General features: G+C 70.2%; 54 protein-coding genes (2 of these 54 cut by a window edge). 30 read left to right on the top strand and 24 right to left on the bottom strand.

The window, feature by feature from the left end:
* Positions 1-919: the 3' portion of a DUF2971 domain-containing protein gene (locus HL658_RS09075; protein WP_180281621.1), read on the top strand. Its footprint begins 170 nt before the window's first position; 919 of the gene's 1,089 nt are visible here — the last part of the coding sequence; its start codon lies beyond the left edge, outside the window; its stop codon occupies positions 917-919.
* A gap of 44 nt (positions 920-963) precedes the next feature.
* On the opposite strand, the gene HL658_RS09070 is transcribed toward HL658_RS09075, so the two are convergent.
* Positions 964-2,232: a S41 family peptidase gene (locus tag HL658_RS09070; protein WP_180281620.1), complete on the bottom strand. Its 1,269-nt coding sequence runs from the start codon at positions 2,230-2,232 to the stop codon at positions 964-966.
* 197 nt (positions 2,233-2,429) lie between these two features.
* Here HL658_RS09070 and HL658_RS09065 point away from each other — a divergent pair, with 197 nt between their 5' ends.
* A complete protein-coding gene (locus HL658_RS09065; protein WP_180281619.1) occupies positions 2,430-4,067 on the top strand; it encodes a GMC family oxidoreductase in 1,638 nt (545 codons plus the stop codon).
* Positions 4,068-4,073: 6 nt separating this feature from the next.
* Here HL658_RS09065 and HL658_RS09060 read toward each other — a convergent pair whose 3' ends face one another.
* Both HL658_RS09060 and speB read right to left on the bottom strand, forming a co-directional pair.
* Complete coding sequence (locus tag HL658_RS09060) at positions 4,074-4,979, bottom strand: LysR family transcriptional regulator (RefSeq protein ID WP_180281618.1); 906 nt, start codon at positions 4,977-4,979, stop codon at positions 4,074-4,076.
* 99 nt (positions 4,980-5,078) lie between these two features.
* Entirely contained in the window at positions 5,079-6,050 is a 972-nt protein-coding gene (gene speB / locus HL658_RS09055) for an agmatinase (protein WP_180281617.1), read from the bottom strand.
* Positions 6,051-6,443: 393 nt separating this feature from the next.
* On the opposite strand from speB, the gene HL658_RS36990 reads away from it, so the two are divergent.
* The gene (locus HL658_RS36990; protein ID WP_180281616.1) at positions 6,444-7,835 is read left to right on the top strand and encodes a hypothetical protein; all 1,392 of its coding nucleotides are present in this window, start codon (positions 6,444-6,446) and stop codon (positions 7,833-7,835) included.
* A 26-nt stretch (positions 7,836-7,861) separates the two neighbouring features.
* On the opposite strand, the gene HL658_RS09045 is transcribed toward HL658_RS36990, so the two are convergent.
* The gene (locus tag HL658_RS09045; RefSeq protein ID WP_180281615.1) at positions 7,862-8,749 is read right to left on the bottom strand and encodes a TetR family transcriptional regulator; all 888 of its coding nucleotides are present in this window, start codon (positions 8,747-8,749) and stop codon (positions 7,862-7,864) included.
* Between the two features lie 254 nt (positions 8,750-9,003).
* Here HL658_RS09045 and aroQ (HL658_RS09040) point away from each other — a divergent pair, with 254 nt between their 5' ends.
* The 7 genes from aroQ (HL658_RS09040) to HL658_RS09010 all read left to right on the top strand — a co-directional run bounded on the left by aroQ (HL658_RS09040) (position 9,004) and on the right by HL658_RS09010 (position 16,617).
* Entirely contained in the window at positions 9,004-9,486 is a 483-nt protein-coding gene (gene aroQ, locus HL658_RS09040) for a type II 3-dehydroquinate dehydratase (protein ID WP_180281614.1), read from the top strand.
* A 41-nt stretch (positions 9,487-9,527) separates the two neighbouring features.
* Positions 9,528-10,541: a TRAP transporter substrate-binding protein gene (locus HL658_RS09035; RefSeq protein WP_180281613.1), complete on the top strand. Its 1,014-nt coding sequence runs from the start codon at positions 9,528-9,530 to the stop codon at positions 10,539-10,541.
* A gap of 179 nt (positions 10,542-10,720) precedes the next feature.
* Complete coding sequence (locus HL658_RS09030) at positions 10,721-11,584, top strand: shikimate dehydrogenase (protein ID WP_180281612.1); 864 nt, start codon at positions 10,721-10,723, stop codon at positions 11,582-11,584.
* Positions 11,585-11,653: 69 nt separating this feature from the next.
* Entirely contained in the window at positions 11,654-12,259 is a 606-nt protein-coding gene (locus tag HL658_RS09025; RefSeq protein WP_180281611.1) for a TRAP transporter small permease, read from the top strand.
* A 15-nt stretch (positions 12,260-12,274) separates the two neighbouring features.
* Positions 12,275-13,555 carry a TRAP transporter large permease subunit gene (locus HL658_RS09020; protein ID WP_180281610.1) on the top strand — a complete coding sequence of 427 codons (1,281 nt, stop codon included), beginning with the start codon at positions 12,275-12,277 and terminating at the stop codon, positions 13,553-13,555.
* 47 nt (positions 13,556-13,602) lie between these two features.
* The gene (locus HL658_RS09015) at positions 13,603-15,537 is read left to right on the top strand and encodes a bifunctional sugar phosphate isomerase/epimerase/4-hydroxyphenylpyruvate dioxygenase family protein (protein WP_180281609.1); all 1,935 of its coding nucleotides are present in this window, start codon (positions 13,603-13,605) and stop codon (positions 15,535-15,537) included.
* Positions 15,538-15,627: 90 nt separating this feature from the next.
* Complete coding sequence (locus HL658_RS09010; protein ID WP_180281608.1) at positions 15,628-16,617, top strand: dienelactone hydrolase family protein; 990 nt, start codon at positions 15,628-15,630, stop codon at positions 16,615-16,617.
* Between the two features lie 4 nt (positions 16,618-16,621).
* On the opposite strand, the gene tkt is transcribed toward HL658_RS09010, so the two are convergent.
* Entirely contained in the window at positions 16,622-18,658 is a 2,037-nt protein-coding gene (gene tkt / locus HL658_RS09005) for a transketolase (protein WP_180281607.1), read from the bottom strand.
* 203 nt (positions 18,659-18,861) lie between these two features.
* On the opposite strand from tkt, the gene aroQ (HL658_RS09000) reads away from it, so the two are divergent.
* From aroQ (HL658_RS09000) to HL658_RS08965, 8 genes are all read left to right on the top strand, one after another.
* The gene (gene aroQ / locus HL658_RS09000) at positions 18,862-19,467 is read left to right on the top strand and encodes a gamma subclass chorismate mutase AroQ (protein ID WP_180281606.1); all 606 of its coding nucleotides are present in this window, start codon (positions 18,862-18,864) and stop codon (positions 19,465-19,467) included.
* Between the two features lie 181 nt (positions 19,468-19,648).
* A complete protein-coding gene (gene alr / locus HL658_RS08995; RefSeq protein WP_180281605.1) occupies positions 19,649-20,812 on the top strand; it encodes an alanine racemase in 1,164 nt (387 codons plus the stop codon).
* Positions 20,809-22,113, top strand: coding sequence for a D-amino acid dehydrogenase (locus HL658_RS08990; RefSeq protein ID WP_180281604.1), 1,305 nt, complete (start codon positions 20,809-20,811; stop codon positions 22,111-22,113). The genes alr and HL658_RS08990 overlap by 4 nt, the downstream gene beginning before the upstream one ends.
* 113 nt (positions 22,114-22,226) lie before the next feature.
* Positions 22,227-22,613, top strand: a complete 387-nt coding sequence (locus HL658_RS08985) for a rhodanese-like domain-containing protein (protein WP_180281603.1) — start codon at positions 22,227-22,229, stop codon at positions 22,611-22,613.
* Between the two features lie 41 nt (positions 22,614-22,654).
* A complete protein-coding gene (locus HL658_RS08980) occupies positions 22,655-23,713 on the top strand; it encodes an efflux RND transporter periplasmic adaptor subunit (protein ID WP_180281602.1) in 1,059 nt (352 codons plus the stop codon).
* Between the two features lie 5 nt (positions 23,714-23,718).
* Entirely contained in the window at positions 23,719-24,972 is a 1,254-nt protein-coding gene (locus tag HL658_RS08975; protein WP_180281740.1) for an ABC transporter permease, read from the top strand.
* Entirely contained in the window at positions 24,969-25,655 is a 687-nt protein-coding gene (locus HL658_RS08970) for an ABC transporter ATP-binding protein (protein ID WP_343055040.1), read from the top strand. Before HL658_RS08975 ends, HL658_RS08970 begins: the two co-directional genes overlap by 4 nt.
* A gap of 60 nt (positions 25,656-25,715) precedes the next feature.
* Positions 25,716-26,432: a Crp/Fnr family transcriptional regulator gene (locus tag HL658_RS08965; protein WP_196242130.1), complete on the top strand. Its 717-nt coding sequence runs from the start codon at positions 25,716-25,718 to the stop codon at positions 26,430-26,432.
* A gap of 147 nt (positions 26,433-26,579) precedes the next feature.
* Here HL658_RS08965 and ccoG read toward each other — a convergent pair whose 3' ends face one another.
* Complete coding sequence (gene ccoG, locus HL658_RS08960; RefSeq protein WP_180281601.1) at positions 26,580-28,046, bottom strand: cytochrome c oxidase accessory protein CcoG; 1,467 nt, start codon at positions 28,044-28,046, stop codon at positions 26,580-26,582.
* Positions 28,047-28,262: 216 nt separating this feature from the next.
* Between ccoG and HL658_RS08955 the strand changes: the two genes are divergently transcribed.
* Together HL658_RS08955 and serA are read left to right on the top strand one after the other, a co-directional pair.
* Positions 28,263-29,429 (top strand): phosphoserine transaminase, encoded by a 1,167-nt coding sequence (locus HL658_RS08955; protein ID WP_180281600.1) that lies wholly within the window; start codon positions 28,263-28,265, stop codon positions 29,427-29,429.
* A 25-nt stretch (positions 29,430-29,454) separates the two neighbouring features.
* Positions 29,455-31,032, top strand: coding sequence for a phosphoglycerate dehydrogenase (gene serA, locus HL658_RS08950; RefSeq protein WP_180281599.1), 1,578 nt, complete (start codon positions 29,455-29,457; stop codon positions 31,030-31,032).
* A 42-nt stretch (positions 31,033-31,074) separates the two neighbouring features.
* Here the strand turns inward: serA and HL658_RS08945 are convergent, their stop codons facing one another.
* The 10 genes from HL658_RS08945 to HL658_RS08900 form a co-directional block, all read right to left on the bottom strand.
* Entirely contained in the window at positions 31,075-31,380 is a 306-nt protein-coding gene (locus tag HL658_RS08945) for a type II toxin-antitoxin system RelE/ParE family toxin (RefSeq protein WP_180281598.1), read from the bottom strand.
* The gene (locus HL658_RS08940; protein WP_180281597.1) at positions 31,377-31,646 is read right to left on the bottom strand and encodes a type II toxin-antitoxin system ParD family antitoxin; all 270 of its coding nucleotides are present in this window, start codon (positions 31,644-31,646) and stop codon (positions 31,377-31,379) included. Before HL658_RS08940 ends, HL658_RS08945 begins: the two co-directional genes overlap by 4 nt.
* Before the next feature lie 82 nt (positions 31,647-31,728).
* Entirely contained in the window at positions 31,729-32,103 is a 375-nt protein-coding gene (locus tag HL658_RS08935) for a GFA family protein (protein ID WP_180281596.1), read from the bottom strand.
* Positions 32,104-32,184: 81 nt separating this feature from the next.
* Positions 32,185-32,934: an amino acid ABC transporter ATP-binding protein gene (locus HL658_RS08930; RefSeq protein ID WP_180281595.1), complete on the bottom strand. Its 750-nt coding sequence runs from the start codon at positions 32,932-32,934 to the stop codon at positions 32,185-32,187.
* 29 nt (positions 32,935-32,963) lie between these two features.
* The gene (locus tag HL658_RS08925; RefSeq protein WP_180281594.1) at positions 32,964-33,749 is read right to left on the bottom strand and encodes an ABC transporter permease; all 786 of its coding nucleotides are present in this window, start codon (positions 33,747-33,749) and stop codon (positions 32,964-32,966) included.
* Between the two features lie 9 nt (positions 33,750-33,758).
* The gene (locus HL658_RS08920) at positions 33,759-34,469 is read right to left on the bottom strand and encodes an ABC transporter permease subunit (protein WP_180281593.1); all 711 of its coding nucleotides are present in this window, start codon (positions 34,467-34,469) and stop codon (positions 33,759-33,761) included.
* 59 nt (positions 34,470-34,528) lie between these two features.
* Positions 34,529-35,338 carry a transporter substrate-binding domain-containing protein gene (locus HL658_RS08915; protein WP_180281592.1) on the bottom strand — a complete coding sequence of 270 codons (810 nt, stop codon included), beginning with the start codon at positions 35,336-35,338 and terminating at the stop codon, positions 34,529-34,531.
* A gap of 67 nt (positions 35,339-35,405) precedes the next feature.
* On the bottom strand, positions 35,406-36,278 hold the full coding sequence (locus HL658_RS08910) for a TauD/TfdA dioxygenase family protein (protein WP_180281591.1): 873 nt from the start codon (positions 36,276-36,278) through the stop codon (positions 35,406-35,408).
* Positions 36,275-37,015 (bottom strand): maleate cis-trans isomerase family protein, encoded by a 741-nt coding sequence (locus HL658_RS08905; protein WP_180281590.1) that lies wholly within the window; start codon positions 37,013-37,015, stop codon positions 36,275-36,277. Before HL658_RS08905 ends, HL658_RS08910 begins: the two co-directional genes overlap by 4 nt.
* Complete coding sequence (locus HL658_RS08900; protein ID WP_180281589.1) at positions 37,008-37,775, bottom strand: class II aldolase/adducin family protein; 768 nt, start codon at positions 37,773-37,775, stop codon at positions 37,008-37,010. Before HL658_RS08900 ends, HL658_RS08905 begins: the two co-directional genes overlap by 8 nt.
* 269 nt (positions 37,776-38,044) lie before the next feature.
* Here HL658_RS08900 and HL658_RS08895 point away from each other — a divergent pair, with 269 nt between their 5' ends.
* Positions 38,045-38,974, top strand: coding sequence for an NAD(P)-dependent oxidoreductase (locus HL658_RS08895; protein ID WP_180281588.1), 930 nt, complete (start codon positions 38,045-38,047; stop codon positions 38,972-38,974).
* Between the two features lie 63 nt (positions 38,975-39,037).
* Here the strand turns inward: HL658_RS08895 and HL658_RS08890 are convergent, their stop codons facing one another.
* Complete coding sequence (locus HL658_RS08890) at positions 39,038-39,925, bottom strand: TauD/TfdA dioxygenase family protein (protein WP_180281587.1); 888 nt, start codon at positions 39,923-39,925, stop codon at positions 39,038-39,040.
* A gap of 216 nt (positions 39,926-40,141) precedes the next feature.
* On the opposite strand from HL658_RS08890, the gene HL658_RS08885 reads away from it, so the two are divergent.
* The 3 genes from HL658_RS08885 to HL658_RS08875 are packed head-to-tail and all read left to right on the top strand — an operon-like array spanning position 40,142 to position 43,105.
* Positions 40,142-40,879: an aldolase gene (locus HL658_RS08885; protein ID WP_180281586.1), complete on the top strand. Its 738-nt coding sequence runs from the start codon at positions 40,142-40,144 to the stop codon at positions 40,877-40,879.
* A gap of 2 nt (positions 40,880-40,881) precedes the next feature.
* Entirely contained in the window at positions 40,882-42,249 is a 1,368-nt protein-coding gene (locus HL658_RS08880; protein ID WP_180281585.1) for an MATE family efflux transporter, read from the top strand.
* 10 nt (positions 42,250-42,259) lie between these two features.
* Positions 42,260-43,105, top strand: a complete 846-nt coding sequence (locus HL658_RS08875; RefSeq protein ID WP_180281584.1) for a phytanoyl-CoA dioxygenase family protein — start codon at positions 42,260-42,262, stop codon at positions 43,103-43,105.
* 36 nt (positions 43,106-43,141) lie between these two features.
* On the opposite strand, the gene HL658_RS08870 is transcribed toward HL658_RS08875, so the two are convergent.
* Complete coding sequence (locus tag HL658_RS08870; RefSeq protein ID WP_180281583.1) at positions 43,142-45,742, bottom strand: PAS domain-containing protein; 2,601 nt, start codon at positions 45,740-45,742, stop codon at positions 43,142-43,144.
* A gap of 307 nt (positions 45,743-46,049) precedes the next feature.
* Here HL658_RS08870 and HL658_RS37960 point away from each other — a divergent pair, with 307 nt between their 5' ends.
* The gene (locus tag HL658_RS37960; protein WP_180281582.1) at positions 46,050-48,002 is read left to right on the top strand and encodes an SGNH hydrolase domain-containing protein; all 1,953 of its coding nucleotides are present in this window, start codon (positions 46,050-46,052) and stop codon (positions 48,000-48,002) included.
* A 12-nt stretch (positions 48,003-48,014) separates the two neighbouring features.
* On the opposite strand, the gene pcaG is transcribed toward HL658_RS37960, so the two are convergent.
* From pcaG to pcaD, 4 genes are read right to left on the bottom strand one after another with little or no spacing between them, the layout of a single operon-like run.
* Positions 48,015-48,605, bottom strand: coding sequence for a protocatechuate 3,4-dioxygenase subunit alpha (gene pcaG, locus HL658_RS08860; RefSeq protein ID WP_180281581.1), 591 nt, complete (start codon positions 48,603-48,605; stop codon positions 48,015-48,017).
* 3 nt (positions 48,606-48,608) lie between these two features.
* On the bottom strand, positions 48,609-49,304 hold the full coding sequence (pcaH, locus tag HL658_RS08855) for a protocatechuate 3,4-dioxygenase subunit beta (RefSeq protein WP_180281580.1): 696 nt from the start codon (positions 49,302-49,304) through the stop codon (positions 48,609-48,611).
* A complete protein-coding gene (gene pcaC / locus HL658_RS08850; RefSeq protein WP_211109688.1) occupies positions 49,301-49,717 on the bottom strand; it encodes a 4-carboxymuconolactone decarboxylase in 417 nt (138 codons plus the stop codon). Before pcaC ends, pcaH begins: the two co-directional genes overlap by 4 nt.
* Positions 49,710-50,504, bottom strand: a complete 795-nt coding sequence (pcaD, locus tag HL658_RS08845; RefSeq protein ID WP_180281579.1) for a 3-oxoadipate enol-lactonase — start codon at positions 50,502-50,504, stop codon at positions 49,710-49,712. The genes pcaC and pcaD overlap by 8 nt, the downstream gene beginning before the upstream one ends.
* Before the next feature lie 110 nt (positions 50,505-50,614).
* Here pcaD and pcaQ point away from each other — a divergent pair, with 110 nt between their 5' ends.
* Positions 50,615-51,529, top strand: a complete 915-nt coding sequence (pcaQ, locus tag HL658_RS08840) for a pca operon transcription factor PcaQ (RefSeq protein WP_180281578.1) — start codon at positions 50,615-50,617, stop codon at positions 51,527-51,529.
* A gap of 18 nt (positions 51,530-51,547) precedes the next feature.
* Here pcaQ and HL658_RS08835 read toward each other — a convergent pair whose 3' ends face one another.
* Both HL658_RS08835 and HL658_RS08830 read right to left on the bottom strand, forming a co-directional pair.
* On the bottom strand, positions 51,548-52,552 hold the full coding sequence (locus HL658_RS08835; RefSeq protein ID WP_180281577.1) for a zinc-binding dehydrogenase: 1,005 nt from the start codon (positions 52,550-52,552) through the stop codon (positions 51,548-51,550).
* 101 nt (positions 52,553-52,653) lie between these two features.
* Entirely contained in the window at positions 52,654-53,307 is a 654-nt protein-coding gene (locus HL658_RS08830; RefSeq protein ID WP_180281576.1) for a hydrolase, read from the bottom strand.
* Between the two features lie 147 nt (positions 53,308-53,454).
* Between HL658_RS08830 and HL658_RS08825 the strand changes: the two genes are divergently transcribed.
* The 4 genes from HL658_RS08825 to HL658_RS08810 form a co-directional block, all read left to right on the top strand.
* The gene (locus tag HL658_RS08825) at positions 53,455-54,351 is read left to right on the top strand and encodes a LysR substrate-binding domain-containing protein (protein WP_180281575.1); all 897 of its coding nucleotides are present in this window, start codon (positions 53,455-53,457) and stop codon (positions 54,349-54,351) included.
* An 81-nt stretch (positions 54,352-54,432) separates the two neighbouring features.
* A complete protein-coding gene (locus HL658_RS08820) occupies positions 54,433-54,954 on the top strand; it encodes an RNA polymerase sigma factor (RefSeq protein WP_180281574.1) in 522 nt (173 codons plus the stop codon).
* Between the two features lie 10 nt (positions 54,955-54,964).
* Positions 54,965-55,993 (top strand): FecR family protein, encoded by a 1,029-nt coding sequence (locus tag HL658_RS08815; protein ID WP_180281573.1) that lies wholly within the window; start codon positions 54,965-54,967, stop codon positions 55,991-55,993.
* A gap of 104 nt (positions 55,994-56,097) precedes the next feature.
* A protein-coding gene (locus HL658_RS08810; protein WP_180281572.1) for a TonB-dependent siderophore receptor crosses the window boundary here: on the top strand, positions 56,098-56,190 show its start. It continues 2,355 nt past the right edge of the window; the window shows 93 of its 2,448 coding nt (coding positions 1-93); it begins with the start codon at positions 56,098-56,100; its stop codon lies beyond the right edge, outside the window.

Genomic DNA, 56,190 nt, shown 5'->3' with positions numbered 1-56,190 from the left:
GTCGCGAGCTGATTGCCTGAATGATACAACGGAGATAAAGCATTTCAGCGACCCCTTCTTTACTGAAATTCAGAGGATGATTTATAAGCTTCTGAAAGAACAACCGAACTATGAAAAAGAGATTAAGGAATTTGTTGCGGAATCAAGGGGGCCTGCAATTGCATCTCGAAACGCAACCAATCAGATAAGAGACGTTTTTTCCAAACATATTCTTGGACTTAATGGCGGGAATGGAGTGATAAGCCTACCTTTTATTGTATCGCTTTGTGCTCATGGCGCGAGTCGGGAATACGAGGTAAAGAATGGATTGCTGAGTCAATGGCGAGGCTACGGAGGGATTGAGCGATATTGTATCGTGTTCGATACATTCGAGCTACAAAGGGTGATTTGTTCGGAAATGACTACGGGCCGGTATCAAGGACTTATAATGGATAAAGTAAAATATAACATGAACGACGCTCAATTCTTGAAAGAAAACTCCGAATTGATCAATGCGATTTGCGAAATCTGGATAAATCGGGAGCATGAGAACGAAAGAAAGATGCTGAAGGTTGTGTCATCGTTTCCAAGTATGGCTTCAACTCTTAAGCATCGCGCATTTGAAGAAGAGCAAGAAGTTCGTATTATTGCCTATCCTTTTACGGAGGAGTTCGTTAATAGATATTATTCAACCAACTCGAGGGATTCGCGTGTTTTCGCCAAAGAAATTTATGTCAGAGAACGAGAGGACGGAGAGAGAAAAGGTGAGAAAATACATTATCTGAAGCTATTTGCCGAGATGCGAGAAGTCCGCCAGCTTCCCATCCGACGGATCATTGTTGGCCCCTCTTTTCGAAAGAATGATCTGAAAAATAAAGTGCGCGATCTGGTCGGAAATTCTCTCGAAATCACAGTATCTGATACCCCGTTCATAGGTTGAATATTTCGATCTGGTTAATTTCATAAGTATTGATATAGGTACTCCTACCCCCCCGTCCCCAGCCCCGCCGCGGTCGCCGCCGGCCGTGGCGTCGACGCCACGGTGCCGGCCCCCGGCCGGCCTGGCGCGGCGTCCAGCAGCTTGAGCGCGCGGGCGAAGGGCTGGTCGGTCGCCACGTCCGGGATCCCGGCGGTGGTCAGGGTCGGGCTTTCCGGCCCGTCCACGATCACGTCGGGGGCGATGCCGATCTGGTGGATGGCGTGGCCGGCGGGGGTCTGGTAGCGGGCGACGGTCAGCTTGAGGGCGCTGCCGCCCGGCATCGGGTAGATGTTCTGGATCACGCCCTTGCCGAAGCTCTTCGATCCCACCAGCACGGCGCGGCCATGGTCCTGCAGGGCGCCGGCCAGGATCTCGGCGGACGACGCGCTGCGGTTGTTGATCAGCACCACCAGCGGCGCCTCGCCGCTCTCGTCGCCGGGGCGGGCGGTGTGGACGCGGCTGGCGGAGCCGTCGCGCGCGACCGAGGTCAGGATGGTGCCGCCGCCGAGGAAGGCGTCGGCCACATCCACCGCGGCGCGCACCAGCCCGCCGGGGTTGTCGCGCAGGTCCAGCACGATGCCGCGCAGCCCCGCACCACCGCCGGCCCGCAGCGCCGCCAGCGCCTCGCCGACGCCGGGGTAGGTGCGGCGGTCGAAGCGATTGATGCGGATGTAGCCGACACGGCCCGCCATGCCCCAGCGCACCGACGGCACCGTCATCGAGGCGCGCGCGACCATCAGCTCGATCAGGGCCGGCGCCCCGGCCCGCTCCAGCGTCAGACGCACCGGCACCCCGTCCCGCCCACGCACGAGCCGGCCGATCTCGGCGATGTCGAGGGACCCCACCAGCCGCCCCTCCACCTGCACCAGCGCGTCGCCGGTGCGCATCCCGGCCTTGTCCGCCGGCGAGCCCGGCAGCACCTCCGACACCCGCACGCGCTCGCCCTCCTTGCGGTAGCGGATGCCGATGCCCGTCATCTCGCCGCGCGTCTCCGCGTCGAGCTGCTTCACGTCGGCGGGGTTCAGGTATTTCGAATAGCGGTCGCGCTCGGCCATGGCGGCGATGGCGATCTCGGCGAGCTGCCGGTCGCTCATCGGCTCCAGATAGCTGCCGCGGATGCGGCGCAGCGCCTTGGTGAACAGCTCCACCGCCTCGGCCTCGCCGAAGGGGGCGGCCTCCTCGGCCGCGACGGTCTGCGCCCGCAGCGCCGCGGGTGCCACCCCCGTCAGCGCGAGGGCAAGACACAGGGCGGCGACGGGCGCGGTCGGCGTCATGGGCGGAGGGCTCCGGATGCGCCGGGCGGTGACGGAACCCGACGCTTTGGTCAGGATGCTGATGATATGTGAACGCACGGTTAACCATCAGCGTGGCCGTACGCGCGCCCCACGGCGCCTGCGCGCTTCCCCGCCGGTGCAACCCTGCCGTATCATGCGCGAAACACGACGACGCCTCACCGGGGGGAGGACGCAGGATGCGGCTGGACGGGGACTATGATTACGTGGTGGTCGGCGGCGGTTCGGCCGGCTGCGTGCTGGCGAACCGGCTGTCGGCGGACCCGTCGGTGACCGTGCTGCTGCTGGAGGCGGGGGGCGAGCCGAACTGGATCTGGTTCCACGTCCCGGTCGGCTATCTCTACTGCATGAACAACCCGCGCGCCGACTGGTGCCTGTCCACCGAGGAGGAGCCGGGCCTGAACGGCCGCGCGCTGAAATACCCGCGCGGCAAGGTGCTGGGCGGCTGCTCGGCCATCAACGGCATGATCTACATGCGCGGGCAGGCGGCCGACTACGACCACTGGCGCCAGCTCGGCAACCGCGGCTGGGGGTGGGACGAGGTGCTGCCCTTCTTCCGCAAGTCGGAGGACCACCACGGCGGCGCCAACGCTTTCCACGGATCGGGTGGCGAATGGCGGGTGGAGCGCCAGCGCCTGCGCTGGGAAATCCTGGACGCCTTCCGCCAGGCCTGCGTGGAGGCCGGCATTCCCGCCACCGACGATTTCAACCGCGGCGACAACGAAGGGGTCGGCTATTTCGAGGTGAACCAGCGCTCGGGCATCCGCTGGACCACCGCCAAGGCCTTCCTGAAGCCGGTGCGCCACCGCCCCAACCTGCGCGTCGTCACCGGCGCCACCACCACAAGGCTGGTGCTGGAGGGGCGGCGCGCCGTCGGCGTCGAATACGAGCAGGACGGGCTGCGCCACACCGCCACCGCCCGCGGCGAGGTGATCCTCGCGGCCGGCGCCATCTCCTCGCCCGTCCTGCTCCAACGCACCGGCATCGGACCGGGGGAGCTGCTGAGCGGGCTGGGGATCGAGCCGCGGCACGAGCTGCCGGGCGTCGGCGAGAATTTGCAGGACCACCTGCAGATCCGCGGCGTCTACAAGGTCACCAACGTGCTGACCCTGAACCGGATGAGCGCCACGCTGGTCGGCAAGGCGCGGATCGGGCTGGAATACGCGCTGTTCCGCTCCGGCCCGATGAGCATGGCGCCCTCGCAACTCGGCGTCTTCACCAGGTCCGACCCGCGGCTGGCGACGGCCGACCTGGAGTACCACGTGCAGCCGTTGTCGCTGGACCGTTTCGGGGAGCCGCTGCACCCCTTCGACGCCTTCACCGCCAGCGTCTGCAACCTGCGCCCGACCAGCCGCGGCCATGTCCGGCTGCGCTCCGCCGACGTGCGGCAGACCGCGCTGATCCGCCCCAACTACCTCTCGACCGAGGAGGACCGGCGCACCGCCGTGAACGCGCTGCGGCTGACCCGCCGCATCGCCGCCCAGCCGGCGCTGTCCCGCTACCGGCCGGAGGAGTTCCGCCCCGGCCCGGCGCTCGTCAGCGACGAGGATCTGGTGCGGGCGGCCGGCGACCTCGGCACCACCATCTTCCACCCCGTCGGCACCTGCAAGATGGGCAGCGACCCGATGGCGGTGGTGGACGAGCGGCTGCGCGTGCACGGCATCGAGGGCCTGCGGGTGGTCGACGCCTCGATCATGCCGACCATCACGTCGGGCAACACCAACTCCCCGGTCATCATGATCGCGGAGAAGGCGGCGGCGATGATCCGCGAGGACCGGCTGGCGAAGGCGGAACAGCGGGCGATGGCGGCGGCGTAGCGGCCGTCAGACAGCCGCCAGCCGCGCCGCGCTGGCGGCCAGCAGGTCGTCGCAGAAGGTGCGCACGACGAGGTTGGGCTTGCCGACCGACGGCACCGCCAGCGCGATGTCGCTTTCCATGCGGTAGCGCTCGGGGTCGATGGTGCGCATGCGGCCGGCCGCCACCCACTGGGCGGCGTAATGCTCGGGCAGGAAGCCGATGAACTGGCCGGACAGGATCAGGTGCGCCTCGGCCTCCATGTTCTCGACGCTGGCCTTGTGCACCACCTGCCCCATCGCCGCGAGATCGCGGTCCAGGTTGTAGGCGCGGGCGACGTAGCGGCAGCGCTGGATGTCGGCCGGCTCGCCCGGCTTCAGGTCGAACAGCGGGTGCCCGAGTCCGCAATAGAGCAGGCTGCCCTCGGTGTAGAGCGTCTCGTAGGTGACGCCGGTGACGTGGCGCGGGAACACCCCCACCGCGACGTTCAGCCGCCCGTCCAGCAGCGCGTGGTTCAACGCCGCCGGGCGGTCGACAGCCAGCCGGATGTGCACGTCGTTGTCGCGCTGCTCGAAGCGGCGGATGGCGGCGGCGATGGGCGAGCGGGCGTCGGACACCGTGCTGTCGACCAGCCCGATGGACAGCTCGCCCACCAGCCGGCCGCGCAGCGCCGCCGTCTCGGCGCGGAATCCTTCCAGCGCCAGGAACAGGCGCTTGGTCGCCATGTGCACGCGCTCGCCCTTGTCGGTCAGGCGGAAGCCGCCGCGCCCGCGCTCGCACAGCGTCATGCCCAGACGCTGTTCCAGGTTGCTCAGATGGATGCTGAGGGTGGAGGGCGTCAGCCCCAGCTCCGCCTGCGCCCCGGCGAACCCGCCATTCTCGGCCAGCGCGTGGAACACGCGCAGGAGACGCAGGTCGATGTTATCGACATTCATGGCCCACCGTTGCCGCGACCGCGAATACGCCGGTATGGATAGCACGGATCGCGGTTCGAAGAACCCTCTCCCGCCCCCGGCGGGAGAGGGTTCTTCCCGTCACCGCTTCATGTTGCCGGCGATCACGCACATCAGTTCGAACATCAGCGTGGCGCCGACCAGCGAGGTCATGTTGCCGATGTCGAAGGGGGGCGAGACCTCGACCACGTCGGCGCCGACGATGTTCAGCCCGGCCAGCTTGCGCACCATGCGCTGCGCCTCGGCGGTGGTGTAGCCGCCGATCTCCGGGGTGCCGGTGCCGGGCGTCTGCGAGGGGTCGATGCCGTCGACGTCGAAGGAGATGTAGACCGGGCCGTCGCCGACGATGGCGCGCGCCTCGTCCATGATCTCCTCCGGCCGGCGCTCCGCGAACTCCTCGATGAAGACGATGCGGAAGCCGGCGGCGCGGGCGAAGTCGAAGTCGTTGGCGGTGCCGAGCGAGCCGCGGATGCCGATCTGCACCACCCGCTTCGGGTCCAGCAGCCCCTCCTCCACCGCCCGGCGGAAGGGCGTGCCGTGGGTGTAGCGGTTGTCGCCGAAATAGCGGTCGTTGGTGTCGGAGTGGCTGTCGAAATGGATCATCCCGACCGGCCCGTCGGCGGCCAGCGCCCGCAGGATCGGCAGCGAGATCAGGTGGTCGCCGCCGGCCGTCACCGGGATGGTGCCGGCCGCCTTCAGCGTGCCGAAGAACCCGGTGATCAGCCGCAGGCTGTCCAGCACGTCGATCGGGTTGACCGGCGAATCGCCGAGATCGGCGATCCGCGCGAGGTCGTAGGGGGCGACGCCCGACGGGTGGTGCACGCGGCGCATCAGGCTCGACGCGTTGCGCATCTCGCGCGGGCCGTGGCGGGCGCCGGCGCGGTTGGTGGTGCCGCCGTCGAAGGGCACGCCGACCAGCCCGATGTCGATGCCGACGGGCGATTCGACCATCGGCAGGCGCATGAAGGTGGGCAGTCCGGCGAATCGCGGGATGCGGAAGGCGTCCTGCGGCTGCGGGTTGGGAGCGGCGTGCGTCTGTACGGAATCGGGCATGTCGGCGGGATTCGGGCGGTGGAGGGGGCGCGTCCTGCGGCCGGCGGCGATCCGCCGGCCCCGTGATCGTCCCGTGCCGCGCCGCCGCGGGGAAGCCCGTTTTCTCAAACCATGCTTGGAGAGGCGTCGAAACGATTCACTCGGTCCGGGTCCGACCTCCATCCCCGACGGGCGACCCCGCAAGACCCGGCCGGGGTCCGACACCGCCTAACCCGCCGGGATCAGGCGTAGGACCGCCCAACGGCTGAACGCTCCGGCGCGGGCGGTCTAGACCCGTTGCCGGAATTGTGGAGAGCCGCCGCCGTCGCGACCTTGAGCACGCCCGCCCCACCACATCCCGCCGGGGTCCGCACCGGACTCCGGCGGGATCGGGGCCGGCGGGATCGAGGGAGGATGGACTTGGCGACCTATGTGACCACCACCAACGTAACCGACCTGCGCCGGGTGGACATGAGCGGCTACACAGCCGTCGAGGTGAACGCCCCCGGCAGCGCCACGCTGAAGGTCACCACGGCGCAGCTTGCCGCCGGGCTGATGACCTTCCGCTCGACCGCCGAGGGCGGCGACTTCGACATGCTGGAGGTCTACGGCGAGGCCGGGGCCGAGTACGTGAATCTCTCCGGCCTGTCGACCACCGCCTTCGACCGAGTCTATGTGCACACCGAGGGCGGAAACGACGTGCTGGTCGGCTCGGCCGGCAACGACTACCTGTTCGGCCGCGAAGGCAACGACATCATGATCGCCGGCACGCGCGGCAACGACCTGCTCGCCGGCTATCACGGGGACGATCTGTTCGTCATCGGGCCGCGCAGCAACGGCAATGTCTTCGTCAACGGCTTCCAGGCCGGCAACGACGCCATCCGCATCCCCGGCGCCGACCTGTCCGGCCCGATCACCATGGGCACCGGCACCACCCTGACCGCCGGTCAGGTGCAGATCGCGCACGAGGCCAGCGGCGGCGGCTCGATCAACACCCGCGTCTATGTCGGGCTGAACACCACGCCGGGCTACGACGTCACCTTCCAGATCGACGGCCAGTGGGAGGTCGGCGACCTGCAGCTCCACGGGTCGGACATCCTGAAGGCGGGCTCGATCCCCTACGACCAGATCACCTTCGATCCGGTCGCCTACGCCGCGCGCAACGCCGACCTCTACCAAGCCTTCGGCACCGACACGCAGGCGCTCGTGGGCCACTACATCCAGTACGGCGCGAACGAGGGACGCGTCAGCACCGGCTTCGACGCCGAGGCCTACGCCGCCAACAACGCCGACCTCTTCGCGGCCTTCGGCACCGACACCAACGCCCTGGTCGGCCACTACACCCGCCACGGTCAGGCCGAGGGGCGCACCGCCACCGGCTTCGACGCCGATGCCTACGCCGCCAACAACGCCGACCTCTTCGCCGCCTTCGGCACCAACACCAACGCGCTGGTGAACCACTACATCCAGCACGGCCGCGCCGAGGGGCGCACCGCCACCGGCTTCGACGCGCTGGCCTACGCCGCCAACAACGCCGACGTCTTCGCCGCCGTCGGCACCGACGTGACGGCGCTGGTCACCCACTATGTCCAGCACGGACGGGCGGAAGGGCGCACCGCCACCGGCTTCGACGCCAACGCCTACGCGGTCCTCAACCCCGACGTCCAGGCCGCCTTCGGCACCGACGCCAACGCGCTGGTGGCACACTACGTCAACAACGGCCGCGCCGAGGGCCGGCAGGCCTGGCGCCTCACCAGCGACCCGACCGCCGCCCAGCTCGCCGCCGGCGGTATCGCCGCGGGCTGACCGGACACCGCCGCCGCCTCCCCGCTTCAGGGCAGCGGGGGCGCGGCGTCGGCGTTCGCCAGGTAGGACAGGATCATGTCGGCGATGATCCCCTTGTGCTTCGCCATCGCCGCGGCCGAGGTCAAATCCCAGTCGAAGATGGCGGAGAAGGTGTAGCGGTTCGACATGCGGAAGAAGCAGAAGGCGCTGATCATCATGTGCAGGTCGACGGGATCGATGTCGCGCGTGAACTGACCCGTCTCCCGCCCGCGCCGCAGCACCTCCCGCAGGTCGTCGATCACGCTGACGTTCAGGTTGCGGATCGAGCTCGACCGTTTCAGGTGGCGGGCGTGGTGGATGTTCTCGACCACCACCAGCCGGCTGAAGTCGGGATGGTCGTTGTGGTAGTCGAAGGTGAAGCCGATCAGCTTGCGCATCGCCTCCACCGGATCCAGGCTGGTCAGGCAGAAGGTGCGCTCGACCGAGCGGATCGAGGCGTAGACCGCCTCCAGCACCGCGATGTAGAGCCCGTCCTTGCTCCCGAAATAATAATAGATCGAGCGCTTCGTGGTGCGCGTGCGCGCCGCGATGGCGTCGACGCGCGCGCCGCTCAGCCCCTTGTCCGCGAACTCCGCGATGGCGGCCTCCAGGATGTCGCGCCGGGTGCGCTCCGGATCGCGCTTGCGCGGCTCCCCGGCGGCGCGCGGCGGGGCCGGCGGCCGGGACACCGGAAGCGCCGCCTGCGCCGCCACCGGTGACCGTACCGCTCCGCGCGGCGGCTTGCCGCGGCGCTGCCAGACCTCCCACAGCCGCGCCGGGTTGCCGCCGCCCACGGCCCGCCGCAGCGCGGTCTTGTTGACCTCCGCCCCCGCCGCCGCCAGCCGATCCCCGGCCGCCAGGATAAGTTCGTCGGTGAACTGCGGCTTGCGTGCCATCGGTCCTGCTTCGCGGGTTGGCGTCGAACTTATGAATCTACGGGTTTGCGGTTCATTGCAAGAATTTGTTTGGCCCCGGAGCGGTTTGATTGCAGGGCGGTTGGACCAATGAATCATCAGCAGTCCCGCAGAAAGTTATTGACCGAACGCACCGGTTCGTACATTTTCTCCTCAATGTTCGCACCGGCCGGTACGTTCGGCCTGCCGGAAGCGCCCGGAACCATCCGGGAAACGCGTGGAGGGAGATTGAGACGATGAATGCCGGAACGCCCGCGGAGGGCGGCCGAAGGAGCCGCACCGCCTGGGTCCTGAACGGACCGAACCTGAACCTGCTGGGCAAGCGCCAGCCCGCCATCTACGGCCACGAGACGCTGGCCGACGTGGAGGCGGAGTGCCGCCGCACCGGCGCCGAGCTGGGGCTGGAGATCGTGTTCCGCCAGAGCAATGCCGAGCACCAGATCATCGACTGGATCCACGAGGCGCGCGAGACGGCCTGCGGCATCGTCATCAACCCGGCCGCCTACACCCACACCTCCGTCGCCATCCTCGACGCGCTCAACACCTGCGAGTTCCCGATCTTCGAGGTGCACATCTCCAACGTGCACAAGCGGGAGCCCTTCCGGCACCATTCCTACGTCTCGGCGGTCGCCACGGGCGTCATCGCCGGCTTCGGCACCCAGGGCTATCCGCTCGCCCTGCAACGCCTCGCCCGCCTGACGGGCGAGGCCACCCGCTGACCACGGTCCACGAAACAGCCCCGAAAACAGGAGGAAACCCGATGTTCCGCAGCTTCGCCACGTCCCTCGCGGCACTCGCCCTGCCCGCCGTCCTGCTGGCTTCCGGCCCCGCCGCGGCGGAGATCCGCAGCCACACCCTGAAATTCGCCGCGCAGAACCAGAAGGGCCACCCGCAGGTCGCCGGCATGGAGAAGTTCGCCGAGCTGCTCTCGCAGAAGAGCGGCGGCAAGATCACCGTGCGGCTGTTCACCGGCGGCACGCTGGGCGGCGACCTCCAGACGCTGTCGGCGCTGCAGGGCGGCACGGTCGAGCTGACGGTGTTGAACGTCGGGCTGCTCGCCGGCCAGTCCAAGGACTTCTCGCTGGTCGACCTGCCCTTCCTGTTCGAGACCCCGCAGCAGGCCGACAAGGTGATGGACGGCCCGTTCGGCGACGCGCTCGCCAAGCAGCTTCCGGACATGAAGCTGGTCGGACTCGGCTATTGGGAGCTGGGCTTCCGCAACCTCACCAACAACCGCCGCGCCGTCGCCAAGGCCGACGACATCGCCGGGCTGAAGATCCGCGTGGTGCAGACGCCGGTGCTGATCGACCTGTTCAACGCGCTGGGCGCCAACGCCGTGCCGATGCCCTACCCCGAGGTCTACACGGCGCTGGAGACCGGCACCGTCGACGGCCAGGAGAATCCCTACGCCAACATCCTCAGCGCCAAGTTCTACGAGGTGCAGAAGCACGTGGCCGTCACCCGCCACGTCTACAACCCGCAGATCGTGCTGATGGGCAAGCCGGCCTGGGACAAGCTGAACGACGACGAGCGCAAGGTGATCCAGGAGGCCGCGGCCGAAGCGCGCGCCTTCCAGCGCCAGACCTCGCGCGCCCAGGACGAGGCGGCGCTGACGGAGATCAAGAGCAAGGGCATGCAGGTCACCACCTTCTCGGCCGACGAGGCCGCCAAGCTGCGCGCCAAGGCCAAGCCGGTGTTCGAGAAGCACGCCGCCGCCGCCAACCCGGAGCTGGTGAAGCTGCTGGAGTCCGAGCTGGAGAAGGCGCGGAAGTAAACCGCCAATCACCCTCTCCCGCCCCCGGCGGGAGAGGGTGGGACCCGCGCAGCGGGAGGGTGAGGGCCAGGATTCTCGAGGGACCTCGCCCTCACCCTTCCCACGCTGTGCGCGGGCCCCTTCCCTATCCCGCCGGAGGCGGGCGAGGGAGTCCAACCACCATTCCCGGAGCCCCCGTCATGTCCAGCGCGCACCCGCGCTCCTTCGTCGTCGGCCTGATCGGCTCGGGCATCCAGGCGTCGCGCACGCCGGCCATGCACGAGCGCGAGGCGGACGAGCAGGGCATCCGCTGCGTCTACAAGCTCATCGACCTGGAACGGCTCGGCCGCGGGGTCGAGGCGCTGCCGGACCTGCTGCGCTCCGCCCGCGAGATGGGCTTCGCCGGCCTCAACATCACCCACCCCTGCAAGCAGGCGGTGGTGCCGCTGCTGGACGGGTTGTCCGACGACGCCCGCGCGCTCGGCGCGGTCAACACCGTGGTCTTCGGCGCCGATGGAGCCATCGGCCACAACACCGACTGGTGGGGCTTCGCCGAGAGCTTCCGCCGCGGCCTGCCCGGTGCGCCGCTGGGCCGCGTGGTGCAGCTCGGCGCCGGCGGGGCCGGTGCGGCGGTCGCCCACGCCGCCCTCAAGCTGGGGGTGGAGCGGCTCGCCCTGTTCGATGTGGACGCCGCGCGCGCCCAAGCGCTGGCGCGGTCGCTGAACCGCCATTTCGGCGAGGGTCGCGCCGTCGCCGGGCTGGACCTGCCCGCCAGCATGGCGGAGGCCGACGGCCTGATCCACGCCACCCCCACCGGCATGGCGAAGTATCCCGGCCTGCCGCTGCCAGCGCAGCTTCTCGCCCCCCGCCACTGGGTGGCGGAGATCGTCTATTTCCCGCTGGAGACCGAGCTGCTGCGCGAAGCCCGCGCGCTCGGCTGCCGCACACTGGACGGCGGCGGCATGGCGGTCTTCCAGGCGGTGGAAGCCTTCCGCCTGTTCACCGGCATCACCCCCGACGCCGAGCGCATGCTGCGCCACTTCGCGTCGATGGGTGCGCGCTGATCCGGTCCCCGTGGCCGCGAGCCGCGGGTTGATCCGACCCCCTGGCCGGGGGCCGTGGAGGAAACGACCATGAAGAAGCTCGCCGACGCCTACTTCACGCTGCTGAAGATCCTGATCGCGCTGTGCCTGCTGGGCATGTGCGTGCTGGTCTTCGGCAACGTGGTGCTGCGTTACGTCTTCAATTCCGGCATCACCGCGTCGGAGGAGCTGTCGCGGCTGCTCTTCGTGTGGCTCAGCTTCCTCGGCGCCATCGTGGTGATGCGCGAGCGCGGGCACCTGGGCGTCGACATGCTGGTGCGGCTGTTGCCCGACGGTGGACGCCGCGTCTGCCTCGTCGTCTCGCACCTGCTGATGCTGTACGTGACGTGGCTCCTGCTCCAGGGAAGCTGGCTGCAGACGCAGATCAACCTGCACGTCGCCTCCCCCGCCGTCGGCTACTCCATGGGACTGTTCTACGGGGTCGGGCTGGTCTTCGGCGTCTCCGCCGCCGGGCTGCTGCTGCACGCGCTGTGGCAGGTGGTGACCGGCCGGCTGAAGGGCGACGAGCTGGTGATGGTCCAGGAATCCGAGGAGCATGTGGAGCTCGTCGATCCCGCCCACGCCTCCCCGGCCTTCGCCGCCGAGGCCGGCGCCCAGCAACACCCCCCGCGCACCCGCGCCGGCAACGGGCACTGAGGAGAGGACCCGGACATGACCATCACAATCTTCCTCGGCTCGCTTCTCGGCTCCATGGCGCTGGGCATGCCCATCGCCTTCGCGCTGCTGGTCTGCGGCGTGGCGCTGATGATGCACCTCGACCTGTTCGACGCGCAGATCATCGCCCAGAACGTCATCAATGGCGCCGACAGCTTCCCGCTGATGGCGGTGCCCTTCTTCCTGCTGGCGGGCGAGATCATGAACGCCGGCGGCCTGTCCAAGCGCATCGTCGATCTGGCCCTGACACTGGTCGGGCACGTCAAGGGCGGGCTGGGCTTCGTTGCCATCCTCGCCGCCTGCATCCTGGCCAGCCTGTCCGGCTCGGCGGTGGCGGACGCGGCGGCGCTGGCCGCCCTGCTGGTGCCGATGATGGTGAAGGCCGGCCACGACCCGGCCCGATCCGGCGGGCTGATCGCCGCGTCCGGCATCATCGCCCCGATCATCCCGCCCTCCATCGGCTTCGTCATCTTCGGGGTGGCCGGCAACGTCTCGATCACCAAGCTGTTCCTGGCGGGCATCTTCCCCGGCCTGCTGCTCGGCTTGGCGCTGGCCTTCACCTGGTGGCTGGTGGCGCGGAGCGAGAACATCACCCCGCCGCCGCGCCGCTCCATGGCCGAGGTCCTGTCGGCCCTGCGCGAGGGCGTGTGGGCACTGATGCTGCCGGTGATCATCATCGTCGGGCTGAAGGCGGGCGTCGTCACGCCGACCGAGGCCGCGGTCGTCGCCGCCGTCTACGCCCTGTTCGTGGCCACGGTGATCTACCGCGAGCTGCACGTGACGCAGCTCTACGAGGTGTTCGTCACCGCCGCCAAGACCACCGCCGCGGTGATGTTCCTGGTCGCCGCCGCCATGGTGTCGGCCTGGCTGATCACCATCGCCGACCTGCCGGGCATGGTCAGCGACCTGCTCCGGCCGCTGATGGACAGCCCGACGCTGCTGCTGCTCGCCATCATGGCGCTGGTGGTGGTGGTCGGCACCGCCATGGACATGACGCCCACCATCCTGATCCTCACCCCGGTGCTGGTGCCGGTGGTGAAGGAGGCCGGCATCGATCCGGTCTATTTCGGCGTTCTGTTCATCATCAACAACGCCATCGGCCTGATCACGCCGCCGGTCGGCACGGTGCTGAACGTGGTGTGCGGGGTGTCGAAGCTGCGGATGGAGGATTTGATCCGCGGCGTCTGGCCCTTCATGCTGGCGCAGCTCGGCGTGCTGTTCCTGCTGGTGCTGTTCCCCGGTCTGGTGACCGTCCCGGCCCGATGGTTCGCGGGCTGAAAGCCCGATGGTTCGCGGGCTGACTGCCCTTTCCCCGAGGTGACGCCATGCTGCATTCCATCGCCACCGTGTCCCTGAGCGGGACCCTTCCCGACAAGCTCCAGGCCGCCGCCGCGGCGCGCTTCGACGGGGTGGAGATCTTCGAGAGCGACCTGACCTGGTACGGCGGCTCCCCGCGCGAGGTCCGCAGCATGGCCGCCGATCTCGGGCTGGAGATCACGCTCTACCAGCCATTCCGCGATTTCGAGGGGCTGCCGCGCGAACGCCTCGCCCGCAATCTCGACCGCGCCGAGCGCAAGTTCGACGTGATGGGGGATCTGGGCGTCAACCTTCTGCTGCTCTGCTCCAACGTGTCGGCGGACACGATCCTGGAGGACGGGCCGGCGGCGGAGGATCTGGCGGCGGTGGCCGAGCGCGCTGGCCGCCGCGGCATCCGCATCGGCTACGAGGCGCTGTCCTGGGGCCGCCATGTGAAGACCTGGGGGCACGCCTGGAAGCTGGTGCAGATGGTGGATCAGCCGAGCCTGGGGCTGCTGGTGGACAGCTTCCACACGCTGGCGCTGGGCGACGACCCGTCGGGGCTGGCCGAGGTGCCGGGCGACCGCATCTTCTTCGTGCAGATGGCCGACGCGCCCAAGCTGCCGATGGACGTGCTGCCTTGGAGCCGGCATTTCCGCTGCTACCCCGGCCAGGGGGAGTTCGACCTTGCCGGCTTCCTGGCGCCGATCCTGAAGAGCGGCTATGGCGGGCCGCTGTCGCTGGAGGTGTTCAACGACGACCTGCGCGCCATGAGCGCCCGCCAGTCCGCCGCCGACGGCGCCCGCTCGCTGCTCTATCTGGAGGAGCGGACCCGCGCCCGCCTGACGGCGGAGGCCGACGCCGCACCCGCCCCGGCGACGGCCGCGCCACAGCGTCCGCTCGACCTGTTCACGCCGCCGGCCGCCAGCCCCTGCCACGGCTTCGAGTTCATCGAGTTCGCCGCCGACGACGGCAGCGCGGTGCGGCTGGGTGCCTGGCTGGAGACGCTGGGCTTCGCGGTCGCCGGGCAGCACCGCTCCAAGCGGGTGACGCTCTACCGCCAGGGGGCGGTGAACCTGCTGGTCAACGCCGAGCCGGACTCCTTCGCCCAGGCCTACTACCTACTGCACGGGCCGTCGGTCTGCGCCATGGCCTTCCATGTGGAGGCGGCCAGCCAGGGGCTGAACCGCGCCCGCCTCTACCGCTGCAAGCCGTTCGAGGGGCCGATCGGTCCCAACGAGCTGCTGATCCCCGCCGTGCGCGCGCCGGACGGCAGCCTGATCTACCTCGTGGACCGGTACCGCGAGGGCACCACCATCTACGACACCGACTTCGTGACGACCGCCGCCCCGCCGCCGCCGGCGGCCGGCGACCTCAGGATCGACCACGTGTCGCTGGCCCTGCCCGACGGGCAGTTCGACAGCTGGGTGCTGTTCTTCAAGGCCGCCTTCGGCTTCGAGGCCGACGCCACCTTCGTGCTGCCCGACCCGCACGGGCTGGTGCGCAGCAAGGCGGTGCAGAGTCCGGACGGCAGCGTGCGGCTGCCGCTCAACATCTCGCAGAGCCGCAACACCGCCACCGCCCGCTCGGTCAGCGCCTACAGCGGCGTGGGCGTGCAGCACATCGCGCTCGCCACCGGCGACATCTTCGGCACGGTGGCGGCGCTGCGTGCCCGCGGCGCCCGCTTCCTGCCGATTCCCGCCAATTATTTCGAGGATCTGGCCGCCAAGTTCGGGCTGGAGGACGAGTTCGTGGACCGGCTCGCCGCCGCCAGCATCCTCTACGACCGCGAGGGCGAGGCGGAATTCTTCCACGCCTACACCGAGCCCTTCGAGGAACGCTTCAGCGTGGAGATCGTGGAACGCCGTTCCTACAGCGGCTACGGCGCCGCCAACGCCCCGGTGCGGCTGGCGGCGCAGGCGCAGCTCGCGTCCCGCGTCTCCGATTCCACCACGCTGATGTGACCGTGCCGGGTCTGGGACCCGGCACGCAGAGCAGACGGACGGGGGGATACACCCCCGCCGATCCACCACAACGACAAAGGAGGGAACCCCATGCATCATCTGATCGGCGCCGCGGTCGCCGCGGCGCTCACCGTGCTCGCCGGCACCGCCACCGCCCAAACGCCCGCCCCGAAGGATCTGCCGCCGCGGGTCGAGCTGCACACCATCCCCACCATGACCATCACCGACAGCCAGTTCCTGGCCGGCGACGCCGCGGGCAAGGAGGTGACCCTCGCCGGCGAGCTCAGCCTCGCCCAGGGCAGCGGCAAGCTGCCGCTCGTCGTGCTCATGCACGGGTCCGGCGGCATCGGCGGCAACGTCGGTTACTGGAAGCGCCAGCTCAACGGCATGGGCATCTCCACCTTCACCATCGACGGGGTGACGGGGCGCGGCTTCACCGGCGTCGGCGACAAGCAGGCCTCGCTCGGGCGGCTCGCCTTCATCCTCGACATCTACCGGTCGCTGGAGATCCTGGCGAAGCACCCGCGGGTGGATGCCAGCCGGATCGCGCTGATGGGCTTCTCGCGCGGCGGGCAGGCGGCGCTCTACGCCAGCCTCGACCGCTTCCACAAGCAGTGGAACAAGAGCGGCGTGGCCTTCGCCGGCTACATCGCCTTCTACCCGGACTGCGCCACCACCTACCGCGAGGACACGGCGGTGGCGGCCCGCCCGATCCGCATCTTCCACGGCACCCCGGACAACTACAACCCGGTGGCGACCTGCAAAGCCTATGTCGAGCGCCTGAAGAAGGCCGGCGCCGACGTGGCGCTGACCGAATACCCGAACGCTCCCCATGGCTTCGACAACCCGCTGGGCGCCAACCCACCGGTCGCCACCAAGGCGGACCAGTCCGTGCGCGACTGCCGCATCCGTGAGGATGACAAGGCGACCCTGATCAACGACGCCACCGGCAAGCCCTTCAGCTACACCGACGAGTGCGTCCGCATCGGCCCGACCGTGGGCGCCGACCCGGAGGCCACGCAGGCGGTGACCGTGGCGGTCGCCGACTTCATGAAGACGGTGCTGCTCACCGCGAAGTAGGGCGTCACAGCCGCGCCCGCACCGCCTCCACCACCGCCTCGGCGGTGATGCCGAAGCGGCGGTAGAGGTCGGGGGCGGGGGCGGAGGCGCCGAAGCCGGGCATGGCGACGACGGCGCCCTCCTCCCCCACCCAGCGCTCCCAGCCGAAGCCACCCAGCGCCTCCACCGCCACCCGCACGGTGCCGGGGCGCAGCACGGCGCGCCGGACCTCCGTCGCCTGCCGGGCGAAGAGTTCCCAGCAAGGCATGGACACCACGGCGGTCGGCACGCCGTCGGCCTGCAGCCGCTCCCGCGCCTGCATGGCGATGGCCACCTCCGAGCCGGTGGCGATCAGGGTGGCGCGGCGTTCGCCCCCCTCCGCCTCGGCCAGCACATAGGCGCCGGCGGCACAGCGGTTCTCCTCCGTATGCTCGCGCCGTAGGGTGGGCAGGGCCTGCCGCGACAGGCAGAGCGCGCTGGGGCCGCCCTCGTTGCCAAGCGCCAGCTCCCAGCATTCCGCCGTCTCCACCGCGTCGGCGGGGCGGAAGACCAGCAGGTTGGGCGAGGCGCGCAGGCCCGCCACCTGCTCCACCGGCTGGTGGGTCGGCCCGTCCTCGCCCAGCCCGATGCTGTCGTGGGTCAGCACATACACCACCCGCAGCCCCATCAGCGCCGCCATCCGGATGCCGTTGCGCATGTAGTCGGCGAAGACCAGGAAGGTGCCGCCGTAGGGGACAAGGCCGCCGTGCAGCGCCAGCCCGTTCATCACCGCGGCCATGGCGAATTCGCGAACCCCGTAGTGGATGTAGCGGCCGGACATGTCGGCCCCCGTCACCGGCCGCAGCGCCTTGGTCAGCGTCAGGTTGGAGTGGGTGAGGTCGGCGGAGCCACCGACCAGCTCCGGGATCGCGGCGGTCAGCGCCTCCAGCGCGTCCTGCGACGCCTTGCGGGTGGCAACGGCGGCCCCAGCCGCGCTGGCGCGCCGCTTCACCGCGGCCACCACCTCCCGCCAACCCTCGGGCAGGTCGCCGGACAGCGCCCGCTCGAAGTCCGCCCGCCGGGCGGGCTCGGCCGCGGCCAGCCGGTCCAGCCAGCGCCCTCGCTCCGCCGCCCCGCGGGACCCTGCGGCGCGCCACGCCGCGCGGATCGGCTCCGGCACCTCGAAGGGTGCCGCGGTCCAGCCCAGCGCGCGGCGGGCGCCGGCCGTCTCCTCCGGCCCCAGCGGGGCGCCGTGCACCCCCTCGGTCCCCGCCTTGGTCGGCGCGCCGTAGCCGATGATCGTGCGGCAGGCGATCAGCGTCGGCCGGTCGTTGGTGCGGGCCCAGGCCAGCGCCGCGGCCACCGCCTGCGGGTCGTGGCCGTTCACCCGCATGGCCGCCCAGCCCGCCGCCTCGAAGCGCCGGAGCTGGTCGTCGGAGGTGGAGACGGCGGTGGAACCGTCGATGGTGATGGCGTTGTCGTCCCACAGCAGGGCCAGCTTGGACAGCCGCAGATGCCCGGCCAGCGTGATCGCCTCCTGGCTCAGCCCCTCCATCAGGCAGCCGTCGCCGGCGATCACCCAGGTGCGGTGGTCCACCAGCTCCGCCCCGAAGCGGGCCTGCATCATGCGCTCGGCCAGCGCCATGCCGACCGCGTTGGCAAGCCCCTGGCCCAGCGGCCCGGTGGTCGTCTCCACCCCCGGCGTGTGGCCGTGTTCGGGATGGCCCGGCGTCAGGCTGTCGAGCTGGCGGAAGCGACGGAGCTGGTCGATGTCCAGGCCGGGAACGCCGGTCAGGTGCAGCAGCGCGTAGAGCAGCATGGAGCCGTGCCCGGCCGACAGCACGAAACGGTCGCGGTCCGGCCAGTCCGGGGCCTGCGCGTCGAACTTCAGGAAACGCGTGAACAGCACGGTGGCGGCGTCGGCCATGCCCATCGGCATGCCCGGATGCCCGGACTTCGCCGCCTCCACCGCGTCCACCGCCAGCATGCGGACGGCGTTCGCCAGTTCGGCGTGGCTCGGCCGGCCGGCGGGGGCTTCGGCGGTGGTGACGGCGGCGGGGCTGGCGGCGTGCAGGCTGTCCATGGCGGCGTTCCTTGCTGGTCCGGATGCTCGGGCCAAGCCTAGGACGCCCCGCCCCGGCCCCGGAACGCCCGCCGGGGCAGGGTCGGACGCGCCGCCGGGCGGGTCGGTCCCTGCCCGATCGGGCGGGTCCACGCGGCACTCGCTTTCCGGCGGGTGCCCCGGCATGATGCGCGCCGAACGATTGAAATCCGGGGAGGAAACGGATGCGGACTTTCATGTGGGCGCCGACGCGGCGCGCGGTTCTGGCGGGCATGGCCGCCACCGCCGTGGTGCTGGCGCTGCCCGGCGGCCGGGCGCTGGCGGGCATCGTCATGGCCAGCGCCTCGGCGGCGGTCGACACGCTGCTGGATCTGGTCGAACAGCGCATGGCGGTGATGCCCGACGTGGCCCGCCACAAGCACAACACCGGCGGTGCCGTGGAGGATCTGCCACGCGAGGCGCAGGTGATCGCCGCGGTGACCGCCCGCGCCAAGGAGGCCGGCATCGACCCCGACCTCGCCGCCGCCTTCTTCCAGGCGCAGATCGACGCCTCGAAGATCATGCAGAACAGCCGCATCACCGCCTGGAAGGCCGCGGGCCAGGGCAAGTTCGCCGACGTGCCCGACCTCGCGACCTCCATCCGCCCGACGCTCGACCGTCTCACGCCCGCCATGGTCGCGACGCTGAAGGAGGCGCTGCCCGCCCTGAAAACCGCGGACGCCACCGCGACGATCGAGGCGCGCATCGCCCGCTACGCCGCCGCCCATCCCGACGACGCCGCCGCCTTCCGCCGTGCGGTGGAGCCGCTGCGGGTGCTGGGGAAGACGTGAGCTCCGACGCGTTGCGGGAGGTGGCCTCCCTCCCGCAACGCAACATCCTTCGTTCGCGCCACAGAAGATTCGAAGGCCCGCTCGCGAACCGAACAAACAACGGGTGAAGGCAAGCACCTGCACCGCCGCCTCCGCTATCCTCGGACCAGTTCGTGGTCAAACGGATTGAGCGGGGTGCGGGATGCTGGCTGTGGAGGTTCGGTCGTCGGATACCGCTGACGCGGCGGCCCGGGAGTTGGACCGCGCCGGCGCGGTCCTCACCATCGACCTGGACGCCATCGTCGCCAACCACCGGCTTCTGCGCGCCCGCTTCACCGGCGCCCATTGCGCCGCCGTGGTCAAGGCCGACGCCTATGGGCTGGGGGCCGCCCGGGTGGCGCCGGCGCTGGCCGCCGCCGGCTGCTGGCAGTTCTTCGTCGCCCATCTGGACGAGGGCATCGCGCTGCGCCCGCATCTGCCGGCCGGCGCCGAGATCTTCGTCCTGCACGGCCCGCCGCCGGGCACCGAGCGCGACGTCACCGCCCATCATCTGACCCCGGTGCTCAACAGCCTGGAGCAGATCGCCGGCTGGCACGCCGCGGCGCGGCGCGCCGGGCGGCCGCTGCCGGCGGTGGTGCAGGTCGACACCGGCATGGCGCGGCTGGGCCTCTCCGCCGCCGAACTCGACCGCATCACCGACGACCCGTCGCTGCTGGACGGCGTGGCACTCCGCGCCGTGATGAGCCATCTCGCTTCAGCCGAGGACCAGGGCAACCCGGCCAACGCCGCCCAGCTCGCCCGCTTCCGCGACGCGCGGCGGCGGCTGCCCCCGGCCCCCGGCTCCTTCGCCAACTCCTCGGGCATCTTCCTGGGGGTGGAGTTCCACGCCGACCTCGCGCGGCCGGGTGCGGCGCTCTACGGCGTGGCGCCGGTGGCCGGGGCCGCCAACCCGATGCGGCCGGTGGTCCGGCTGCAAGGCCGGGTGATCCAGCTCCGCGACGTGCCGGCCGGCACCGCGGTCGGCTATGGCGGCGCCTTCACGACGGAACGGCCGACGCGCATCGCCACCGTGTCGGTGGGCTACGCCGACGGCTTCCTGCGCAGCCTGGGCAACCGCGGGGCCGCGCATCTGGACGGTGTGGCCCTGCCCATCCTCGGCCGCGTGTCGATGGACACCATCACGCTCGACGCGACCGCGGTGCCGGAGGGGCTGATCGGCCACGGCACCGCCGTCGATCTGATCGGTCCCCACCAGACGGTCGATGACGTCGCTGCGCTCGCCGGGACCATCGGCTACGAAATCCTCACCAGCCTCGGCCGGCGCTACGCCCGCCGCTACCTCTCGACGGAAGGGTTGCCCGCATGAAGGTCATCGTTCTGGGTGCCGGCGTCATCGGCGTCACCACCGCCTACTACCTCGCCAAGGCCGGTCACGAGGTCACCGTGATCGACCGCCAGCCGGGCGCGGCGCTGGAGACCAGCTTCGCCAACGCGGGCGAGGTGTCGCCGGGCTATTCCTCACCCTGGGCGGCGCCGGGCATCCCCAAGAAGGCCATCAAGTGGCTGCTGATGAAGCATTCGCCGCTGGTTGTCCGGCCCACCACCGACCCGCGCATGTACCAGTGGATGCTCCAGATGCTGGGCAACTGCACGGCGGAGCGCTACGCGGTCAACAAGGGCCGCATGGTGCGCATCGCCGAGTACAGCCGCGACTGCCTGAAGGCGCTGCGCGAGGACACCGGCATCCGCTACGACGAGCGCACCCAGGGCACGCTCCAGCTCTTCCGCAAGCAGCAGCAGGTGGACGCCGCCGCCGGCGACATCGCCGTGCTGAAGGAGTACGGCGTGCCCTTCGAGGTGCTGGACGTCGACGGCTGCGTGCGGGCCGAGCCGGCGCTGGCGCGGGTGCGCGACAAGATCGTCGGCGGCCTGCGCCTGCCGGGCGACGAGACCGGCGACTGCCACGTCTTCACCCAGCGCCTCGCGACCATCGCCGAGGGGCTGGGCGTCACCTTCCGCTACGGCACCCGCATCGACCGCATTGTCAGCGAGGGCGGGCGCGTGACCGGCGTGCAGACCGACGCCGGGCTGATGACCGCCGACAGCTACGTGCTGGCGCTCGGCAGCTACTCGCCCTTCCTGGCGAAGGATCTGGGCATCACCCTGCCGGTCTACCCGGTGAAGGGCTATTCCATCACCGTGCCGATCACCGACGCCGACGCCGCCCCGGTCTCCACCGTGATGGACGAGACCTACAAGATCGCCATCACGCGGCTGGGCGACCGCATCCGCGTCGGCGGCACGGCGGAGCTGTCCGGCTTCGAACTGACCCTGCGCCCCGCCCGCCGGGCGACGCTGGAGCATTCCGTCACCGACCTGTTCCCGGCCGGCGGCGACGTGTCGCAGGCCACCTTCTGGACCGGCCTGCGCCCGATGACCCCCGACAGCACCCCGATCGTCGGCCCGACCCGCTACCCGAACCTGCACCTCAACACCGGCCACGGCACGCTGGGCTGGACCATGTCCTGCGGCTCCGGCCAGCTCGTCGCCGACCTCGTCGGCCACCGCCAGCCCGCCATCGACACCGAGGGCCTGACCGTCGCACGCTACGGCCGCAGCAAGCCGGCCACAGTGGTCACCGGCCGTCCCGCCGGCGCCATGTCTTAAAAGCACCCTCGCCCGCCTCCGGCGGGAGAGGGAAGGGGCCCATGCGCTTGACCAAAAATTAGCAACAGCTTATGTATGGGCCTGCCGTCGTCCCAGCAGGGTAAACCCGTACCATGAGTCAAGGCCTCCTCTCCTCCCTCCTCTCCCGCGTCGGTCTGTCCGGTGCGGAAAACGCCGACGACGCCCCCGTGCGCTTCGTCGATGCCGCGACGGCGCTTGCGTGGCACCGCGACGCCTCCGCCGTGATCATCGACGTGCGCGAGCCGCACGAGCACCGCGCCGGCCACATCCCCGGCGCCCTGTCCAACCCGCTGTCGCGCTTCGATCCCGCCGCCGTGCCCGACACCGGCGGGCGGGCGCTGGTGCTGCACTGCCAGGGCGGCATGCGCTGCGGCCCGGCGTCGGAGAAGCTGCGCGCCGCCGGCCATGCCGGGCCGATCCACCGGCTGCGCGGCGGCTTTGGCGCCTGGGTCGCCGCCGGCGGCCCGGTCGAGACCTGACGCGGGGAGGCCCGACGCTGACCGCCGTCACCGGCCGCGCCATGCTGGACCCGCCGGCCACCCGCGCCCGCCGCCGCCGGCGCTGGGGCCGGGCCGCGCTGATCCTCCTGCTGGCCGCGGGGGTGGCGGGTGCCGCGTGGTGGCGCTGGCCGGTCGGGCTGCCCCCCCTGGTGACGGTCGCCCCCGTCACCCGCGGTCCGGCGGTGGAGGCGGTCTACGCCACCGGCAGCGTGGAGCCGCTGCATTGGGCGCGGGTGGAGCCGCTGGTGTCCGCCCGCATCGTCGAGGTGCTGGTGGAGGATGGCGACGCCGTGCACAAGGGCCAGCCGCTGGCCCGTCTCGACGACGAGGACCAGCGTTCCCGCCTCGCCGAGCTTGAGGCGCGCGCCCGCTTCCTGCGCTCCGACCTCGCCCGGCAGGAGGAGCTGGCCTGCCGCGGCGTCTCAAGTCCCGCCGCGCGCGAGCGGGCGGAAAGCGAGCTGGCCCAGGTCATCGCCTCCATGGCGGGTGCCCGCGAACGGCTCGACCTCTACATCCTCAAATCCCCCATGGAAGGGGTTGTGCTGCGCCGCGACGCGGAGGTGGGGGACGCCGCCCGCACCACCTCCAGACAGGTGCTCTTCACCATCGGCCGCCTGACCCCGCTGCGCGTGGTGCTGGAGGTGGACGAGGAGGACGTGCCCCGCGTGCGCGCCGGCCAGACCGCCCTGCTGACCGCCGACGCCTTCCCCGGCCGCGCGCTGGAGGGCACGGTGGCGCAGATCACCCCGCTCGGCGACCCGGTGGACAAGAGCTACCGCGTGCGCGTGGCGCTTCCCGACGACACGCCGCTGATGATCGGCATGACGGTGGAGGCCAACATCGTCCTCCACCGCGACGACGACTCCCTGCTCGTCCCCGACAGCGCCGTCATCGACGGCCACGTCTTCGTGCCAATGGACGACGGCACCGTGCAGGCCCGCAAGGTGACGACCGGCGTGCGCGGCAACGGCCGCGTCCAGATCCGCGACGGCCTCCCCCCCGCCGCCCGCATCGTCACCGACCCGCCCGCCGGCCTGACCGATGGTGCCGCCGTGCGGGTGCGGGGAGCGGAGCGTTGAACGCGATGCCCCTGCTGCTGACCGTCGCCCTCACCCACCTCGCCGGGCGGCGGCGGCAGACGCTGGTGTCGGTTCTGGGGGTGGCGCTGGGGGTCGGGTTCTTCATCGCCATGTCGGCGCTGATGCAGGGGTTCCAGCAATTCTTCATCAGCAGCGTCATCGACGTGTCGCCGCACATCACCCTCAGCGACGAGCACCGCGAGCCGACGCGCCAGCCGGCGCTGGTCGCCTACCCCCTCGGCGCGGTGAGCGTGGAGGGGGTGAAGCCGCGGGACGAGCGGCGCGGGGTGAAGCGCGGTCTCGCCATCGCGGCGGAGATCGCGCGGCTGCCCGGCGTGCAGGTGGCGCCCAGCCTGCAAGGCCAGCTCTTCCTGCGCTACGGCTCGGCGGAGCGCAACGCCACCATGATCGGCATCGACCCGGCGGCGGAGGCGCGGCTGACCCGGCTGGAGCGCGACATGGTCGCCGGCAGCCTGCACGCGCTGGAAACGCGCAGCGACGGCATAGCGCTGGGCGTGGCGCTCGCCAAGCGGCTGGGGGCGTCGCTGGGCGACCGGCTGACCGCGGTGGCGCCGTCGGGCGTGATGCGCAGCGTCACCGTGTCGGCGATCTACCGCACCGGCATCACCGCCTTCGACGACGGCACCGTCTACATGCCGCTGAAGCAGGCGCAGATCCTCCAGGACCGGCACAATGTGGTGAATCGCATCCGCGTCCGCCTGTCCGAACCCACGGAGGCGCCGGCCGTCGCCGCCCGGCTGGAGGCGCGCTACGGCTACAAGGCGGAATCCTGGCAGGAGGCGAACCAGGGCATCTTCAACGTCTTCGTCATCCAGAACGCGATCATGTATTCCACCGTCGGTGCGATCACCATCGTCGCCGCCTTCGGCATCTTCAACATCATCTCCACCGTGGTGTTCGAGAAGACGCGCGACATCGGCATCCTGAAGTCGCTGGGCTTCGCGGAGGCCGACATCACCCGCATCTTCCTGATGGAGGGGCTGGCGGTGGGGGTGATCGGCGCGCTGGCCGGCTGGCTGGTCGGCTACGCGCTGGTGGCGGGGCTGTCCAGCCTGCGCTTCAGCTTCGGCGGCGGCGGCGGGGCGATGAGCAGCGACCGGCTGCGGCTGGCGTGGTCGCTGTACCACTACCTGGCCGGCGGCGCCTTCTCGGTGGTCTCGGCGATGGTCGCGGCGTGGCTGCCGGCACGGCGCGCCGCGAGGCTGAACCCGGTGGACATCATCCGGGGCGTGTCGTGACGGTGCCGGTTCCGACCCCGGTTCTCGAAGCGCGCGGCCTGTCCCGCGTCCTGCCCGGCCCGGTGCCGGTCACGCTGGTCAACGGCGTCGATGTGGCCGTCGCACCGGGGGAGTTCGTGGCGATCACCGGCCCGTCCGGCTCGGGCAAGAGCTCGCTCCTCTACCTGCTGGGCCTGCTCGACCGCCCGACATCGGGAACGGTGCTGCTGGAGGGCCGGGACACCGCCCCGCTCGACGGCGACGAGCTCGCCCGGCTGCGGCTGGAGAAGCTGGGCTTCGTCTTCCAGTTCCATTTCCTGCTGCCGGAATTCACCGTGCTCGACAATGTGCTGGTGCCGATGCGCAAGCGCGCCGCCCTGCCCCGCGCCGCCATGACGGAGCACGCGCTGGATCTGCTCGACCGTCTCGGCCTCGCCGATCAGGCGCGCAAGCGGCCCGACCAGCTTTCCGGCGGCCAGCGTCAGCGCGCCGCCATCGCCCGCGCGCTCGCCAACGCGCCGCGGGTGCTGCTGGCCGACGAGCCGACGGGCAACCTCGACACCCGCAACGCCCAGACCGTGTTCGACATCTTCCGCAGCCTCGCCGCCGACACCGGCACCGCCGTGGTGACCGTCACCCACGACGAGCATCTGGCCGCCCAGACCGACCGCCGCCTGCATCTGGTGGACGGGCGCTGCGTGTGAGCGGTGGATGATGCTATCATCCGTCTCCCCCACACTGCATGGTCCGGGAGATCCGCCGCCTTGCGCAGCCACCGCATCAACGCCGCCTGGGACGCCGCGTGGCAGGGCTTCGCGGAATGCCGCCGCTGCGCGGTGCGCGACCTCGTCCTGTTCGGCGACCTGTGCGAGCCGGATTTCGCGCTGATCCACACCCCCATCGACGAGCTGAAGCTGGCCCCCGGCGCCACCCTCTACACCGCGGGGGAGGAGGGGGGCAGCCTGTTCACCATCCGCGCCGGGCTGGTCAAGCTGGTGCAGTTCCTGCCCGACGGCACGCAGCGCATCGTGCGGCTGCTGCGGCCGGGCGCCGTCGCCGGGCTGGAGGTGCTGGTCGGCCGCCCCTACGGCCACACCGCCGTCGCCCTGCAGGAGACCGAGGTCTGCCGCATCCCCCGCACGGTGGTGGAGCGCCTGAGCAAGGAGACGCCGCGCCTGCACGCCCGGCTGATGGAACGCTGGGACCAGGCCCTGCAGCAGGCGGACGTCTGGCTGACCGAGCTGTCCACCGGCAGCGCCCGCCAGCGCCTCGCCCGCCTGTTCCTCAAGCTGGCGGAGGGGCGCGACGGCCCGGTCGTGCTGTCGGGCCGCGAGGACATCGGCGCCATGATCGGGCTGGGCATGGAAACCGCCAGCCGCACGGTCGCCGAATTCAAGCGTGCCCGCCTGATCCGCGAACCCTCCCCCAACCGCTTCGAGTGCGACCTCGACGCGCTGGGGGAGGTGGCGCTGGGCGGGTGACCGGCCGCTACTTGTTGCGCCGGGTCAGCAGGAAAATGAACACGCCCAGCGTGACGACGATCACGCTGGCGGCACCGACGAGCGCGATGTAGGTGGGGGCGTCGAAATTCATGGGGGCTTCCTCCTTGCGATGCGGCGTCCGGGGGATCAGGGCGCCATGAACACGGTGTCGTAGCGGACGGAATCGCCCTCGGGCACCGGGGTGACGGTGAAGGTGGTGGGGGTGGAGGGCTGGCTTACGGCGTGGGCCGGGGCGCGCACCAGGATGCGATGGGTGGCGACGCTGTCGGCATCGGCCCCGACGATCAGCTCCACCGCCGGGCCGCCGCCCTCGCCGGCCAGCGCCAGCGCCGCACCCGGCACGCCGGCCACGGTCACGCGGTAGCTCCGCGCAACCCGCGTCATGTTCAGGATCTTCACGGTGTAGGCGTTCTGCACATCGCCGTTGGCGAGCGTGACGAACAGCGGCGCGCGGTCGCGCAGGATGGACACGTCCACCCGCGGCTTGAACACCAGCCCCGCCGTCATCAGCCCGCCGACGACGAGCAGCATCAGCGTGTAGATGATGGTGCGCGGTCGCACCAGCCGGAACACCGGCTTCTCGCCCTTGGCGCGTGCCACCTGTGCGTTGAGGGTGTCGAAGCGCACGAGGTCGGCCGGGAAGCCGATCTTGCCCATCACCTCGTTGCAGGCGTCCACGCACAGACCGCAGCCGATGCAGGCGAGCTGCGGCCCCTTGCGGATGTCCACCCCCGTCGGGCAGACGTGAACGCAGGCGGCGCAGTCGATGCAGTCGCCATGGCCCTGGGCCTGCCGCTCGTCGCGGCTCTGGCTGCGCTTGAGGTGGGCGCGGCCCTCGCCCCGCCAATCCTCGTAGGTGACGATCAGGCTCTCCTCGTCCTGCATCGCCGCCTGGAAGCGCGGCCACGGGCACATGTAGATGCAGACCTGCTCCCGCGCGAAGCCGGCCAGCAGGTAGGTGGTGCCGGTGAACAGCCCGATGAACATCAGGACGTTCGACGACACTTCCAGGTTCACCATCTCGCGCACCAGCGTCGGCGCGTCGTTGAAATAGAGGATCCAGGCGCCGCCGGTGAGCGCGGAGATCAGCAGCCACGCGCCGTGCTTGGTGGCCTTCTTCCCCAGCTTGCCCGCCGACCACGGCGCCTTGTCCAGCCGGATGCGGTCGCCGCGGTCGCCCTCGATCAGCCGCTCGACCCACAGGAACAGGTCCGACCACACCGTCTGCGGGCAGGCGTAGCCGCACCACACCCGCCCCGCCAGCGCGGTCGCCAGGAACAGCCCGACCGCGCTCAGGATCAGCACCCCGGTCAGGTAATAGACCTGCTGCGGCCACAGCTCGATGAAGAAGAAATACAGCCGCCGGCCCGGCATATCGACCAGCACCGCCTGGTCCGGCGCTCCGAACCCGCGGTCCCAGCGCAGCCAGGGCGTGATGTAGTAGATCGCCAGCAGCGCGATCAGCGCCGCCCATTTCAGGCGCCGGAACGGCCCCTTGACGCCCTTCGGGTAGATCTTCTTGTGCTCGGCGTAGAGGGAGGTCTTGCGCGGGGACACATCCGCCGCGGCGGACTCGAAGCTGGAGACGGTCATCGTCGCTCGCTGGGCAAGGAGGGTCGGCGCTCCGCCGACGGCATTCCGACGACGCTACCCAGGCGCGGAAAGGCCGGCTTTGCGAATCCGCAAAGCGCCCCCTGCGACAAGCTGCCATGCCCCGCGGTTCGTTGACGGGGCGAACCACCTTCCCTAAGGTCCGCGGCGGGCCGCGGCCGCCCAACCGGCCGCAACGCTAAGCGCGAGGTCATCGCCATGAAGCCTTCCATCCGCCCGGATTGCCCCAACTTCTCCTCCGGCCCCTGCGCCAAGCGGCCGGGCTGGACGCCGGCCGCGCTCGACGGCGCGCTGCTCGGCCGCTCCCACCGCTCCAAGCCGGGCAAGGCGAAGCTTCAGGAGGTGCTGGACCTCAGCCGCGCGATCCTCGGCCTGCCCGACGGCTACCGCATCGGCATCGTCCCGGCCTCGGATACGGGCGCGGTGGAGATGGCGCTGTGGTCGCTGTTGGGCCCGCGTCCCGTCGACATGCTGGTGTGGGAGAGCTTCGGCAAGGATTGGGCGACCGACGTCACCAAGCAGCTCAAGCTGACCGACGCGCGGGTGCTCCAGGCCGGCTACGGCAGCTTGCCCGACCTGACCCAGGTTGATTGGACGCACGACGTGGTCTTCACCTGGAACGGCACCACGTCCGGCGTGCGCGTGCCCAACGGCGACTGGATCGCCGACGACCGCCAGGGTCTGGCCATCTGCGACGCCACCTCGGCCGCCTTCGCCATGGACCTGCCGTGGCACAAGCTCGACGTCGTCACCTGGTCCTGGCAGAAGGTGCTGGGCGGCGAGGCGGCGCACGGCATGCTGGTGCTGAGCCCGCGCGCGGTGGAGCGGCTGGAGAGCCACAAGCCGTCCTGGCCGATGCCCAAGATCTTCCGCATGACCAAGGACGGCAAGCTCAACGAGGGCATCTTCAAGGCCGAGACCATCAACACCCCCTCCATGCTCGCGGTCGAGGACGCCATCGACGGGCTGAAGTGGGCGAAGTCGGTCGGCGGCCTGTCCGGCCTGATCGCCCGGTCGGAGGGCAATCTGGAGCGCATCGCGCGCTGGCAGGAGGCTGCCGGCTGGGCCGGCTTCCTGGCGAAGGACCCGGCGACCCGCTCCTGCACCTCGATCTGCCTGACCATCATCGACCCGGCGATCACCGCGCTGGAGCCGGCGGCCCAGGCCGACGTCGCGAAGAAGCTGGCGGCCCTGCTGGAGAAGGAGGGCGTGGCGCTCGACATCGCGTCCTACCGCGACGCGCCGGCCGGCCTGCGGATCTGGGGCGGTGCCACGGTGGAGGGGTCGGACATCGACGCCCTGCTGCCCTGGCTCGACTGGGCCTTCGCCACCGTCAAGGCCGACGCCCTGAAGCCGGCCGCCTGAGCCCCTTGGGAACGGAGACACGCACATGCCCAAGGTCCTGATTTCGGACAGCCTGAGCCCGCGCGCCGTGGAGATCTTCCGCGAGCGCGGCATCGAGACCGACGTGCGCACCGGCCTGAAGCCGGATGAGCTGGCCGCCATCGTCGGCGGCTACGACGGCCTCGCCATCCGCTCCGCCACCAAGGTGACGAAGGACATCCTGGCCGCCGCCACCAACCTGAAGGTGGTCGGGCGCGCCGGCATCGGTGTGGACAACGTCGATGTGCCGGCCGCCACCGCCCGCGGCGTGGTGGTGATGAACACGCCCTTCGGCAACTCCATCACCACGGCGGAGCACGCCATCGCGCTGATGGTGGCGCTGGCCCGCGACATCCCCACCGCCAACGCCTCCACCCACGCCGGCAAGTGGGAGAAGAACCGCTTCATGGGCGTGGAGCTGACCGGCAAGACGCTGGGCGTGATCGGCTGCGGCAACATCGGCTCCATCGTCGCCGACCGCGCGCTGGGGCTGAAGATGAAGGTGGTCGCCTTCGATCCCTTCCTGACGCCGGAGCGCGCCGCCGATCTGGGCGTGGAGAAGGCCGACCTCGACACGCTGCTGGCGCGGTCGGACTTCATCACCCTGCACACCCCGCTGACCGACCAGACCCGCAACATCATCGACGCGGCGGCACTCGCCAAGTGCAAGCGCGGCGTGCGCATCATCAACTGCGCCCGCGGCGGTCTGGTGGTCGAGGAGGACCTGAAGGCCGCACTCGACAGCGGCCAAGTGGCCGGTGCCGCCTTCGACGTGTTCCTGGTGGAGCCGGCGAAGACCAACATCCTGTTCGGCATGGAGCAGGTGATCTGCACGCCGCATCTCGGCGCGTCCACCACCGAGGCGCAGGAGAAGGTGGCGTTGCAGGTGGCCGAGCAGATGGCCGACTATCTGCTGACCGGCGCCATCGTGAACGCCATCAACATGCCGTCCGTCTCCGCCGAGGACGCGCCGAAGCTGACGCCCTACATGGCGCTCTGCGGACAGCTCGGCGGCTTCCTGGGGCAGGTGGTGCGCTCGTCCATCCGCGCGGTGACGGTGGAGTACGAGGGCGACGTGGCCGACCTCAACACCCGGCCGCTGACCGCCGTGCTGCTCAAGGGCCTGCTGACCCCGCTGATGGAATCGGTCAACATGGTCAACGCGCCGACCATCGCGCGCGAGCGCGACATCAAGGTCAGCGAGGTGAAGCGCGGCGAGGCGGCCGACTACCACACGCTGATCAAGGTGACGGTGCAGACCGAATCGCGCAGCCGCACCATCGCCGGCTCGCTGTTCGGCGGCGACAAGCCGCGCCTCGTCGCCATCGACGAGGTGCCGGTGGAAGCCGAGCTGACGCCGACCATGCTGTACATCCGCAACGAGGACAAGCCGGGCTTCATTGGCCGGCTGGGCGTGGCGCTGGGCGACGCCGGCGTCAACATCGCCTCCTTCCACCTCGGCCGCGTCGCCCCCGGCGTGGATGCCGTGTGCCTGGTGTCCGTCGACCAGCCGGTGGACGGCCCCCTGCTGGAACGCATCTCGGCCCTGCCGAGCGTGGTGCGGGTGGAGCTGCTGCGCTTCTGAACGTGACCGCCGTGACCCTCTCCCGCAGGACGCGGGAGGGGGTCACTGGTCCCGCACCTCGTCCTCGAAGGCGCGCCCGCCATAGGCGACGGCGAGGATTTCCACTGCATCCCCGATGACCCGGAACGCGATCGTCACCCGCCGCTCGAACCCGATCGTCCTCATGCCGGGCGACAGGTCGTCGCGGCGTGTGCCCCGCTCCGGAAATAAGGCAAGGGACTGACAGGCGGCGTTGATCCGGGCCACGTAGGCGCGTGCGCGCGCCACCCCGGAGTCGCGGGCGATGTACTGGAAAAGCGCGAGCAGATCGGATTGGGCGCTCGGCCGGAAGACAATCCGGCGTGTCATCTCCCCCCGCCCTTCTCCCACTCCTGCGCGACCTGTTCAAGGCTGGCGAACACCTCGTCCGCCGGGATGCTCGGTCGCGGATCGGCGAGTGCGGCCTGCACCTTCCGGCGCAGCACCTCGTCCAAAGCCGCATCCTCCCGGTCGAGCGCCCGCAACGCCTCCCGCAGGACCTCGCTCGCCGAACCGTAGGCCCCGGATTCGAGCCGGGCATTGAGACTCGCCTGTTGCGGACCCAATGTGACCGTGATCGGCTTGCTGGTTCTCATGGCCATCCTCGCGACGGTTTCTGTATGACAGTGTCATAACCAGCCACCCGCTGTCCATTCTACTGGTTGGCTCGGACCAGCCCTACCCCTCCCGGTCCCGCTCGTACCGCGTCGTGCCCGGAAACGCCGGCAGCCAGGATTCGCGCCGGATGGTCCAGCATTCGTAGGTCGGGGTGAAGCGGTCGGGCTCGTCCATCGCGCCCAGATGCAGCTCGATCTCGTCGGCGAAGCGGGCGAAGACGGGGGAGCCGCAGCGGGGGCAGAAATGGCGCCCGGCGTAATCGGCGGTCGCGCCCTCGATGGTCACGGCGTCCTGCGGGAAGATGGCGGCGGCGTAGAACAGCGCGCCGTGGTGCTTGCGGCAGTCCATACAATGGCAGACGCCGACGCGGTCCGGGCGCCCCGACGCCACGAAACGCACGTTGCCGCACCGGCACCCACCGGTGACACGGTCCATGCCGCACCTCCACCATCCAACGGTCGACAGCGCCGGTTCAACGCCCCGCCGCGCGATGGTGTTCCGCGATGGACAGCCCCGTCAATGCAGGATCTGCTTGAGGAACGCCTGGAGCCGCCCGCTGTCGGGCTGGGTGAAGAAGCGATCCGCATCGGCGACCTCCACCACCTCGCCGCGGTCCATGAAGACGCAGCGGTCGGCGATGGTGCGGGCGAAGCCCATCTCGTGGGTCACGCAGATCATGGTCATGCCGTCGGCCGCCAGCTCCTCCATCACCTGCAGCACCTCCTTGATCATCTCGGGATCCAGGGCCGAGGTGGGCTCGTCGAACAGCATGATGCGCGGCTCCATGCACAGCGCGCGGGCGATGGCGACGCGCTGCTGCTGGCCGCCCGAAAGCTGGCTCGGGTACTTCTTCGCCTGATCGGCGATGTGCACGCGGGTCAGATACTTCATGGCCCGCTCGCGCGCCTGCTCCTGGTTCAGGCCGAGCGCCAGGCGCGGGGCCATCATGCAGTTCTCCAGGATGGTCATGTGCGGGAACAGGTTGAACTGCTGGAACACCATGCCGACCTCACGCCGCACGTCCAGCACGCTGCCGGGGGAGTCGGTCAGGGTGATGCCGTTGACGGTGATGGTGCCGCCGTCGTGCCGCTCCAGCCCGTTGATGCAGCGGATGAAGGTGGATTTGCCGGAGCCGGACGGGCCGCAGATCACGATCTTCTCGCGGCTGTGCACCTCCAGGTCGATGCCCTTCAGCGCCTCGAAGGTGCCGTAGCGCTTGCGCACGGCGGTGGTCTTGACGGCGACGGTGGCGGACAGGTCGGACATGGGCAATTCCTCGGGGATGTTCCTCGTCGTCACACGCGCAGGCGGGCGAACATGCGGGTCAGGCCGTTCTGGCGGACGGGGATCTCCGCCGCCGCGGCCGACGCGCCTGCCCGGTCGGACAGCCCGGCGATGTGCAGGTAGTGGTTGAGGCGGCGGTCGATCATCTCGAAGCCCAGCCGCAGGATGTTGGTCATAGCCCAATAGATCGCCGCCGCCGACAGCAGCGGCGTGAAGGGGTCGTAGGTGAAGTAGAAGACCTCGTTGGCGACCGCCATCAGGTCGACCAGTGTGATGGCGCTGACCGCCGAAGTGCTCTTCATGAAGATCAGCACCTCGTTCTGGTAGGCCTTCAGCCCGTAGCGGATGGCGAGCGGCAGCTTGACCCGCAGGAAGACCTGCCGCGGCGTCAGCGACAGCGCCTGCGCCGCCTCCACCAGACCCGCCGGCACGGCGCGCAGGCCACCGGCCAGGATCTCGATGACGTAGCTGGAGTGGTTCAGCGTGAAGCCCACCACCGCGCAGAAATAGGCGCTGGAGAACAGGAACCAGAAGGGCCCGTCGCGCACCGCGTCCATCTGCGCCATGCCGTTGTAGATCAGGTACAGCAGGATCAGCGACGGCGCCCCGCGGAACAGCGCCACATAGAGGACCACGAAACCGGACAGCAGGCGGTTCTTCGACAGCCGGGCCAGGACCATGGGCAGGGAGATCAGCGCCGCCAGCGCCATCACCGGAAAGGTGAGGGACAGCGTGGTCACCGCCCCGGCCAGCAAGGCCGGCAGATTCTCCCACGCGAGCGCGAAATCGAAGGACATGGATGGACCTCAGGTTTGCGCGGTGCGCTGCCCGCGCTCCAGCCGCTCGCGCAGGTACCGGCTGTAACGCACCGTGACGGCGCCGAAGAGGATGAAGAAGACGGCCGCGGCCGTGTAGAAGACGAAGGGCTGCTTGGTCGATCCCGCCGCGATCTTCGCCTGGGCGATGATGTCGTTGAGCCCGACGAGCGAGACGAGCGCCGTATCCTTCAGCAGGATGATCCACAGATTGACCAGCCCCGGCAGGGCGAGGCGGGCGGCCTGCGGCAGGATCACCTTGGTCCAGATGTGGGTGCGCGGGATGCACAGCGCCGCGGCACTCTCGAGCTGGCCCTTCGGCACGTTCTGGATGGCGCCGCGCACCAGCTCCGCCATGTAGGCGGAATAGACGATGGCGAGCCCGATCGCCCCGGCGGTGAAGGGCGTCATGTCCAGCTTGGCCTTGATCCCGAAGGGCGCCAGCAGCCCCCGCACGATCTCCGCCCCGCCGAAGAACAGCAGGAAGATCACCAGCAGCGACGGCACCCCCATGAAGACGGAGGCGTAGACCCGCCACGCCATCCAGCGCAGCCCCCGCCGCTCCAGCGTCGCCATGGCGATCAGCACGCCCAGCACCAGCGCCGCCGCAAAGCCCACGAAGGACAGCTGCAGGGTGATCCAGGCGCCCTGCACCAGCAGCCAGCCGTAACCCTTCTCGCCGAAGGAAATCAGTTCGAGCACACCCGACTCCTGCTTGCTTCAATCCCCTCCCCCGCCGGAGGCGGGAGAGGGGGAATTCATCAGCCGCTCTTGGCCTCGCAGGCCTCCTCGCCCGGCACGATCGGCACGGACAGGTACTTCTTGCGGATCTTGGTCACCGAGCAGTCCGCGATCATCGCCTTGAGCGTCGCGTCCATCTTGGCGATCAGGGCTGTCTCGCCCTTGCGCACGATCCAGGAGGAGCCGCGCTCCGCCTCGGGCATCGACGGGTCGCCGGTCCACACGTCGCCGCCGGCCAGCTTCCAGTCCTTGCCCTCCGGCTTGTCGATCAGCTCGACCGTCCAGTTCAGCTTGGCGCCGAAGGCCATGTCGACGCGGCCGTTCAGCAGGTCCAGCCGGATCTGGTCGGGGTTGTCGTAGAGCACCGGCTTCACCGCGTCGCCGAAGGTCTCGGTGATGTATTTGGCCTGGGAGGAGCCGCGCTGCACGCCGATCTTCGCCCCCTTCAGACCTTCCTTGGTGAAGGTGTAGGTCTTGGCCTTCGGCACGACGTAGGTGTCGTGGTTGAAGACGATGGGCATGCCGAACAGCGCCTTCTCCTTGCGCTCGGCCAGCGGCTTGATCTGCGAGCCGACGACGTCGACCTTGCCCTGGAGCAGCGACGGGATCAGCGCCTTGAAGTCCATCACCGCGAACTCGCAGGTGACGCCCATCCGCTTGCACATCTCGCGCGCCATCTCGGGCTCGATGCCGATCAGCTCGCCCGAGGGCTGGACCATGCTGAAGGGCGGGTAGGTGCCTTCGTTGCCGATGACCAGCTTGTCGGCGGCCAGCGCCGGCAGAGTGGCCATGGTGACGAGACCGGCGAGAGCGAACAGCGTGTTGCGCATGGGAAGCACCCCTTCCTGTTCAAGGTTTCAAGGCACGCGGGACAGCCCCCGTGCGGGTAGGCGGTGGTCAGTACGGCACGTCGCCCGAGACCGTGGTGCGGTGCATGGTGCGGACGTGGCGGTGATGGTCGTAGGGTGTCGCCTTGTGCAGCGTGCAGCGGTTGTCCCAGATCACCAGATCCCCGGCCCGCCAGCGGTGGCGGTAGAGGAAGGGCTCCGACGTGGCGTAGTCGGCCAGCTCCTGGCACAGCGCCCGGCCCGCCGAATCCTCCATCCCGACCACCCCGCTGATCACCTCGGGGCTGAGATAGATGGCCTTGCGGCCGGTCACGGGGTGGGTGCGCAGGATCGGGTGGGCCACCGGCGGCACCCGCGCCCGCTGCTCGTCGTCCAGCGGCGTGCGGCGGGGGTTCGTGGCGCACATCTTGGCGTCGAAATAGGGGTAGTCGTGCACCGCGCGCAGCGGCGCCAGCCGCTCCTTGTCGGCGTCGGACAGCCGGTCGTACGCGGCGGTGGCGCCGGCGAACACCGTGTCCCCGCCCTCGGGCGGCACCTTGACCGCGTGGAACAGCGAGCCCAGGCTGGGCCTCGCCACATAGGACATGTCGGTGTGCCAGTCGCCGTCGCCAGGGATGAAGTATCCCGTCGGCGTGCCGTCCGGCGCGTGGTCGTTGCCGATCACCAGGATCTCGGGATGGCCGGGATACAGGAACCGCTTCTGCACATGGTGCTCCAGCCCGCCGAAGCGGCGGCTCAGCGCCACATGGCGTTCCGGCGTCAGCGACTGGCCGCGGAACAGCAGCAGCCCATGGTCGAGAAAGGCGCGCTCGATGGCGGCGAACAGCCCATCATCGAGCTCTGCCGCCAGATCCACGTCGTGCACCTCGGCGCCGACGGCGTCGGTCAGCGGGGTGAGACGGAGTGAAGGTACGGCGGTCATTGCGGCAGCCCCTGCGCGAAGAGGCTGCCGAACTCCGTCTTGCCGCCGGCCACGCCGGCCAGCCGCAGCACGTGCCAGAAGCTCGCCTGGATGGCGCTGACCACCGGCACGCCCAAATCCTGCTCCAGCGTGGCGATGGCGCCCACCGTGCGGAAGTTGGTGCAGCTTATGAACACCGCGTCGGAGCCGGGAACGGCGCTGCGCTTGACGAAGCGGTAGACCTCCTCCAGCGGCACGCTGCCGATGGCGTGGTCACCGGCGATGCCCAGCCCCACCGCGTCCAGCACCCCGACCCCGTTCGCCTCGAAGAAGGCGCGGCCACGGGCGGTCACCTCCTCCACATAGGGACCGACGAAGGTGATCCGCTTGGCGCCGACGGCCTTGAGCGCCGCCAGCCCGGCGGTGGACGCGGTGGTTATCGGGATCGGCCCCATCAGGGCGCGCATGCGCTGGATCACCGACTGGTCGTAGCGCAGCCCCTCCAGGAAGCTGGCGCTGGTGCCGCCGAACACCGCGGCGTCGAGTGGGGCGTAGCCCAGCAGCCGCGCCGCGTCCTCCAGCGGCCCATGGTCCATCATCGCCCGCAGCCCGTCGGCGGTCACCGCCGGCAGATGCATGCGCGCGGTGTGGATCGACACCCCCTCCGGCGCCATGGCGTAGCATTCCGGTTCCATGACGATGCTGGAGGCCATGTAGACGAGGCCGAGGCGCGCGCGCCAGCCGACGTGATCATGCATGGCGATACCCTCCCTGCGAGGCGGCGAGGCGGCAGAGGGCGGCCCATTCCAGGTCCATACGCTCCTCCATGTCCTCCTCGCCGAAGCCGGCGTACTGGTCACGGGTGACCGCGGCGATCTCCTCGGTCGGAACGACGAGGTCGCGGCCGGTGGCGAGCGCGTCGATCTGCACCTGGCAGGCGCGCTCCAGGAAATACATGCGCGACAGCGCCTCGCGGATGCTGCGGCCCATGGTCAGAAGCCCGTGGTTGCGCAGGATCACCACGTCGACGCCGGCCACGCTCTCCTGCAACCGGGTGCGCTCGCCCGGCACCAGCGTGGCGCCCTCGTAGTCGTGGTAGCCGACGCGGCCGTGGAAGCGCAGCGAGAACTGGCTGATCGGCAGCAGCCCGTCCTTCAGGCAGGACACGGCCACGCCGGCCCGCGTGTGGGTGTGGCAGATGGCGCCGACGTCGGGGCGGGCGGCGTAGACCGCCTCGTGGATCACCGCACCCGCCGGATTCAGCCGCCCCTCCACCACCATCCCGTCGTCGGCCATGCGGATCCGGGAGAGGGTGTCGTGGTCGATCTCGTGGAAGAGATGCCCGTAGGGCGTGATGTAAAACAGATCCTCGTCCAAAGGATCGCGCGCGGAGAAGTGGGTGTAGATCAGGTCCGTCATCCCGAAACGCTCCGCAACCCTGTGTGCGACGGACAAATCGGTACGAACCGTCTCTTGCGGCCCGGAATGCACCCGGCCCGTCTCCAGGATCGTCGTCATGACGCCGTCCCTACTCCCATCGGTTTTATCGGGGGCCGCAGCCGCCTTCGATTACACTGACGGCGGGACGCGCTGTCAACTTGGCGGCAACTGATTAAAAACGATGCTTTGCTGCCTGTTCGCTGCGCATCTTGGCGGAGGACTTGGGGTTGACACGCTCAATAAATGTGCTTTCCATTCAGCCAAAGATCAGTTTGAAAAATTTGTAAACGCCGCGGGCGGCGGTGCTGCGATTTTCGGACGGGACGACGACGGAGGGAGGTGCGGGCGTGGTGCGGAAGATCCTGTTTTCCAGCGACATCGACGATCCCATCGGGTGGGGCAAGGCGGTGCGCGCCCTGCGGCCGGACCTGGACATCGTGAATTGGCCGGACGCCACCGACCCGGCGGAGTTCGAGTTCGCGCTGCTGTGGAAGCCGCCGCCGGGCGGGCTCGGCGCCTACACCAACCTGAAGGGCATCCAGACGCTGGGGGCGGGCATCAACCAGCTCGACCTGTCGGCCCTGCCGCCGGTGCCGTTGGCCCGCATGATCGATCCCAGCCTGACGGAGTCGATGGTCGATTACGCGGTCGCCGCCGTCTACCGCCATTTCCGCGGCCTCGACCGTTTCGAGCGCAACACCCGCGCCCGCCACTGGCAGCACGAGGAGCCGCCGCACAAGGCCGACTTCCCGGTCGGCGTGCTGGGGCTGGGCGTGCTGGGCGGTGCCGTCGCCGCGCGGCTGCGCGCCGTGGGCTTCCCGGTCACCGGCTGGTCGCGCACCCCGCGCCCGACCGACGGGGTGGAGGTCTACGCCGGTGACGAGGGCCTGCCGCCCTTCCTGGCATCCGCCCGCGCCTTCGTCTGCGTGCTGGCGCTGACCCCGCAGACCGCCGGGATCCTCAACAAGGACACGCTGGCCGCCATGCCCGCCGGCAGCTATGTGATCAACATCGGCCGCGGCGGCCATGTGGTGGAGCCGGACCTCGCCGAGGCCGTCCGCAACGGCCACATCGCCGGGGCGACGCTGGACGTCTTCGCCAAGGAGCCGTTGCCGGAGGACCACCCCTTCTACGAGCTGCCGCAGATCCTGGTGACGCCGCACGTTGCCGGCGGCATCTCGCCGAAGACCGCGGCACCGACGCTGATCGAGAACTACGAACGCGCGCTGGCCGGCAAGCCGCTGCTCAACATGGTAGACCCGACGCGGGGGTATTGAGGCGGGGGCGGTCGCGGCGGGCCCCCACCCGGCCGCTCGCGCGGCCGGGTGGGGGCCAGCGTGTTACGCCGCCGCCGCCGGCGCCTCGGCCAGGATGGTGGTGCGGTAGAGCAGGCGCAGGTGGCGTTCGTAGTCGAACACCGTGGCGGTGTGCAGCACCGCCCGGTTGTCCCAGACCACGAGGTCGCCCTTGCGCCATTTGTGGCGGAGGTGGAAGGGCGCCGAGATGGTGTGGGCCTGGAGCCGGTCGACGAGGGCGCGGGTCTCCTCCCGTTCCATCCCCTCGATCTCCAGGATCACCTGCGGGCAGAGCCACAGGGATTCGCGGCCGGTGTCCGGGTGCTTGTGGACGAGCGGCTGGCGCACCGGCGGGTATTTGGCCTTGGCGGCGGCGGACAGCGGCTTGCGGGTGGGGTCCATCGCCTCGAGCTGGCGGTGCAGCTCCTCCCAGGAATGCACGGCCACCAGGGGACGCAGCCACTCCTTCTCCGCGTCGTCGAGCGCGTCGAAGGCGGCGGTGCTGTCGGCGAACAGGGTGTCCCCGCCCTCGGGCGGGATCTCGACCGCGTAGAACAGGGCGCCGATCGACGGCGTCTTCACATAGGAGTAGTCGAAGTGCCACTCCTCCCGGGCGTTGACGAACAGGGACCGCATCACGCCGTCCACCTTCAGGTTCCCGATCTTGATGATCTCGGGATAGCCGTCCAGCAGGTAGCCGCTGTCGATGTGCGCCTCGGTGTAGCCGAAGCGCTTGCTGGCGGCGACGATGTGCTCCGGCTCCAGCTCCTGGCCGCGGAACACCATCACGCGGTGGTCCAGATAGGCGCGGATGATCTCCTCCCACACCGCGTCGGACTGCGGGCGGGCGAGGTCGATGTTGGTGACCTCGATGCCGAAGCTGGCACCGGTCGGCTTCAACTCCAGATGTCGGTATTCGGGCGTGCTGGTCATGACGTCGTCCCCAACGCAGCTCCATGGTCAATCCCAAGAATGCCAGATCGGCCCAGCGTTGCAACATCGTTTGAATAACGTCAAAGAACAGTTTCCACATTGCCGCTACAGCCGCCATTGATGCGGCTGCGAAACGCTGTTACCATCCTCTCAGGTCTCGCCGATGACCAGCTTATTATTTAGTCTCTTTGCCGTTTTATCAACCAGGAGGGCGGTATGGCCAACCCGCAGGAAATCGCGGAACTCCGGCGCCAGCTCGCGGCGGCGCTGCGTCTGGCGGAGCGTTTCGACCTGCACGAGGGGGTGTGCAACCACTTCAGCGTGCGCATCCCCGGCGACGCGGAGCTTTACCTGATCAACCCCATGGGCCTGCACTGGTCGGAGATCACCGCCAGCCGCCTGCTGATGGTGGACGGCGCCGGCACGCTGCTGGCGGGCGACGGCGTGGTCGAGCCGACCGCCTTCTTCATCCACACCGAGGGGCACAAGGCGCGCCCCGACGCGCTGGCCATCTTCCACACCCACATGCCCTACGCCACCGCGCTGACCTGCGTGGAGGACGGGCGGCTGCTCTTCACCCACCAGAACGCCCTGCGCTTCTGGGACCGGGTGACCTACGACGACGCCTACAACGGCCTCGCCATGGACGCGGAGGAAGGGGCGCGCATCTCCACCGGCGCCAACGGCGGCGACATCGTGTTCCTGGCCCACCATGGCGTGGTGGTGCACGGCCGCACGGTGGCGGAGGCGTTCCACGACCTCTACTACCTCGAACGCTCCTGCCAGGTGCAGGTGCTCGCCGCCTCCACCGGCAAGCCGGTGCGCGAGGTGCCGCGCGACGTGGCCGTCCACACCGCGCGCCAGTTCGCCGAGCTGGCGGAGAAGGAATCCGCCCTGCATTTCGCGGCGCTGGAGCGGGTGCTGGCGCGCGACACGCCCTATTACGGAGACTGATCTTGCCGTTTTCCGGTGGCGGGCTTCTGGAACTCGCCCGCCTCGCCCTGCCGATCAGCGCGGCCCGCATCGGGCTGACGATGATGCTGGTGGTCGACAACATGATGGTCGGCCATTTCGGCACCGGCGACCTTGCCGGGCTGGCCTTCGCATCGGTGTTCGTGCAGACGGCGCAGACGGTCGGACTCGGCCTGCTGACCGGCGGGCTGGTCGAGATCTCCGCCGCCATCGGCCGCGGCGATCCGGCCGACGCCGGCGCCATCTGGCGCCGCTCGCTCGGTTACGCGTTCGCCATCGGACTGATCGCGGTGGGGCTCGGCGCCTTCGCGGGGGACCTGTTCCTCGCCACCGGACTGGCGCCCGATCTGGCGATGGAGGCGAGCGGCATCGTCGGCATCCTCGGCTGGTCGCTGCCGCCGATGCTGGTCTACATCGCCAGCGTCATGCTGCTGGAATCCATGGGGCGGCCTTTCGTGGCGGTGTGGATCATGCTGGGCGCCAACCTCGCCAACCTGCTGCTCGACTGGCTGCTGGTCTTCGGCCCCTTCGGCCTGCCGGCCCTGGGGGCGGAGGGGGCGGCGCTGGGCACGCTGGCGGTGCGGGTGTGCATCGCCGTCGCCATCGTCGCCTACATCGTCCGCATCCTGCCGGAGCGCCGGGCGCTCGGCCGCCCGCGGCTGGCCGACCACCGCTGGTCCGCCGGGCGGCGCCAGCGGCGGCTGGGGGTGGCGGAGGGGCTGAGCATGGGGATCGAGAGCGGCTCCTTCTCCATGATGGCGGTCTTCGCCGGCCGTTTCGGCGCGCTGGAGCTGGCCGCCTACACCATCGCCATCAACATCAACATGCTGCTGTTCATGATCGCGGTCGGGGTCGGCGGCGCCACGGCGGTGCTGGCGGCCCGCGCCCGCGGCCGCGGCGACCCGGCCGGCATGGCGGCGGCGGCGTGGAGCGGCTACGGCGTGTTCGCCGGGGCCACCGGCGTCATCGCCCTGCTTCTGGCGGTGTTCCCGGCCGCCGCACTCGGCTTCTACACCAACGACCCGGCGCTGGCGGCGGTGGCGCTGCCGCTGGTCGCGATCGTCGGCTTCGTCAATCTGGTGGACGGGGCGCAGCGGGTGGTCGCCAACGTGCTGCGCGCCTATGGCGAGGCGTGGCTGCCCACCAGCAGCCACCTGTTCTCCTACGTCTTCGTGATGGTGCCGGCGGGCTGGCTGCTCGGCGTGGCGGCGGGGCTGGGGGCCATGGGCCTCGTGCTCGCCATCGCCATCGCCAGCGTCGTCGCCACCGTCCTCCTCTTCGCGCGCTTCCTGTGGCTTTCCAGCCGGCCCCTCGCCCCCACGGGCGAGCTGCGGACCGGCGAAACGGGTTAAGGAGATTGGAATGGGCAAGCTGTTGACCGACGAGCAGATCGCCGGCTTCCACGCGAACGGCTTCGTCACCCGCATCCCGGTGCTGACGCCGGCGGAGGTCGCGGAGCTCGTCGCCAGGACGGAAGCGTTCGAGGCCGAACGCCCGCAGGACGTGTCCTGGGCCTTCGACATCAAGTGCAACCTGCTGCTCGACTGGGTCTACGAGCTCGGCCGCCACGAGCGGCTGCTGGATGCGGTGGAGGACCTGATCGGTCCCGACATCCTGATGACCAACGGCGTCTACCGGAACAAGAATCCCGGCTCTGCCGTGGATTACGGCTGGCACCAGGACAGCGCCCGCATCCAGGTCGATCCCACCTTCGTCATCTGTTACGTCGCCCTGTCACCGGCCACCTCGGAGAACGGCTGCCTGCGCGCCATCCCCGGCACCCAGGACCGGGTGCGCCCCTTCTCCCTCACCGAAGGGCCGGGGCAGCGCAAGCGCCTCGTCGCCCGCGTCATCGACGTGGACGAGAGCCAGGCCGTGGATCTCGTGCTGGAGCCGGGGGAGGCCGCCATCTTCCACAGCAACCTCGTGCACGGCTCGGCCCCCAACCTCAGCCAGAGCCGCCGGATGGCGCTGCTCTACGACTACACCCCGGCGGCGGCGCGGCAGAATGTCGGGCGCGGCTCCGGCCAGCTCGTGCGCGGGGTGGACCACTGGAACCATTTCGGCCACGAGCCGGTGCCCGAACCCGGCCTGACCGAGGGCAACGTGCTGCGCCGCCGCGAGATCCTTGGCACCTACCACGAGAATGTGCTGATGGGCCCGCGCCTGCCGGGCGAGACGGTGACCTTCCCCGACCGGCCCTACTGACGGATGCGGCCACCCCCGGCGGTCACCCCGCCGGGCTCACACCGACACCGCGACACCCAGCTCCGCGTCGATCGCGGCGAGCAGGGTGGCAGTGTCGAAGGGCTTGTGCAGGACACGGACACCGTCCGGCAGGGTCGGCGAATCCTGCCCCTCGGCGTAGCCGGTCATGCACAGCGCGCGCAGCGCCGGGTGCTCCGCACGGGCCCGCCGGATCAGCTCGGCGCCGCTCATGCCGGGCATCGCCTGATCGGTGAGCAGCAGGTCGGGCGGCCCGTCGGCGGCGATGCGGGCCAGCGCCTCCTCGCCGCCGGCCACCTCCACCACCCGATGCCCGGCGTCGCGCAGCGTGCCGGCGAGGCCGGCCAGCACCTCCGGCTGGTCGTCCACCAGCAGGATCAGGGCGCTGGACCGGTTGCGCGCCGCCCGCGGGCGCACCGGCGCGCGGGCGGGGGCCACGGCGCTCGTGGCGCGGGGCAGGTAGAGATGGACCGTGGTGCCGACCCCGACCCGGCTCTCGATGCGCATGCCGCCGCCCGACTGCTTGGCGAAACCCTGCACTTGGCTGAGGCCGAGCCCGCTGCCCTTGCCCACGGGCTTGGTGGTGAAGAAGGGTTCGACGATGCGGTCGAGCAGCGCCGGCGGAATGCCCTCCCCCGTGTCCGTCACGGTGATGCACAGATAGTCGCCGGCCGGCAGGTCGGCGCCGGTATCGTCGCCGTCGTTTGCCACGCCGACCAGACCGGCGACGATGGTCAGCCGCCCGCCCTCCGGCATGGCGTCGCGCGCGTTGATCGCCAGATTGAGGATGCCGAGTTCGAGCTGGGTTGGGTCGGCCAGCGCCGGCGGCAGGTCCGCCGGGACGATCCGCTCGATGCTCACCTGGGGGCCGACGCTGCGCTCCAGCAAGTCCTCCATCCCGGTCAGCAGGTCCCCGACATCGGTCGGCGCCGCCTGCAGATGCTGGCGCCGTGCGAAGGCCAGGAGCTGCTGCACCAGCCGGGCGCCGCGCTCCGACGCGGTGATGGCGTTGTCCAGGAAACGGGCGGCCTTTTCGTGGTCCTGCGGGTTGCGCTTGGCGATCTCGACGCTGCCGATGATCGCGGTGAGCAGATTGTTGAAGTCGTGCGCGACGCCGCCGGTGAGCTGGCCGAGGATTTCCAGCTTCTGCGTCTCGCGCAGGCGCGCGGCGATGCGTTCGCGCTCGGTGGTGTCGCGCAGGAAGGCGATGCCGCCGATCACCCGTCCGTCCTCGTCCAGCAGCGGGCTGTGCTGCGTCTCCACCGTCCCCTCGCGCCCGGTCTCGGGGTGGTAGGGGGCGCTGGGGATGGCGTGCGGGCGCCCGGACAGCGCCGCCGCCATGGCGGCTTCCAGATCGTCGCCGCGGCCGGTGGGGTAGAGGTCGAGCAGATGCCGGCCCAGCGCGTCGCCCTCCGCCAGACCGGTCACCGCGGCGACCGCCGGGTTCCACAGCGTCACCCGCCCGTCCCGGTCATAGGCCAGGATGCCGTCGGTCGAGCTTTCCACCAGGAAGCGGGAGAAGTCCCGCTCGTGCTTCAGCAACCGTCCCTGGGCCTCCCGCAGGTCGGCGGAGCGCCGCTCCAGCCCGTCGGCCATGGCGTCGAAGGCCAGCCCGAGCCGCCCCAGCTCGGTGGTTCCGTCGGTCAACCCGGTGCGGGCGCCACTGTCGCCGTCGCGCAGCCGGTTGGCGGCGGTGAGGATGCGCAGGATCGGGTTCATCAGGAACAGCCGTCCGCCGATGAAGGCGGCGAGCAGGGCCAGCGTGGCCCCGACCGCGATCAGCACGACCCCGCGTTGGGTGGCGCGGTCGATCGCCTCGAACTCGTGCTCGGTGGAAACGCCGGCGCTGACATACAGTTCGCGCGGCCCAAAAGTCAGCGGCACATAGCCCAGCACCCGCCGCGTGCCGTCCTGGCTCTGCATCTCCAGCGACCCGATGTCGGGGGCGTGCAGCAGATGGATGAAGGTGTTCGGAATGCTGCTGCCGATGAAACGCTCCGGGAAGGGGGTGCGCGCGATCACCGTGTCCTCGCGGTCCGCGATGGTCAGCGAGCCGCCGGTCGGCAGCGACCGTTTTTCCAATTGATCGGTCAGCCAGCCGAGGTCGAGTGCCGCGGTGCCGACGGCGATCACACGCCCGGCGTCGTCGTGCGCCGCCAGAGCCATCGGCAACGCATGCCGGTTCAGCCGCTCGGCGAACTGGTAGGTGCCGATCGCGAACTCACCGGTCTGCAGCGTCTCCTGGAAATGCGCCTGGGCGGTGATGTCGAATCCCGGCGGAACCGGCCGGGAGGCGCAGATCGCCGTTCCGTCCGCCCGGAAGACACCCAGCCGCAGGTATTGGGGAAAGCGCGCCTGGAGATCGGCGAGGTACGCCGAACAGCGCGCCGAATCCATGGTCCGGACGGACGGCCCCTCCAGCACCGCGCCCAGCAGCAGCCGCGTTCCGTCGATGATGCGGTCCAGTTCGGACGCGGCGAGGCGTCCGAGGCGTACGGCCACGCCATGGATTTCCGCCTGCCGCTCGCGCCGCAGGTCGATCTCGTTCATGGCCTGGATGGCGACGGCCGGAGCCACGGCGACCGCCACCAGGACAACCAGCCGTCCGAACAGCCCCATGCATGCCTCCAGCCCCCACTGGTTGTATCTCCAAACCTCCCCCTGCGCGCGCGAGCTTTTGGCATATGACTCCGGGTGCATAGGTCGCCGGCTTAAGCAGTCGGCTGATCCGTGTAACCCCAAGCATCGTGCCGCATCGCCGTTCAAGCACGGGCGGCCGTGCCCGCCGGCCGCTATGCTGCCCGGCGACTTCGAGCAGCGAGCACGTCACCATGACCAGCGGAGCGGCGATTCTCGTGAAGCGATACGGCATCGGCACCGCACTTCTCCTTTCTGTCCCGCATTCGATCAGTGACCGAGGTGAACGGTGAAGCATCGCAGCGACATCGACGGCCTGCGTGCCGTCTCGATCATTCCCGTGCTCCTGTTTCACGCCGAGATCCCGGGCGTCGGCGGCGGATTCGTCGGCGTGGATGTGTTCTTCGTCATCTCCGGCTACCTCATCACGGCGCTGATCGCCGAGGAGATGCGGCAGGGGCGCTTTTCGCTCGCCGGTTTCTACGAGCGGCGCATCCGCCGCATCCTGCCGGCGCTGCTGGTCATGCTGCTGGTCAGCGGCGTGGCCGCCTCGATCCTGCTGCTGCCCGTCGATTTCCAGGAATTCTCGAACAGCCTGACCGCGGCGGTGCTGTCGGTGTCGAACATCTTCTTCTGGCGCCAGTCCGGCTATTTCGACGACCAGGCGTTGATGAAGCCGCTGCTGCACACCTGGTCGCTGGCGGTGGAGGAGCAGTTCTACCTGGTCTTCCCGCTCTACCTGATGGCGGTGCTGCGCTGGGGCCGCGGGCGCTGGGTGGCGGCGGTGCTGCCGGTGGCGCTGCTGTCGCTGGCGCTGTCGGTGTACGGCGTCGCCCACAAGCCCGACGCCGCCTTCTACCTCCTGCCGACGCGGGCGTGGGAGTTGCTGGTCGGCTCGCTGCTGGCGCTGGGGGCGGTGCCGGCGCTGCGCGGCCGGCTGGCGAACGAGCTGGGCGGGCTGCTCGGGCTGGGGCTGATCGGGTGGAGCGTCCTCACCTTCGGCGACCACACCCCCTTCCCCGGCCTGAACGCGCTGTACCCCTGCCTTGGGGCCGCGCTGGTCATCCACACCGGGACCGCCCCGACTCTGACCGCGCGCCTGCTGGCGACGGGGCCACTGGTGTTCGTCGGGCTGATCTCCTACTCGCTCTATCTCTGGCACTGGCCGGTGCTGGTCTTCGCCAACTACCACACCATGGCGCCGCTGGGTGCGGGGGAGACGGCGGCGGCGCTGGCGGTGTGCGTCGTTCTGGCGGTGCTGTCCTGGCGCTTCGTGGAAACGCCGCTGCGCCGCGGCGGCTCTCCCATCGCCGGGCGGCGGGCCTTCGGCTTCGCCTCGGTGGCGGCCGTGCTGTTCATCGCGGTGGGGGCGGCCGGGCACGTCACCGGCGGCTGGGAAAGCCGCTTCAGCCCGCAGGTGGTCGCCGTGGACGCCATGAGCGGCAACCGCAACGACGCGCTGCTGCCCTGCCACAGCCGCCCCCCCGAGGACGTGGCGGCCGGCCGGCTCTGCATCATCGGCGCGGACGGCGCGCCGGAGACCTGGCTGCTGTGGGGCGATTCGCACGCCTGGGCGATGCAGCACCTCTACGACGAGGCGTTCCGCAGCCTTGGCGTCCGCGCGGTGGTGGCGAGCTACGACGGCTGCGCGCCGCTGTTCGGGATCACCCGCGTCGGCTATGCCGGGCCGTGCCGCGCCTTCGCCGACGCGGTGGCCCGGCTGGTCGAGGGCGGCGGCATCCGCGACGTCGCCATGGTCGCCTTCTGGGAAGGCTACTACCGCGACACCATCCAGGCGGACGTGCGGACGACCCGGCACGACCGCGAGCAGACGGCGGCCGCGCTGAACCGGGGCCTCGTCTCCACCGTCACCACCCTGGCCGACCGCGGCATCCGGGTTCATCTGGCCGACAGCCTGCCGGGCGTGCGCGTCAACGCGCCGCGCGCCCTGGCCGCCGCCCTCGCCTGGAACCGCCCCATCGACCCGCGCTTCACGGCGGAGGAATACCACGCCATGAACCGCGACTATTTCGCCGCCGTGGAGTCGGTGCGGGACCGCCTCGCCTCCCGACTGACCCTGTGGCGAACGCTGTGCGCCGACGGCCGTTGCGAGGCGGCGGCCAACGGCCTGCCCATCTATTTCGACAGCAACCACCCCACCCGCACCAACTTCGCCTTCGCCACCGACCCGATCCGCCGCTTCCTGCGCGAAGGCAGCGGGCCGGTGGCGATGGCGCGGTGAGGGGTGGGTGCCTCACACCTCGAAGAACACCGTCTCCCGGTCGCCCTGCATGTGGATGTCGAAGCGGTAGACGACGCCGGCCGCCGTGTCCTCGCGCTTCGCGATGAGGGTGTCGCGGCGGTCTTCCGGGACCGACGCCAGCACCGGGTCGGCGGCGTTGGCCTCGGCCTCGTCGGAGAAGTAGAGGCGGGTGTAGGCGTGGGTCAGCATGCCGCGCATGAAGACGATCACCGTCGTATGCGGGGCGCTGCCGTCGCCGGTCGGGCCGGGCTTGACGGTTTCGAAAACGAAACGGTTGCGCGGATCCGTTCCGGTACCGCAACGGCCGAAGCCGCGAAACGTCGCGTTCGGGTTGCGGCTGTCGGCCGGGTGGGCGTAGCGCCCCTGCGCGTCGGCCTGCCAGATCTCGATCATGGCGTCGCCGATGGGCTGGCCCTGCCCGTCGAACACCTGGCCGACGATGCGGATCGGCTGGCCGTCCGTCTCCTCGGTCGCCAGCTCGGGGCCGGCGATGCTGGGCAGATCGTAACCGTACTGGGTGGGCGTCAGCCCATAGGCGAAGTAGGGGCCGACGGTCTGCGAGGGCGTCTGTTTCAGGGCCATGGCTCAAGCCTCCATCGGCGTCGCCGCCGGGCCGCGCAGCACGATGTCGAAGACGTAGCCGAGTGCGAAGCCGGGTTCCGTCACGTCGATCGCGAAGTTGGAGATCAGCCGCTCCCGCGCGCCTTCCGGCGTGCCGAGGAAGATCGGGTCGAGCGGCAGAAGCGGGTCGCCGGGGAAATACATCTGGGTGACCAGCCGGGTGGCGATGGTCGGCCCGAACAGCGAGAAATGGATGTGGTTGGGCCGCCACGCGTTGTGGTGGTTGCCCCAGGGGTAGGCGCCGGGCTTGATCGAGTGGAAGCGGTAGTTGCCCTCCTCGTCGGTCACGCAGCGCCCGCCGCCGAAGAAGTTGGGGTCCAGCGGGGCGTCGTGCTGATCCACCTTGTGGACGTAGCGGCCGGCGGCGTTGGCCTGCCAGACCTCGACCAGCGTGTTGCGCACCGGGCGCCCGGCCTCGTCCAGCACCCGGCCGGTGACGACGATGCGCTCACCCAGCGGCTCGCCGTTCTTGCGGCCGTTGCGGGTCAGGTCGTGGTCGAGCGGCCCCAGGCAGTCCTGGCCGAACACCGGGCCGGTCATCTCCGACAGGCTCTGCTTCAGCGGGATCAGCGGCTTCGTGGGGCCGCGCAGGGTGGTGGACTTGTACCCGGCGTACAGGTAGGGCGGGTGCGCGGTCCAGTCGCGCGGTGCCGTGCTCATGGTTTTCCTCCCTCGGCCGCGGCGGCGTCCATCGCCGCGTAGGCGTCCTTGGCGACCTTGATGGCGCTGTTGGCCGCCGGCACGCCGGCGTAGACGGCGACGTGGAGCAGCGCTTCCTTCACGTCGTCGGGGGTGGCGCCCGTGTTGCGGGTGGCGCGGATGTGCATCGCCACCTCCTCGTGATGGCCGCCGGCGGCCAGCAGGGCGATGGTGATCAGGCTGCGCTCGCGCTTGGTCAGACCCGGCCGCGACCAGACGGAGCCCCAGGCCCCCTCCACGATGAATCGCTGGAAATCCACGTCGAAGGGGGACTTGTTCGTCTCGGCCCGGTCGACATGGGCGTCGCCCAGCACGGAGCGGCGGGTCGCCATGCCCTGATCGTACCGGTTCGGCAACGGCTGTTCGTCAGACAAGGTCGTTCTCCTTCAGGAACGTCCGGATGGCGGCGATCACCGCCTCGGGGTTCTCCACGCCGGGGATGTGGCCGGCGCCGTCGATGAGGTGGAAGCGGGCGCCGGGGATCAGTCCGGCCGTGGACCGGACGAGGTCCGGCGGGGTCGCCCCGTCCTCCGACCCGGCGAGGCACAGGGTGGGCACGGCGATGCGCGCCGCCGCCGCCGTCAGGTCACCGTCGCGCAGCGCCGCGCAGGTGCCGAGATAGCCCTGCGCCGGCGTGCGCACGAGCATGTTGCGCCAGACCGCCAGCTCCGCCGCCCGTTCCCGCCGGAAGGCGGCGGAAAACCAGCGCTCCAGGATCGCGTCGGCGATCGACGCGATGCCGCCCGCGGATATGGCGTCCATGCGCTGGGTCCAGCTCTCCACGCTGCCGATCCGGTGCGCGGTGTTGCTCAGCACCAGCGCCCGCACCCGCTCTGGCGCGCGCGCCGCGACACCCTGCGCGATCAGCCCGCCGACCGACAGGCCGACCAGGATGGCGCGCTCGACGCCGGCGTCGTCCATCACCGCGAGCATATCGCCCACATGGTCGTCGAGGCTGTAGGGTGCGGCCGGCGCGTCGGACAGGCCATGCCCGCGGGTGTCGTAGCGCAGCACCCGGAAATCGCCGGTGAAGGCGGGCACCACTTTGTCCCACACCTGGAGATCGGTGCCGAGCGAGTTGGAAAACAGCAGAACCGGCCCGTCGCGGCGCCCGTCCTCCCGGTAGCGGATCACGATGTCGTTGTTGCTGACGGCCTTCATCGGCTCTGCTCCTCCCACAGAATGCTGGACTTTATACGAAGATTCCCGTCATCGAAAATGGTCGTTCCTGATAGATTCATTCCCTCAGGTTATGAATCAGGGGAAATCCGATGCTCGACCCGCGCCTCCGGCACCGGCACATCCAGTGTTTTCTGGAGGTGGCGCGGCGGCGCAGCGTCGGCCGGGCGGCCGACGCCCTGGCGCTCAGCCAGCCGGCGGTGTCGAAGACGCTGATCGAGCTGGAGGAGATCCTGGGCGTGGCGCTGATGGACCGCAGCCGCCGCGGCGTCACGCTGACCGAGTTCGGGGAGGTGTTCCAGCGCCACGCCGCCGCCAGCATGGTGGCGCTGCGGCAGGCGGTGGACAGCGTGGCGCAGGTGCGCATGGGGGGGGCCGCGACCATCCGCATCGGCGTGCTGCCCACGGTGGCCGCAAAGCTGGCGCCGGACGCGGTGCTGCGCTTCCAGCAAGCGCGCACGGGCGTGGTGGTCAACCTCGCCAGCGGCCCCAACGGCCATCTGCTGGACCGGCTGCGTGGCGGCGACCTGGATCTGGTGATCGGCCGGCTGGGCGCGCCCGAGCAGATGCGCGACCTCGCCTTCGTGCATCTCTATTCGGAGCGCGTGTCGGTCGTCGTGCGGCCGGGCCACCCGCTCACGCGCGTGGCGGAGCTGGATCTGGCGCGCATCGCCGATTACACGGTGCTGCTTCCCGACCGCGACGCGGTGACCCGCCCGGCGGTGGAGCGGCTGCTGATCGCCGGCGGGGTCGGCGACCTGCCGCGGCGGATCGAGACGGTGTCCACCACCTTCGGCCGCAGCTTCACCCGCGCCACCGACGCGGTGTGGATCATCTCGTATGGCGTGGCCGAGCCCGACCTCCGCGAGGGCACCCTGGTGGAGCTGCCCGCCGACACAAGCGACACCAGCGGCCCCGTCGGCCTGACCACCCGCGCCGACACCGACCCCTCCCCGCCGCTGCGCCTGTTCATGGAGGCGGTGCGGCAGGCGGCGGAGGGGCGGTGACGCCAACCGCCACCGCGTCTATCGCGGGACGGGAAGCTCCACCGTCTGGCCCACGACGTCGATCGCCACCTTGCCGCGAAGCCCGCGGGAGCCCCCATTTTCGAGCAGTTCATGCGCGTCGCCGATGCGGGCCAGTGGCAGCACCGCGCCGATCACCGGCTTGATCAGGCCGCGTTCGACCAGGTTGGTCAGCGCGTCGAGCTTGCCCCGGTTCTGGCGTGTGAACACGAAATGGTAGGCGGCGTTCTTTCCCCAGGCCTCGATCAGGTTCTGCGGCTGCGCGATGTCGACGATGCTGACCAGCCGTCCGGCATCCGCAAGGACCCGAGCGCTCCTCGTCAGGGTGTCGCCGCCGATGGTGTCGAACACGACGTTCACCCCGTGCCCGTGCGTCAGGTCCGCCACCGCCGAGACGTAGTCGTCGGCGCTGTGGTCGATCACCTCGTCCGCCCCGAGCGATCGCACGAACTCATGGTTGCTGCGGCGCGCCGTCGTGATGACCCGCGCGCCCATCGCCTTGGCAAGCTGGATCGCCACGCTCCCCACGCCGCCGGCACCGCCATGGATCAGAATGGTCTCGCTGACGGCAAGCTGGGCGCGGGTCACTAGGGCTTCCCAGACCGTCCCGCCGACCAGCGTCAGGCTGGCGGCTTCCAGATGGCTGATGGTGCTCGGCTTGCGCCCGACCAGCTCGACATCGGCGACGTGCTGCTCCGCATAGGAGCCGGGGCCGCCGAAAATCCTGGGCGTGTAATAGACCTCGTCGCCGACGTCGAACTCGGTCACGGCCGCTCCCCTCTCTTCCACGACCCCGGAAATGTCGTGGCCGATGATGGCGGGGAGCGGCACGTGGTCGGTGTAGTCGCCACGCCGAATCTGATAGTCCAAAGGATTGATGGCGGTGGCGTGGACACGCACCCGGATCTGCCGTGGTCCGACGACCGGTACGGCAACCTCGCGCATCTCGAACGCGTCGAAGCCACCGAATTTGACGAGCAGGATCGCCTTCATGGTGTCGGTCATGTTCGTACCTTCTCAGAAAAGGCCGGGGCGGCGGGGGCGCCGTCGTGCTGGTGATCCCCGCCGCCTCCCGGCAGCCTGGTCCGTTGCCGGCTACGCCCGGATCAGCGTGCCGCGCCCTCCACCGGCGTGTTGAGGAGCTGCTGCTCCCACAGATAGGCGATGCCGCTGCCGCCGGCGTGCTGGACGATCACGTCGGTCAGTGGCACGGCCGTGTCCATCCGCGCCCAGTCGCGCTGCCATTCCGCCGCGATCGCCAGCCACGTCATCATGTTGGCGCCGGCCGCGATCATGCGCTGGATGGCGATCTGGTGCGCCTCGACCGAGACACCGCCCGAGGCGTCGGTGATCACCGTCACGTCCCAGCCTTCGCCGAGCGCCTGGATCACCGGCATGGCGACGCACACCTCGGTCCACAGACCGGCGATGACGAGCTGCTTGCGGCCGGTCGCCTTGACGGCGTCGACCACCTTGGGATCCTCCCAGGTGTTGATGAAGGTCCGGTCGATCACCTCCTGGCCGGGGAACACGTCGGTGATCTGCGGGAAGAGCAGGCCGCCGCGGGCGGCGATCACCGTGGTCAGGATGGTGGGCACGCCGAAGGCCTTGGCGGCCTTCGCCAGGCCGGCCGTGTTGTTGATCACCATCTGCGGCTCGTGGCTGTTCACGTTCGCAAGCTGGTAGGGCTGGTGATCGATCAGGACGAGCACCGAATCCTCGGGACGGAGGAGCGACGCGAGGCCGTTGCGGAAGGTCATCTCTGTTCCCTGTTGTCTTTGGATGGGATCGACGCGCCGGGAAACCTGCGCTTCCCGCGACGTCGTCCGGGTGGACAGTGCCATTCCGGTGTGTGGTACGGTAGCCGCGGCCCTTGGCACACTGTGTCGCCGAACCGGGAACGCCGCGTGGACATCGAAGATCTCCGAACCTTCGTGGAAGTCGCCGACGCCGGTGGCCTGACATCCGCGGCGCGTCGTCTCGGTCTTTCCAAGTCGATCGTCAGCCGACGGCTGGCGCGGCTGGAGCAGGACCTTGGCGTCCAGTTGCTGGCGCGAAGCACACGCGGCGCGGCACTGACCGAGGCGGGGGTCACATTGCGGGATCACGCCGCCAGAGCTTGCGCGGAGGTTGACGCCGCCCGTGAAGCGATACTACCGGAGGGGGAGCTTCGCGGCCGGTTGCGCGTCGCCGTGCCGCTGACCTTCGGCCCGACCCACTTCGCGCATGTGTTCGCCGAGATGGCGCGGCGCCATCCGCATCTTCACATCCACACCAGCTACAGCGACCGCTTCGTGGACCTCATCGCCGAGGGCTACGACTGCGCCATCCGGCTCGGCCATCTTCCGGACTCCAACCTGATCGCGCGGCGGATCGGCCCGATCCATGGAACCCTGGTGGCCAGCCCCGACTACATCGCCGAGCACGGGGCACCGGAAACGCCCGACGCGCTGATCGCCCATCAGGCGCTGATGCAGGGCACCGAGAGCTGGCAGTTCCTGGACGGCGGGACGACGGTCACGCTGCGCCCACAAGGGCGCTTCAAGGCCGACAACGGGACCGCCCTGGTCGCCGCCGCCCTGGCCGGGCTCGGCATCGCCTATCTGCCCGAGGGCCTGATCCGGGAGCACCTCGCCTCCGGCGCGCTGGTGCCGGTGATGACGCGCCACCCGATCCGGCCGGCGGGCATCTATGTGGTCCGTCCGCCGGGCCAGCATCCGACCCGCAAGGTGCGGATTCTCATCGAGATGCTGATCGCCTGCTTCGGAACCGCGTCCGACGTGGTGGGCACGGCCCCCGAATGAGCGGAGCGACGGAGGCTGGTGACGGCACGCCGTGGAAATGCTAAGAACGCTTCGCATTCGCTTTCCCCACCCGCCCCCGTCATGTCCGACGCCGCCTCCAGCGACCTCCTCGCCCTCGTGCAGGTGCATTACCAGGACCTGCTGCGCCTGCTCACCCGCCGGCTTGGCTGCGCCTCGCTGGCGGCCGACGTGGTGCAGGACCTGTGCGTGCGGCTGCGCGAGCTGGGCGGGGACGCCTCGGCGGCCATCGCCAACCCCCGTGCCTATCTGTTCCGCATGGCCGGCAACCTCGCCACCGACCACCAGCGCCGCGCCCGCGCCATCCAGCGCCACCTCAGCCCCGACCCGGTGCCGGACGCTCTCGCCTGCGACCGGCCGGCGGCCGACGACGTGCTGCACCAGCGCCAGCGGCTGCTGGCCCTGCGCGCCGCCATCGACGCGCTGCCGCCGCGCTGCCGCGAGGTGTTCCTGCTCCACCGTTTCACCGGCCTGTCGCACCCGGAGATCGCGCGGCGCCTCGGCATCTCCGTCAGCATGGTGGAGAAGCACGTCCAGCGGGCGATGGCGCAGTGCCGCGACCATCTGCGCCGGCTCGACGGCTGACGGCACCCTGATGACCGACCATCCGCCCGCCCCCGCGCCGGCTTCCGGACCAGCCTCCCCCGCCGCCGCCACAGCCGACGCGGTCGAGGCCGAGGCGCTGCGCTGGTTCCTGGCGCGCGACGCCGGCGGCCACGCCGACCCGGCCCTCGCCGCGTGGCTGGCCGCCGACCCCGCCCACCGCCGCGCCTACGAGGCGCTGGCCGCAGCGTGGGACGATCTGGGTGGGCTGGAGGATCTGGCCGCCGAGGCGCGGCGGCTGGAACGCGCCACGGCAACCCCGGCCATCCGCCGCCCGAACCGCCGCGGTGCGCTGGCGCTGGCCGGCGGGGCGCTGGCCGCCGGGCTGCTGGGCGTCGCGATCGGGCCGGCGCTGCTGCGCGGCTGGCGGGCCGACCATGCCACCGGGGTGGGCGAGGTGGCGACGCGGCGGCTGGCCGACGGCAGCGTCCTGACGCTCGACGCCGATTCCGCCCTGTCGATCGACATGACCGGCGACGGGCGGCGGGTGGAGCTGCTGCGCGGGCGCGCGTGGTTCGCCGTCGCCCCCGATCAGGACCGCCCCTTCCTGGTGCGGGCGGGGGCCGGCACCACCAGTGCCGTCGGCGCCGAATTCTCGGTCGGCCATGTGGGGGCGGATGTCGAGGTGACCGTCGGCGCCCGCACCGTCGCGGTCGCCCTCGACGCCGCAACGGACACCGCGACCGACAGCGCGCCGACCCGGCGGCTGTCGGCCGGCGAGCGGGGCCGCTACGGGCCGGACGGCTTCGCCGCCATGGCCGCGGTCGACCCCGCCGTGGCGCAGGCGTGGCGCACCGGCAAGCTGGTGTTCGAGGACCGCCCGCTGGCCGAGGTGGTGGAGGAGATCGCCCGCTACCACCCCGGCCGCATCCTGATCACCGACGACGCGGTGGCCGGCCGCCGGGTCAGCGGCGTGGTCGACGGGCGCGACCCCGACCGCGCGCTGCGCGCCATCGTCGGCACCCTGCCGGTGCGCCTGCAGAGCTTCGGCCCCTACCTGACCCTGCTGCACCGCGCCTGACCGTTCCGAACTTTTTTTCATGAGCGGGGTGTGGGGCGCCGCCGCGGCTTTCGTCCTAGCCAATATGCGACTGCAAGTCGTTCGCATGATGGCGAGAACGGGGGATGACGATGGCGGTTCGGGTGCGGGGACGCGGGGTGCGGCGGCTGTGCGGGGCGCTGCTGGCGGGGGTGGCGCTGTCAGCGCCGGGGTTTGCC

This window comes from Azospirillum oleiclasticum (assembly GCF_013423485.1).
GTDB lineage: Bacteria > Pseudomonadota > Alphaproteobacteria > Azospirillales > Azospirillaceae > Azospirillum > Azospirillum oleiclasticum.
The sequence above is the reverse complement of the archived record's forward strand: the minus strand, read 5'-3'. Positions and strand labels throughout refer to the sequence as shown.

Coding starts and splice junctions, on each gene's coding strand:
- HL658_RS09070 (WP_180281620.1), bottom strand. CDS start 2,232: ATGACGCCGACCGCGCCCGTCGCCGCCCTGTGTCTTGCCCTCGCGCTG.
- HL658_RS09065 (WP_180281619.1), top strand. CDS start 2,430: ATGCGGCTGGACGGGGACTATGATTACGTGGTGGTCGGCGGCGGTTCG.
- HL658_RS09060 (WP_180281618.1), bottom strand. CDS start 4,979: ATGAATGTCGATAACATCGACCTGCGTCTCCTGCGCGTGTTCCACGCG.
- speB (WP_180281617.1), bottom strand. CDS start 6,050: ATGCCCGATTCCGTACAGACGCACGCCGCTCCCAACCCGCAGCCGCAG.
- HL658_RS36990 (WP_180281616.1), top strand. CDS start 6,444: ATGGACTTGGCGACCTATGTGACCACCACCAACGTAACCGACCTGCGC.
- HL658_RS09045 (WP_180281615.1), bottom strand. CDS start 8,749: ATGGCACGCAAGCCGCAGTTCACCGACGAACTTATCCTGGCGGCCGGG.
- aroQ (WP_180281614.1), top strand. CDS start 9,004: ATGAATGCCGGAACGCCCGCGGAGGGCGGCCGAAGGAGCCGCACCGCC.
- HL658_RS09035 (WP_180281613.1), top strand. CDS start 9,528: ATGTTCCGCAGCTTCGCCACGTCCCTCGCGGCACTCGCCCTGCCCGCC.
- HL658_RS09030 (WP_180281612.1), top strand. CDS start 10,721: ATGTCCAGCGCGCACCCGCGCTCCTTCGTCGTCGGCCTGATCGGCTCG.
- HL658_RS09025 (WP_180281611.1), top strand. CDS start 11,654: ATGAAGAAGCTCGCCGACGCCTACTTCACGCTGCTGAAGATCCTGATC.
- HL658_RS09020 (WP_180281610.1), top strand. CDS start 12,275: ATGACCATCACAATCTTCCTCGGCTCGCTTCTCGGCTCCATGGCGCTG.
- HL658_RS09015 (WP_180281609.1), top strand. CDS start 13,603: ATGCTGCATTCCATCGCCACCGTGTCCCTGAGCGGGACCCTTCCCGAC.
- HL658_RS09010 (WP_180281608.1), top strand. CDS start 15,628: ATGCATCATCTGATCGGCGCCGCGGTCGCCGCGGCGCTCACCGTGCTC.
- tkt (WP_180281607.1), bottom strand. CDS start 18,658: ATGGACAGCCTGCACGCCGCCAGCCCCGCCGCCGTCACCACCGCCGAA.
- aroQ (WP_180281606.1), top strand. CDS start 18,862: ATGCGGACTTTCATGTGGGCGCCGACGCGGCGCGCGGTTCTGGCGGGC.
- alr (WP_180281605.1), top strand. CDS start 19,649: ATGCTGGCTGTGGAGGTTCGGTCGTCGGATACCGCTGACGCGGCGGCC.
- HL658_RS08990 (WP_180281604.1), top strand. CDS start 20,809: ATGAAGGTCATCGTTCTGGGTGCCGGCGTCATCGGCGTCACCACCGCC.
- HL658_RS08985 (WP_180281603.1), top strand. CDS start 22,227: ATGAGTCAAGGCCTCCTCTCCTCCCTCCTCTCCCGCGTCGGTCTGTCC.
- HL658_RS08980 (WP_180281602.1), top strand. CDS start 22,655: ATGCTGGACCCGCCGGCCACCCGCGCCCGCCGCCGCCGGCGCTGGGGC.
- HL658_RS08975 (WP_180281740.1), top strand. CDS start 23,719: ATGCCCCTGCTGCTGACCGTCGCCCTCACCCACCTCGCCGGGCGGCGG.
- ccoG (WP_180281601.1), bottom strand. CDS start 28,046: ATGACCGTCTCCAGCTTCGAGTCCGCCGCGGCGGATGTGTCCCCGCGC.
- HL658_RS08955 (WP_180281600.1), top strand. CDS start 28,263: ATGAAGCCTTCCATCCGCCCGGATTGCCCCAACTTCTCCTCCGGCCCC.
- serA (WP_180281599.1), top strand. CDS start 29,455: ATGCCCAAGGTCCTGATTTCGGACAGCCTGAGCCCGCGCGCCGTGGAG.
- HL658_RS08945 (WP_180281598.1), bottom strand. CDS start 31,380: ATGACACGCCGGATTGTCTTCCGGCCGAGCGCCCAATCCGATCTGCTC.
- HL658_RS08940 (WP_180281597.1), bottom strand. CDS start 31,646: ATGAGAACCAGCAAGCCGATCACGGTCACATTGGGTCCGCAACAGGCG.
- HL658_RS08935 (WP_180281596.1), bottom strand. CDS start 32,103: ATGGACCGTGTCACCGGTGGGTGCCGGTGCGGCAACGTGCGTTTCGTG.
- HL658_RS08930 (WP_180281595.1), bottom strand. CDS start 32,934: ATGTCCGACCTGTCCGCCACCGTCGCCGTCAAGACCACCGCCGTGCGC.
- HL658_RS08925 (WP_180281594.1), bottom strand. CDS start 33,749: ATGTCCTTCGATTTCGCGCTCGCGTGGGAGAATCTGCCGGCCTTGCTG.
- HL658_RS08915 (WP_180281592.1), bottom strand. CDS start 35,338: ATGCGCAACACGCTGTTCGCTCTCGCCGGTCTCGTCACCATGGCCACT.
- HL658_RS08910 (WP_180281591.1), bottom strand. CDS start 36,278: ATGACCGCCGTACCTTCACTCCGTCTCACCCCGCTGACCGACGCCGTC.
- HL658_RS08905 (WP_180281590.1), bottom strand. CDS start 37,015: ATGCATGATCACGTCGGCTGGCGCGCGCGCCTCGGCCTCGTCTACATG.
- HL658_RS08900 (WP_180281589.1), bottom strand. CDS start 37,775: ATGACGACGATCCTGGAGACGGGCCGGGTGCATTCCGGGCCGCAAGAG.
- HL658_RS08890 (WP_180281587.1), bottom strand. CDS start 39,925: ATGACCAGCACGCCCGAATACCGACATCTGGAGTTGAAGCCGACCGGT.
- HL658_RS08885 (WP_180281586.1), top strand. CDS start 40,142: ATGGCCAACCCGCAGGAAATCGCGGAACTCCGGCGCCAGCTCGCGGCG.
- HL658_RS08875 (WP_180281584.1), top strand. CDS start 42,260: ATGGGCAAGCTGTTGACCGACGAGCAGATCGCCGGCTTCCACGCGAAC.
- HL658_RS08870 (WP_180281583.1), bottom strand. CDS start 45,742: ATGGGGCTGTTCGGACGGCTGGTTGTCCTGGTGGCGGTCGCCGTGGCT.
- pcaG (WP_180281581.1), bottom strand. CDS start 48,605: ATGGCCCTGAAACAGACGCCCTCGCAGACCGTCGGCCCCTACTTCGCC.
- pcaH (WP_180281580.1), bottom strand. CDS start 49,304: ATGAGCACGGCACCGCGCGACTGGACCGCGCACCCGCCCTACCTGTAC.
- pcaD (WP_180281579.1), bottom strand. CDS start 50,504: ATGAAGGCCGTCAGCAACAACGACATCGTGATCCGCTACCGGGAGGAC.
- pcaQ (WP_180281578.1), top strand. CDS start 50,615: ATGCTCGACCCGCGCCTCCGGCACCGGCACATCCAGTGTTTTCTGGAG.
- HL658_RS08835 (WP_180281577.1), bottom strand. CDS start 52,552: ATGACCGACACCATGAAGGCGATCCTGCTCGTCAAATTCGGTGGCTTC.
- HL658_RS08830 (WP_180281576.1), bottom strand. CDS start 53,307: ATGACCTTCCGCAACGGCCTCGCGTCGCTCCTCCGTCCCGAGGATTCG.
- HL658_RS08820 (WP_180281574.1), top strand. CDS start 54,433: ATGTCCGACGCCGCCTCCAGCGACCTCCTCGCCCTCGTGCAGGTGCAT.
- HL658_RS08815 (WP_180281573.1), top strand. CDS start 54,965: ATGACCGACCATCCGCCCGCCCCCGCGCCGGCTTCCGGACCAGCCTCC.